Below are 54771 nucleotides of genomic sequence, written 5' to 3' on the forward strand. Positions count from 1 at the left end.
ACCAGAGAGGTTCTGTGCTGCGAAGACCGCTATTCTACACACAATTTTGAGCACCACGCAAGTTCTGAGAAAAAATTTGGAAGAAGGCATCCACCCTGCCCGGCAACGGATACCTTGCCGCCTTGGATAATGCCCGTCCTATGGCATTGATTACCTTATTAGATGCGCAGCTGGCCTTTGGCCATGTGGCGCTGCTGGACCATGCAGCGTTCGCGCTGGAGACGCAGGAGCGCGTGGGACTGATTGGCCGCAATGGCGCCGGCAAGTCGTCGCTGCTCAAGATACTGGGCGGACTGGAGAAGCCCGATGACGGCCAGCTGCAGATCCAGGGTGGGTTGCGGGTGGCCTTCGTGGCACAGGAACCGGCGCTCGACCCGGCCCACTCTATATTTGAAGCGGCCTCGGATGGCCTCAGGCACGTCACCGAGCTGCGGGCGCGCTATTTCGCCGCGGCCGAGGGCGAGGACCTGGACGCGCTGCAGTCGCAGATCGAGGCGCACAACGCCTGGAACTGGGAACAGCGCGTGGAAGAGACGCTGCAGCGCCTGCACCTGGATAGCGCCGCCATCGTCGGCACGCTGTCGGGCGGCACCAAGAAGCGCGTGGCGCTGGCCCAGGCCCTGGTGTCGCAACCCGATGTGCTGCTGCTGGACGAGCCGACCAACCACCTGGACCTGGATTCCATCACCTGGCTGGAGGACCTGCTGCTGGACTTCAAGGGCAGCGTGGTCACCATCACCCACGACCGCGCCTTCCTGGACCGCATCGCCACCCGCATCGTCGAGCTGGACCGCGGCAACCTGCGCAGCTACCCCGGCAACTTCGCGCAGTACGTGCTGCAGAAGGAAGAGCAGCTGGCGCAGGAGGCCGTCATCAATGCCAAGGCCGACAAGCTGCTGGCCCAGGAGGAAGTGTGGATCCGCAAGGGCGTGGAGGCCCGCCGCACCCGCAGCCAGAGCCGCGTCGAGCGCCTGAAGACCCTGCGCTCCAACCGCGAGGCCCGGCGCGAGACGCTGGGCAGCGTCAATATGGACATCGCCTCGGGCATGCAGGGCAGCTACCAGGGCAAGATCGTGGCCGAGCTCAAGCATGTCGGCAAGGCCTTTGGCGACCGGACCATCGTGCGCGATTTCAGCGCCACCATCCTGCGCGGCGACAAGGTGGGCCTGATCGGCCCGAACGGCGCGGGCAAGACCACGCTGCTCAAGCTGATCCTGGGCGAGCTGGCGGCCGACAGCGGCAGCATCCGCCAGGGCGCGAACCTGCAGGTGGCGTATTTCGACCAGATGCGCGAGGCGATCGACCTGGATGCGACGCTGGAGGACTTCATCAGCCCCGGCAGCGAGTGGATCGAGATCGGCAACCAGCGCAAGCATGTCAAGAGCTACCTGAACGACTTCCTGTTCTCGCCGGCGCGGGCCCTGTCGCCGGTGCGTTCGCTGTCGGGCGGCGAGCGCAACCGCCTGCTGCTGGCGCGGCTGTTCGCCCGTCCGGCCAACGTGCTGGTGCTGGACGAGCCGACGAACGACCTGGACATCGACACGCTGGACCTGCTCGAAGAGCTGCTGCAAAGCTACGAAGGCACGGTGTTCCTGGTCAGCCACGACCGCAGCTTCCTCGACAACGTGGTCACCAGCATCATCGCCGCCGAGGGCGACGGCGCCTGGCGCGAATATGAAGGCAGCGTGCAGGACTGGCTGACGCAGTCGCGCCGCGCCAAGGAGATCGCCGCGCAGGCCGCACCCAAGCCGGCAGCTGCGCCCGCGCCGGCCGCCGCAGCGGCTGCCGGCAAGCCCGCCGCCGACGGCAAGGCGCTCAAGCGCAAGCTCAGCTACAAGGAGCAGCGCGAGCTGGAACAGCTGCCCGCCACCATCGAGGCGCTGGAGGCCGAGCAGAAAGCCATCCAGGCCGAGCTGGCCGACGGCAGCATCTACACCAAGGATGGCGTGCGCGCCACCCAACTGCATCAGCGCGACGGCGAGATCGAGGAAGCCCTGCTCGAAGCCCTGATGCGCTGGGAAGAGCTGTCGGCCTGATCCAGCCTCCGCCAGTTACTACCAAAACAATAGCCTCCAGCGCTTACCACATAAGCGCTGGAAGCTATTTTTATTGCTATTTCTGCGGCTGCACCACCGGCACGGCCTTGGCACGGCGCTGGCGCAGCCAGCGCCGGCCCAGCGCCAGCGCGGGCAGGCCCAGCAAGGCCAGCAGCACCAGCCACGGCAGCGCGCCCGCCGCCGTCACCACCAGCGCGCGGGCGCTGTCGTTGAAGGTGCGCCACGACTGCGACCAGGTGCGCTGCCAGGGGCTGTAGGTGCCCGACAGCAGCGCCGCCTGCGGCACGAAGCCCATCTGCACGAGCTGCTTGGTGGTTTCGCGCGCCAGTAGGGCGCGCTGGGTCTGGGCCGCGTCAATCTCGGCCTGCACACGCGACAGCGTGTCGCGGATCTCCATCAGGTCGGAAAGCGTGCGCTTAACGCCCTTTTCGCGCAGCAGTTCGCGCAGGCTGTCGCGGTACTCGCTGCGGTTCTTGATCTGCGCCTCGACATCGACCACCTGGGCGGTCTTGTCCTCGGACGTGGTCTGGTGGCTGAGCACCCGTGCCTCGCCGCCCAGCGCAGAGGTAAGCGCCGCAAAGTCGCGCGGGTTGACACGCATGTTCAGGTAGGCGCGGGCCGCGGCATGCGGGGTTTCGCGCTGCAGCGCCGACTCCTCGACCTGGCAGTCGAGTTGCTCGCAGCGCTGGCGCACCGCCTCCCATAGCGCGCTCAGGCTGGCGGCCGGGGTTTCGACCTGCATCTGGTGGCGCACGGCCAGATGGCGCTGGCTCTGCGCGGGCGCGGCTGCGCCCGCCGCCCCGCCGGCGGCGTCCTGGACCTTGGCCAGCGCCAGCTCGGCCACCGGCGCGCGGCGGGCACGCTCCATCGCAGCCAGGGGCGCGGGCGGCGCGGCGGATGCGATGGGCGCGGCAGGCGCAGCGGTCTCGGCACTGCGCCCGCCGTCTTCGGGCGAGCAGGCGGACAGCAATAGCGCCGCCGCCAGGGCCGCAGGCAGGGCACGCCAGCGGATGCGCGGCGAGGTGGAGGACGATGCAGGGCGGTGTGGCATAGAGGGTTGCTCCGGTTGAAGTGATGGCAGCGCATGAACCGCACGACGGCCGCCAACGGGGTCAAACCGTTACACACGCAAACAAAACAGGCACTGCCCCTGTCCAAGCCGCCGTCGAACGATCAAGCCAGCCATCGCAAACGACGATGCCAAAATGAACATTGAAGGGTAAAATTGCTCCAGCATTCGCTGCACAAGAATACTTACCCACCATGAAAAGCTCCGAGCGCAGTTTTGCGCGCCGAATCGACCTGACCTCGCTGCAGCTCTTCGTGGCCGTGTGCGAGCTGGGCAGCATCGGCCGCGCGGCGGAGCGTGAGTTCATCGCGGCCTCGGCCGTGAGCAAGCGCCTGTCCGACCTGGAAACCGCGGTGGACACCGCCCTGCTCTACCGCCACAGCCGCGGCGTGACGCTGACCCCCGCCGGCGAAAGCCTGCTGCACCATGCGCGCAACGTGCTCTTTGGCCTGGAGCGCATGCAAGGCGAGCTGAGCGAATACGCCGACGGCGTGCGCGGCCACGTGCGCGTGCATGCCAACATCTCGGCCATCGTGCAGTTCCTGCCCGAGGACCTGGGCAGCTTTGCCCGCGAGCACGGCCAGGTCAAGATCGACCTGCAGGAGCACCTGAGCGCCGCCGTGATCCAGGCCGTGCAGGAAGGCACGACCGACCTGGGCATCTGCAACCTCGGCGCGCGCGAACCGGGCGAGCTGGAGCTGCAGGCCCGCCCCTACCGCAGCGACCACCTGATGCTGGTCGTGCCGCTGGGCCACCCGCTGGCGTCGCGCGACGCGATCAGCTTCGAGGAAACGCTGGAGTGGGACATCGTGGGCCTGCAGTCGGGCAGCAGCATCAGCCAGGCCATGCGCACGGCCTCGGGCCAGCTGCACCGGCCGCTGCGCCAGCGCATCCAGGTCACCAGCCTCGACGCCATGTGCCGCATGATCGACAACGGCCTGGGCATCGGCCTGGTGCCGGACCGCGCTTTCGCGCTGATGCACGGCGTGGGCAACCTGCGCGGCATCCCGCTGACCGACGGCTGGGCCCACCGCGAGCTGACGCTGATCGCGCGCGACTTCGACACCCTGCCGGTGACCGCGCGCCTGCTGGTCGAGCACCTGTGCCGCCACCACACGGCCGCCGCGGCACCCGCCCCCGCATCCCTGGCCGCCGCCCTCTGAGCGGCGCCGCCCCCCCCTTTGTTAGACGAAAGAGAGACACGATGACCGGACGCACGCTGTACGACAAGATCTGGGACGAACATGTCGTCCACACCGAAGAGGACGGCACCGCCATCCTCTACATCGACCGCCACCTGGTGCACGAAGTGACCAGCCCGCAGGCCTTCGAGGGCCTGCGCATGGCCGGCCGCAAGCTGTGGCGCATCAGCTCGGTCGTGGCCACGGCCGACCACAACACGCCCACCACCGGCTGGGAGCGCGGCTACGACGGCATCGAGGACCCGATCAGCAAGGAACAGATCACCACGCTGAACACCAACATCGGCGAGTTCGGCTCGGCCGCGTTCTTCCCCTTCATGGACAAGGGCCAGGGCATCGTCCACGTGATGGGCCCCGAGCAGGGCGCGACGCTGCCCGGCATGACCGTGGTCTGCGGCGACAGCCACACCTCCACGCACGGCGCCTTCGGCGCGCTGGCGCACGGCATCGGCACCTCCGAGGTCGAGCACGTGATGGCCACGCAGACCCTGCTGGCCAAGAAAGCCAAGAACATGCTGATCAAGGTGGACGGCAAGGTCGCCCCCGGCGTGACGGCCAAGGACATCGTGCTCGCCATCATCGGCAAGATCGGCACCGCCGGCGGCACGGGCTACACCATCGAGTTCGCCGGCTCCGCCATCCGCGACCTGACCGTCGAAGGCCGCATGACGGTGTGCAACATGGCCATCGAGGCCGGTGCGCGCGCCGGCCTGGTGGCCGTGGACGACAAGACCATCGCCTACGTGCAGGGCCGCCCGCTGGCGCCCACCGGCGTGGAATGGGACCAGGCCGTGGCCTACTGGAAGACGCTGCATTCCGACGCCGACGCCAAATTCGACGCCGTGGTCACGCTGCGCGCCGAGGACATCGTGCCCCAGGTCACCTGGGGTACCAGCCCCGAGATGGTGCTGGGCGTGGACGGCGCCGTGCCCGATCCGGACAAGGAAAAGGACCCGAACAAGCGCGGCGCCATCGAGCGCGCGCTGACCTACATGAACCTGGAGCCCGGCAAGCCCATCGACGACATCTTCGTCGACAAGGTCTTCATCGGCTCGTGCACCAACAGCCGCATCGAGGACATGCGCGAGGCCGCCGCCGTGGTCAAGAAGCTGGGCCAGAAGGTGGCCAAGAACATCAAGCTGGCCATGGTCGTGCCCGGCTCGGGCCTGGTCAAGGAGCAGGCCGAGCGTGAAGGCCTGGACCAGATCTTCAAGGCCGCGGGCTTTGAATGGCGCGAGCCCGGCTGCTCGATGTGCCTGGCGATGAACGCCGACCGCCTGGAGCCCGGCGAGCGCTGCGCCTCCACCAGCAACCGCAACTTCGAGGGCCGCCAGGGCGCGGGCGGGCGCACCCACCTGGTCAGCCCCGCGATGGCCGCCGCCGCCGCGATCCACGGCCACTTCGTGGACATCCGCCGCTTCGCCTGACCCCCATTTCCGGAATCACACCATGCAACAGTTCACCATCCACAAGGGTCTCGTGGCGCCGATGGACCGCGAGAACGTCGACACCGACGCCATCATCCCCAAGCAGTTCCTCAAGTCGATCAAGAAGACCGGCTTCGGCCCCAACCTGTTCGACGAATGGCGCTACCTGGACCAGCCGGGCCAGCCCGGCGTGCCCGAGTCCGACCGCAAGCCCAACCCCGACTTCGTGCTCAACCTGCCGCGCTACCAGGGCGCCAGCGTGCTGATCGCGCGCAAGAACTTCGGCTGCGGCTCTAGCCGCGAGCACGCGCCCTGGGCGCTGGACCAGTACGGCTTTCGCGCCGTCATCGCACCGAGCTTTGCCGACATCTTCTTCAACAACTGCTTCAAGAACGGCCTGCTGCCCATCGTGCTGCCCGAGGCCACGGTGGACCTGCTGTTCAACGAGGTCTTCGCCTTCCCCGGCTACGAGCTGACCATCGACCTGGAGCGCCAGGTGATCGTGCGTCCGCAGGGCGAGGAGATCCCGTTCGACGTGATCGCCTTCCGCAAGTACTGCCTGCTCAACGGCTTCGACGACATCGGCCTCACGCTGCGCCAGGCTGACAAGATCCGCGCCTACGAGGCCAACCGCCTGGCCACCAAGCCCTGGCTGGCGCACAGCCTGACCCAGGTCTGATTCAAAAAAGTGAGCTGCTAGCGCTCACTGCAAGCCAGATTCAAATATCTTTCTTTTTTAATCTGGCTTGCAGAAAGCGCCAGCAGCTATCAAATTAGCAAGGAAACATTCATGAAAATCGCAGTTCTGCCCGGCGACGGCATCGGCCCCGAAATCGTTGCGGAAGCCATCAAGGTGCTCGACAAGCTGAACCTCGGCATCGCCATGGACGCCGCGCCCGTCGGCGGCGCCGCCTACGAGGCCGCTGGCCACCCGCTGCCCGAGAGCACGCTGAAGCTGGCCCGCGAATCCGACGCCATCCTGTTCGGCGCCGTGGGCGACTGGAAGTACGACACGCTGGAGCGCGCGCTGCGCCCCGAGCAGGCCATCCTCGGCCTGCGCAAGGCGCTGGGCCTGTTCGCCAACTTCCGCCCCGCCATCTGCTACAAGGAACTGACCCACGCCTCCAGCCTCAAGCCCGAGCTGGTCGCGGGCCTCGACATCCTCATCATCCGCGAGCTGACCGGCGACATCTACTTCGGCCAGCCGCGCGGCCGCCGCAGCGCTCCCGACGGCCACTTCCCCGGCGCCGAGGAAGCCTTCGACACCATGCGCTACTCGCGCCCCGAAATCGAGCGCATCGCCCATGTCGCCTTCCAGGCGGCACAAAAGCGCAGCAAGCGCGTAACCAGCGTGGACAAGGCCAACGTGCTCGAAACCTTCCAGCTGTGGAAGGACGTGGTCACCGAGGTGGGCAAGCAATACCCCGACGTGGCGCTGGACCATATGTATGTGGACAACGCCGCCATGCAACTGGTCAAGGAACCCAAGCGCTTCGACGTGGTCGTCACCGGCAACATGTTCGGCGACATCCTCTCCGACGAGGCCTCCATGCTCACCGGCTCCATCGGCATGCTGCCGTCCGCCAGCCTGAACGACAAGAAGCAAGGCCTGTACGAGCCCAGCCACGGCTCGGCGCCCGACATCGCCGGCAAGGGCATCGCCAACCCGCTGGCCACCATCCTCTCGGCCGCGATGATGCTGCGCTTCAGCCTGAACCAGGAAGCCGCCGCCCAGCGCATCGAAGCCGCCGTGCAGAAGGTGCTGGCTCAAGGGTTGCGCACCGCCGACATCTACAGCGAAGGCACGACCAAGGTCTCCACCGTGGAGATGGGCGACGCCGTCGTCGCCGCGCTGTAAGCCACGCGGCCTCCCCGGCGGCCGCGCGTCGCCGGGGAGACCTGGTTGGTATTGCCAATTTCGTCGAATCGACGAAATAAACCAATCAAAAACGTCGATTCAGCCATTTTAAACGCTGTTTTTCGATCAATTCGTTGTTTTTCTGGCCATTGCCTGTGCGGTTTTTCGTCACAGCGTCGCCGATTGCCACTACAATGGCCCGCATGATGTCCGCGCCCCGCACGCTCTCCTTATCGACCGCGATGCCCGCTATTGAAGCCGGCCTGGCGGCGCGCGCCATCACCACCAAAATTACGACGATTACCGGCTGACCAGCCTGGTTCGTCGCGCCCTTGATCCGGCCAGACGAGCCGGGCAAAGCAGTCACCACAAGCACTGTTTTTCAAACTGAAAGGGCATTTCACATGAGCAAGCAATTGGTAGGCCTGGTCGGCTGGCGCGGCATGGTCGGCTCCGTCCTGATGGACCGCATGCAGGCCGAAGGCGACTTCGAGCTGATCGAGCCGGTGTTCTTCTCCACCTCCAACGCCGGCGGCAAGGCCCCGGCCATGGCCAAGACCCACACCCAGCTCAAGGACGCGAACGACATCGCCGAACTGGCCAAGTGCGACATCATCATCACCTGCCAGGGCGGCGACTACACCAAGGAAGTCTTCCCCCAGATCCGCGCCGCCGGCTGGAACGGCCACTGGATCGACGCCGCCTCGTCGCTGCGCATGGAAGGCGATGCCGTCATCGTGCTCGACCCCGTCAATGACGGCCTCATCCAGCAAAAGCTCGCCGCGGGCGGCAAGAACTGGATCGGCGGCAACTGCACCAACTCCATCCTGTTGATGGGCCTGGGCGGCCTGTTCAAGGCCGGCCTGGTCGAGTGGGTCTCGTCGATGACCTACCAGGCAGCCTCGGGCGGCGGCGCCAACCACATGCGCGAACTGCTCAAGGGCATGGGCGTGGTGCACGCCGCCGTGGCCGACGAGCTGGCCACGCCCGCTTCCGCCATCCTCGAGATCGACCGCAAGGTGGCCGCCACCATCCGCGAAGACGTGCCCACCGAATTCTTCGGTGCCCCGCTGGCCGGCGGCCTGATCCCCTGGATCGACGCCCAGCTGGACAACGGCCAATCCAAGGAAGAATGGAAGGGCCAGGCCGAGGTCAACAAGATCCTGGGCACCGAGGCCACCATCCCCGTCGATGGCCTGTGCGTGCGCATCGGCGCCATGCGCTGCCACTCGCTGGCACTGACGCTCAAGCTCAAGAAGGACCTGCCCCTGGCCGAGATCGAAGCCCTGATCCAGAGCGGCAACCCCTGGGTCAAGTTCGTCGCCAACGAGCGCGCGCTGACCGTCAAGGAACTGACCCCCGCCGCCGTGACCGGTGGCCTCGAAGTGGCCGTGGGCCGCGTGCGCAAGCTCAACATGGGCCCCGAGTACGTGTCCGCCTTCGTCATCGGCGACCAGCTGCTGTGGGGCGCCGCCGAGCCGCTGCGCCGCATGCTGCGCATCCTGCTGGCCGCCTGATGCACCCCTGATGCCGGCGCCTTCGGGCACCGGCCACGCCAAGCACCCACGGGTTCGCCCCTGGGTGCTTTTTCATGGGCCGCATTGCCTAGTTGTCATTTCGCAACAATTTGTACAAAGGCATTTTCATAGCAGCCCCGATCCGCGCCGCCGATAGAGGGCTCGGCTTGTCACTGCCATGCATTGCTGATAATGTGCCCGGATCAAAAATTACTTGGTTAGAGGGACGGGTTTCGTGATGACTACAAGAACAACCCCAGCTGCTTCCGCATTCATCCAAATTCCCAAAAGCACCATGCACCGTTGGAAACTCACGGCGTTGGCGGCAGCCACCACGGCTGCGCTTGGCTTGTATTCGTTGGAAGCGTCGGCGCTGACGCTGGGCAAGATCACCGTCAAATCCGCGCTCGGCGAGCCGCTGCGCGCCGAGATCGATGTGCTCGACATCTCGCCGGGCGAAGCCGATTCGCTGCAGGTCAAGCCCGCGGCCGCCAATGTGTTCCGCGCCCAGGGCATGGAGCACACCAGCACCGCCGGCAGCGTGCAGATGCGCCTGCAGCGGCGCGCCAACGGCGCCGCCGCCATCGTGCTCAGCACCAGCCAGCCGGTGAACGAGCCCTTTGTCGACCTGGTCATCGACGCCAACTGGAGTGCCGGCCAGGTGGTGCGCAGCTACACCATGCTGCTGGACCCGCCCAGCCCCCGCAAGGCCGCCCCCGCCGCCAGTACCGCACCGCAGATCGCCGACAGCGCCCCCGCAGCGCCCGTGCGCCGGGCACCCGAGCGCGTGCAGGCCGAGCCCCAGGCCATGCCAGCCCCCGCAGCGCCGCGCCCGCAGCGTGCCGCGCCGGAGCGCGCCCCTGCCGATACCGCAGGCGCCAGCCGTGCCGATGCCGTGCGCGTGCAGCGCGGCGATACCGCCGGCCGCATCGCGGCCCTGCACAGGCCGGCCGGCGTGTCGCTCGACCAGATGCTGATCGCCGTGATGCAGGCCAACCCTGGGGCCTTCGGCAGCGGCAACGTCAACCGCCTGAAGGCCGGCGCCGTGCTGCGCATGCCCAGCGCCGCCGAGGCCCAGGCCATCTCGCCGCAGCAGGCCCGCCAGATGGTGGCCGCGCAAAGCCGCGACTTCAACGAATACCGCCGCCAGCTCGCCAGCAAGGCCGCCACCACGCAGACCGATGCCGATGCCCGCTCGGCCAGCGGCAAGGTGCAGGCCACCGTGGACGACAAGAAGGCCCCGGCCGGCAAGCCCGACCAACTCACGCTGTCCAAGGGCGCCATCCAGGACTCGGACAAGAAGACCGCCGAGGCCCGCGTCGCCCAGGCCGAGACCTCCAATGCCGCCGCCAGCCGCACCTCCGAGCTGGACCGCAACATCGCCGAGCTGAACAAGCTCAAGGCAGCGGCCGGTGCAGCAACGGCTTCCGGAACAGCAGCTCCCGGAGCGGCGGCTCCCGTCGCCGAAGCCGCCAAGCCAGGGGCCGCCGCGCCTGCAGCCGCCGGCACACCTGCTCCTGCCGCAACCCCGGCTGCCGTGGCCCCCACCGCCGCCGCGCCGGCCCCCGAGGCGCCTGCCGCTGCCCCTGCCCCGGCCGAAGCGCCCGCAGCAGCCCCGGCTCCCGCCTCCCAACCCAAGCCGCCCGCTCCAGCGCCGGCACCGGTGGCCGAGCCCAGCTTTATCGATGGCCTGCTCGAGAACCCGCTGCTGCTGCCCGCCGGCGGCGGCCTGGCCGCGCTGCTGCTGGGCCTGCTTGGCTTCCGCGCCTACCAGCGCCGCAAGGCCAACGCCACGCCGCTGGGCGGCGGCGAGGACTCGCGCCTGGACAGCAGCCTGGCGCAGGACTCCTTCTTCGGCGCCAGCGGCGGCGAGCACATCGACACCTCGGTCAGCCAGATGACCACCGGCAACTCGTCGATGGCCTACACGCCCAGCCAACTGGATACCGGCGATGTCGACCCGGTGGCCGAGGCCGATGTGTATCTGGCCTATGGCCGCGACCTGCAGGCCGAGGAAATCCTCAAGGAAGCGCTGCGCCACACCCCCGCGCGCACCGCCCTGCACGCCAAGCTGGCCGAGATCTATGCCAAGCGCAAGAACCGGCTCGCGCTCGAGGCCATCGCCAAGGAGGCCCGCACGCTGACCCAGGCCAGCGGCCCGGACTGGCTGCGCATCTCCGCGCTGGGCCTGGAGCTGGACCCCGGCAACGACATCTACCGCAGCGCCGCGGCCACCGTGCCGCCGGCCGGCCTGGCGGCGGCCGCAGCCCTGGGCGCCGCCGCTGCTGCCGCGCCGCTGGGCTTCGAGCCTACCCGCCCCAGCCCGGATGCCGATGCCCCGCCGCCGTCCGGCGACTTCGGCGCCAGCTCGGGCCTGGACTTCGAGATCAGCAGCCAGCACACCGATGCATCGGCTCCCGGCGCGGAGCCGGCCGAGCCGCCGCCGTCCATGGCCGACTTCGAGCGCCAGCTGGCCGAGGCCCTGAACCTGCCGGCTGCAGCTCCGGCCGAGCCTGTGCAGACGGCTCCCACGCCGCCGACCACGCTGGATTTCCAGCTTAGCGGCTTCGACGTGTCGAGCACCACCGCGCAGATGCCCCTGGCCTCGAATGAGGCCAACTCCAAGAGCATGGACTTCGACCTGAGCGGCCTGTCGCTGGACCTGCCCGGCAACGACCTGCTGCACACCCAGCCCGCCGAGCTGACGGAGAACGGCGAGCTGCGCATGGACGACAGCGACCCGCACGCCACCAAGCTGGCGCTGGCGCAGGAGTTCCTGGCCATCGGCGACGGCGAAGGCGCCCGCTCGCTGGCGCAGGAAGTGCTGGCCGAATCCACCAGCGCCACGGTCAAGGCCGCCGCGCAGAAGCTGCTGGCGGAGATCCGCTAGACCCACGGCCCGGGCTGCGCAGGTCATGGCCGCGTCACGGAGAAGTGCCTTCCGCGCGGTATGATGGCCGGATGCGCGTAGCACTGGGGATTTCCTACAACGGGCAGGCGTACCAGGGCTGGCAGAGCCAGCCTTCCGGCAACACCGTCCAAGACCAACTCGAAGCGGCCCTGGGCCGCTTCGCCACTTGTGCCATTTCCACCGTCTGCGCCGGGCGCACCGATGCCGGCGTGCACGGGCTGATGCAGGTGGCGCACTTCGACACCGAACTGCAGCGCGCCGAAAGCTCCTGGGTGCGCGGCACCAACACCTTCTTGCCGCCGGGCATCGCCGTGCAATGGGCACGCGAAGTGCCCGAGGCCTTCCACTCGCGTGCTTGCGCCGTCTCGCGCCGCTATGCCTACGTGCTGCTGCAGTCACCGGTGCGCCCCAGCATCGAGGCCGGGCGCGTGGGCTGGGTGTTCCAGCCACTCGACCTGCAAGCCATGCAGTCGGCCGCCGCGATGCTGCTGGGCGAGCACGACTTCAGCTCGTTCCGCGCTGCCGGCTGCCAGGCCAAGACGCCGGTCAAGACACTGCACCGCATAGCCATCAGCCACGGCACGCCGCGCGAAAGCCCGGCGCGCGATACGGTGCCTTCGTGCTACTGGCGCTTCGAGTTCGAGGGCAATGCCTTCCTGCACCATATGATCCGCAACATCATGGGCTGCCTCATCATGATCGGCCAGGGCGTCAAGCCCGTGGCCTGGATGCAGCAGGTGCTGGACGCCCGCAGCCGCGAGACGGCCGCGCCCACCTTCTCGCCCGACGGGCTGTACTTCCTCGGCCCGCAGTACGATGCCAGCTGGGGCCTGCCCACGCAGGCGGTTTCCTTCGACTGGCTGGCCGGATCACCATGACCTACCGCACCCGAATCAAGATCTGCGGGCTGACCCGCGAGCAGGACGTGGACGCCGCCGTGCAGGCCGGCGCCGATGCCATCGGCTTCGTGATGTACGCCAAGAGCCCGCGCGCCGTCACGCCCGAGCGCGCCGCCGGGCTGGCCCGGCGCCTGCCGGCGTTCGTCACGCCGGTGCTGCTGTTCGTCAATGAAGATCCTGCAAAAGTAATAGCTGCTTGCGCAAGCGTATCGGGCTCTATCGTGCAATTTCATGGTGATGAAACACCCGAGGACTGCCTGGCCGCCACCGGCCAGGGGCAACGGCCCTTCCTGCGGGCGGCGCGCATACCCCTCGGGGACGGCGCGGCGCAGTTCGACCTCGTAGAATATGCCCATCGTTATTCTCGCGCCCAGGCCATCCTGCTCGACGCCCACGTCGACGGCTATGGCGGCGGCGGCAAGGCATTCAATTGGTCACTTCTGCCAACAAGCGTCAGCTCTCACCTCGTTTTGTCTGGTGGACTCACGCCTGCAAACGTGACCGATGGCATCTTGCAGGTGCAGCCGCGGGCGCTTTCGCTCGCGGTTGACGTCAGCTCCGGCGTCGAGATGAACGGCCCCGACGGGCAGCCCGTCAAGGGCATCAAGGACGCCGACAAGATCCACCGCTTCGTGGCCGCCGTGCGCGCGGCCGACGAGCAACTTGCCAAGAAATGATTTCGCATGTTTGACTACCAGCAACCCGATGCCGGCGGCCACTTCGGCCCCTATGGCGGCAGCTTCGCCAGCGAGACGCTGACCCACGCGCTCACCGAGCTGCGCGAGGCCTATGCGCGCTACCAGAACGACCCGGACTTCCTCGCCGAATTCCGCTACGAACTGGCGCACTATGTGGGTCGGCCCTCGCCGGTCTACCACGCGGCGCGCATGTCGCGCGAGATGGGCGGCGCCCAGATCTACCTCAAGCGCGAGGACCTGAACCACACCGGCGCGCACAAGATCAACAACGTGATCGGCCAGGCCATGCTCGCCAAGCGCATGGGCAAGCCGCGCATCATCGCCGAGACCGGCGCCGGCCAGCACGGCGTGGCCACGGCCACCATCTGCGCCCGCTACGGGCTGGAATGCGTGGTCTACATGGGCAGCGAGGACATCAAGCGCCAGAGCCCCAACGTCTACCGCATGAAGCTGCTGGGCGCCACCGTGGTGCCCGTTGACTCCGGCAGCCGCACGCTCAAGGACGCGCTGAACGAGGCCATGCGCGACTGGGTGGCCAACGTGGACAACACCTTCTACATCATCGGCACCGTGGCCGGCCCGCACCCCTACCCGATGATGGTGCGCGACTTCCAGAGCGTGATTGGCAATGAATGCCTCACGCAGATGCCCGAGCTGCTGAAGGCCCAGCACGCCGCCGCAGAGCAACCCGACGCGGTGCTCGCCTGCGTGGGCGGCGGCAGCAATGCCATGGGCATCTTCCACCCCTATATTCCCTACGAGAACACGCAGCTGATCGGCGTCGAGGCCGCCGGTGAAGGCCTGGACAGCGGCAAGCACTCGGCCAGCCTGCAGCGCGGCTCGTCGGGCGTGCTGCACGGCAACCGCACCTTCATCCTGCAGGACGAGAACGGCCAGATCACCGAGACCCACAGCATCAGCGCGGGCCTGGACTACCCCGGCGTCGGCCCCGAGCACGCCTGGCTGCAGGAGATCGGCCGCGCGCAGTACGTGGGCATCACCGATTCGGAAGCGCTCGAGGCCTTCCACTACCTGTGCCGGGCCGAGGGCATCATCCCCGCGCTCGAATCCAGCCATGCCGTGGCCTATGCGATGAAGCTGGCCAAGACCATGCGCGCCGACCAGTCCATCCTCGTGTGCCTGTCGGGCCGCGGCGACAAGGACATCGGCACCGTGGCCGACCTCTCCGGCGTCGATTTCTACACCCAGCCCTCCGCCCGTGGCGTGACCGTGAAGGGGGCGCAATCCAAATGAGCCGCATCCAAGCTACCTTCGAGCAACTGCAGCAATCCGGCCGCAAGGCGCTGATTCCCTATGTCACGGCCGGCTTTCCGTTCGCCGACATCACGCCGTCGCTGATGCACGGCATGGTCGAGGCCGGCGCCGACGTGATCGAGCTGGGCGTGCCCTTCTCCGACCCGATGGCCGACGGCATCGTCATCCAGCGCGCCGGCGAAAAGGCGCTGTCGCTGGGCATAGGCATGAAGCAGGTGCTCGGCCATGTGCGCGAGTTCCGCAAGAAGAACGAGCACACGCCCGTGGTGCTGATGGGCTATGCCAACCCGGTGGAGCGCTACGACCAGCTGCACGGCGCGGGCGCCTTCGTGCGCGATGCGGCCGAGGCCGGCGTGGACGGCGTGCTGGTGGTCGACTACCCGCCCGAGGAATGCGAGCAGTTCGCCGCCGACCTGCGCGCCCACGGCATGGACCTGATCTTCCTGCTGGCCCCCACGTCCACGCCGCTGCGCATGCAGCAGGTGGCGCGCATCGCCAGCGGCTACGTGTACTACGTCTCGCTCAAGGGCGTGACCGGCGCGGGCACGCTCGACACCGCCGCCGTCGAAGAGATGCTGCCCCGCATCCGCGAGCACGTGAAGATCCCCGTCGGCGTGGGCTTCGGCATCCGCGACGCGCAGACCGCCCAGGCCATCGGCCGCGTGGCCGATGCCGTCGTCATCGGCAGCCGTATCATCCAGCTCATCGAAAACCAGCCGCACGAGAAGGTGGTGCCGGTCACGGCCGACTTCCTGCGCGGCATCCGCAAGGCGCTTGACGCATAATGCGAGCCCGCGCGGCGCCGATCGCACTGATCGCGCCGCGCGGTACCCGTAAAGGAAAACCACCACCATGTCCTGGCTCGAAAAACTCCTGCCCGCCAAGATCCAGCCCACCGATCCCGCGGAACGCCGCCAGATCCCCGAAGGCCTGTGGATCAAGTGCCCCAGCTGCGAATCGGTGCTGTACAAGACCGACCTGGAACACAACCTGAGCGTCTGCCCCAAGTGCGGCCACCACCACCGCGTGTCGGCGCGCATGCGCCTGGACCAGTTCCTCGACGCCGAAGGCCGCTACGAGATCGGCCAGGAAGTGCTGCCGGTCGACGCGCTCAAGTTCAAGGACAGCCGCAAGTACCCCGAGCGCCTGAAAGAGGCGCTGGAGAACACCGGCGAGACCGATGCGCTGGTCGTCATGGGCGGCGCGGTCAAGAGCGTCAACCTCGTGGCCGCCTGCTTCGAGTTCGAATTCATGGGCGGATCGATGGGCTCGGTGGTCGGCGAGCGCTTCGTGCGCGGCGTCGAGACCGCCATCGAGCAGAAGGTGCCCTTCATCTGCTTCACCGCCACCGGCGGCGCGCGGATGCAAGAGGGCCTGCTGTCGCTGATGCAGATGGCCAAGACCAATGCCGCGCTCACGCGCCTGGCCAAGAAGGGCCTGCCCTACATCAGCGTGCTGACCGACCCGACCATGGGCGGCGTCTCGGCCGGCTTCGCCTTCGTGGGCGACGTGGTGATCGCCGAGCCCAAGGCGCTGATCGGCTTTGCCGGCCCGCGCGTGATCGAGAACACCGTGCGCGTCAAGCTGCCCGAGGGCTTCCAGCGCGCCGAGTTCCTGCAGGAGAAAGGCGCCGTGGACTTCATCTGCGACCGCCGCGAACTGCGCGACACCGTGGCCAACTGCCTGGCCATGCTGCAGCGCCTGCCGGCGGACGCGGTGGCCTGAGCCCAAGCCCGCACTGCCCCATGAAAAAACCGCCTCCGGGCGGTTTTTTCATTGTTGATAGCTGCTCGCGCTTTACCAGCAAGCGCTGCAGCCATTTTTGGCCTTTAACCTACCAGCACCTTCGCCTGCAGCGAGCCGAGCACGATCATCGCCACCTGCAGCAGCACCAGCACCACCAGCGGCGACAGGTCCACGCCGCCCACCAGCGGCAGCACGCGGCGCACCGGGCGCAGCAGCGGCTCGGCCAGGCGGCCAACCACCGCGGAGAGGGGTGAGCGCGTCTGCACCCACGACAGCACGGCATAGACGATCAGCAGGCCCGTGAGGCCCGACACCGCCACGCGCGCCAGGCCAAACAAGGCCAGCCACGGCACCACGGCCAGGCCGGCGCCCGCGCCGAGCAGCAGCCACAGCACCAGGTACTGCGCCAGCTGCAGCAGCAGCGCGGCCACGATGCAGGACAGATCCCAGCGCCCGGCCGAGGGCACGATCTTGCGCAGCGGCAGCACCAGCCAGTCGCTGAGCGCGAACACGAAGCGGCCCACGGGGTTGTCGAAGGGCACGCGCTGCAGTTGCATGTACAGGCGCAGCAGGCAGGCGCCGGCGAACAGGCCGGCGGCCACGTCGAGGAGCAGGGAAATGATCTGGAATAGCATGGAGAACTGTCAAAAACTCCGTGCGATGATAGCGGGCGCCATTGCCTGAAAACCGATCATGACCCAGCCGCTGACCCTGACATCGCTTCCGCTGTTCCCGCTGGGCACGGTGCTGTTTCCGGGCGGGCTGCTGCCGCTGCGCGTGTTCGAGGTGCGCTACCTGGACATGGTGCGCAAGTGCCAGCACGCCGGCGCGCCCTTCGGCGTGGTCGGGCTCACCGAGGGTCACGAGGTACGCCAGGCCGGCGCGCCCGAGGAGCGCTTCCACGACGTGGGCACGCTGGCCGTGATCGAGCAGCTCGACTCCCCCCAGCCCGGCCTGATCGCGCTGCGCTGCCGCGGCGTGGAGCGCTTTCGCATCCTCGATCGCCACCGCCTGCCGCACGGCCTGTGGGTGGCCGACGTGGAGCAGCTGCCCGCCGATGCCCAGGTAGCGGTGCCGCCCGACCTGGCGCCGGTGGCCGCCGCGCTGGCCCGCGTGCAGGCCTCGCTGCGCGAGCGCGAGGCCGAGGCCGGCCACGCGCTGCCGCCGCCCGCCGAGGCGCGCGACGACTGCGGCTGGGTGGCCAACCGCTGGTGCGAGCTGCTGCCCGCGCCGGTCGAGTTCAAGCAGCGCATGATGGCGCTGGACAACCCGCTGCTGCGCCTGGAGCTGGTCGGCGACGTGCTGGCGCGCTCGGGCATCGTGCCCTGACATCAAAAAACATAGCTTCTAGCGCTCACTCCAAGCCATTCTTCAATAGTTTTCTATTTGAAAACCAGGAATAGCAAGCGCCAACAGCTCCTTTTTTTGCATTGCCATCCCAGTGCGCTCCAGCTCGTAAAAAAACTAAAATCATGGGTTTTGGCCTTTGGCAGCACCTAGAGATGTGCCGGGCCTGTTTTCTACGCACACCAGCCCCGCAGGCTGCGCCATCCATGTCCGACAACCAGAACACCGCCGCAGCCCCGGCAGCCGCACCCCAAGACGAGAACCAGCTGATCGCCGAGCGCCGCGAAAAGCTCAAGGCCCTGCGCGAAGCCCAGGCCCAGGGCAAGGGCGTGGCCTTCCCGAACGACTTCAAGCCCGCGCACCGCGCCGCCGCGCTGCAGCAGGCCCACGCCGAGGCCTCGGCCGAGGCGCTGGAAGCCGAGCCCGTCGCCGTCAGCGTGGCCGGCCGCATGATGCTCAAGCGCGTGATGGGCAAAGCCAGCTTCGCCACCGTGCAGGACGCCACCGCCCGCATCCAGCTCTACGTGACGCGCGACGCCATCGGCGAGGAAGCCTACGCCGACTTCAAGAAGTGGGACCTGGGCGACATCATCGGCGCCGAAGGCACGCTGATGAAGACCAAGACCGGCGAGCTGTCGGTCAAGGTGACGCAGCTGCGCATGCTCACCAAGAGCCTGCGCCCCATGCCCGACAAGTTCCACGGCATGGCCGACCTCGAGCAGAAGGTGCGCCAGCGCTATGTGGACCTGATGACCGACGAGCAGGCGCGCCAGCGCTTCGTCGCGCGCAGCAAGGCCGTGTCGGGCATCCGCGAATTCATGGTGGACAACGGCTTCCTCGAGGTCGAGACGCCCATGCTGCACCCCATTCCCGGCGGCGCCAACGCCAAGCCCTTCGTCACCCACCACAACGCGCTGGACCAGGAGATGTACCTGCGCATCGCGCCCGAGCTGTACCTCAAGCGCCTGGTGGTCGGCGGCTTCGAGCGCGTGTTCGAGATCAACCGCAACTTCCGCAACGAAGGCATCTCGGTGCGCCACAACCCCGAGTTCACCATGATGGAGTTCTACGCGGCCTACTGGAACTACCGCGACCTGATGGACTACACCGAGGCCCTGATCCGCGACGCCGCGCAGAAGGCCGTGGGCACGCTGCAGCTCAGCTACGGCGGCAAGCCGGTGGACCTGGCCCAGGCCTTCGAGCGCCTGACCATCCGCGAAGCCATCGTCAAGCACACCGAGGCCGGCGACAACGTGGACAATCGCGACTGGCTGACCAACGCGCTGAAGAAGCTGGGCATGAGCGAGGACAAGGACCGCTTGTCCACCCGCACGCTGGCCAGCCTGCAGGTGCTGTACTTCGAGGAAGTGGTCGAGGAAAAGCTCTGGAACCCCACCTTCATCATGGAGCACCCGACCGAGATCTCGCCGCTGGCCCGCGCCAACGACGAGCGCCCCGAGGTCACCGAGCGCTTCGAGCTGTACATCACCGGCCGCGAGTTCGGCAACGGCTTCTCGGAGCTGAACGACGCCGAGGACCAGGCCGCGCGCTTCAACGCCCAGGTGGCCGCCAAGGACAGTGGCGACGACGAGGCCATGTTCTTCGACCACGACTTCGTGCGCGCGCTGGAATACGGCATGCCTCCCACCGGCGGCTGCGGCATCGGCATCGACCGCCTGATGATGCTGCTGACCGACAGCGCCAGCATCCGCGACGTGATCCTGTTCCCCGCGCTGCGCCGCGAGCAGTGATCCCCTCCCCGGGTTGACATGCCTGAGCCCGCCAGCCCGCTCGGCCCTGCGCAGATCGCGCTGATCGCCCGGGGCGTCTCCACCATCGTCGCCTCGCGCGATGCCAGCCACCGGCCCAGCCTGATGCGCGCCGTGGGCTCGGCCATCAACCCCGCGGGCGACGAGATCACCGCCTACCTGGGCCGCACGGCGGCCGCGCAGGTGCTGGACGACCTGGCCGCCACCGGCCGCGTCGCCGTGGTGTTCAGCCAGCCCAGCACCAACCTGGCGCTGCAGGTCAAGGCCGGCCGCGTGCGGCTGCGCCCGGCCGAAGCCGGCGACACGCCGGTGCTACAGCGCTACCTGCAGAGCATGGAGCGCGAGCTGGGCCAGCTCGGCTTCGGCCCGCAGCAAGTTCGCACCTTTCTGGCCTACCGGCTCGACGACCTGGTGGCCGTGCAGTTCGCGCCCGAGCAGGCCTTCGACCAGACCCCGGGCCGCGCCGCCGGCAGCGCCCTGTGCGGCACCCAGCCATGAGCCCGCTCACGCTCGACGACATCCGCCCCTGCCTGGAGGGCACCATCCCCGCGCAGATCGCCACCTGCGCGGCCGACGGCACGCCCAACGTGGCCTACCTGTCGCAGGTCTACTACGTCGATCCGGGGCACGTGGCGCTGTCGTTCCAGTTCTTCAACAAGACGCGGCAGAACATCCTGGCCAACCCCGAGGCCCAGCTGCTGCTGCTCGACCCGCAGACCTTCGCCTTCCGCCGGCTGCACATCCGCTACCTGCACACACAGACTGAAGGGCCGGTATTCGAGAGCATGCGCGCGCAGCTCGCCGGCATCGCCTCGCACACCGGCATGGCCGAGGTGTTCGAACTCAAGGGCGCCGACATCTACGCCGTGCAGGCCATCGAGCCGGTGGCCGGCGACACATTGCCGCCGCCTGCACCGCGGCGCGGCCTGCTGGGCGCGGCCCGGCGCGGCGGCGAGCAGCTGGCGCAGTGCCGCTCGCTCGACGAAGCCCTGGCCGCGGTGGTGCGCACGCTCGCGCAAGACCTGGCCATCGAGCATGCGCTGGTGCTGCTGCTCGACGCCGCCCAGCAGCGCCTGTACACCGTCGCCAGCCACGGCTATGCGCGCTCGGGCGTGGGCTCGGAGATCGCGCTGGGCCAGGGCGTGATCGGCATGGCCGCGCAGGCGCGCACGCCGGTGCGCATCAGCCACTTCACCACGGCCAGCCTCTACAGCCACACCGTGCGCCAGGCGCTGGCCGACAGCGGCGGCCTGCCCGCGGGCACCGACATCCCCTACCCCGGCCTGCCCCAGCCGCAGAGCCAGATGGCCGTGCCGCTGCTGGCCGCAGGCCGGCTGCTGGGCGTGGTCTTCGTCGAAAGCGCGCAGGAGTCGCGCTTCGGCTTCGAGGATGAGGACGTGCTGGTCTCGCTGGCCACACACCTGGCCACCACCATCGCGCTGCTGCAGCTCGGCGCCGACGCCGCCGGCGGCCCGGCCAGCGCCGCGCACGGCGGCAGGCCGCCCGCCGTGCAGGGCCTGCTGCGCGCGCACCGCTACCGCAGCAACCACAGCGTCTTCCTGAACGGCAGCTACCTCATCAAGGGCGTGGCCGGCGCGATCTTCTGGAAGCTGCTGCACGAATACCTGCAGCGCGGCCGCACCGACTTCACCAACCGCGAGCTGCGGCTCGATGCCGCCATCGGCCTGCCCGACGTGGTGGACAACCTCGAGGCGCGCCTGATCCTGCTGGAGCGCCGCCTGGCCGAACAGCCGCTGCCGGTGCGCATCGAGAAGACCGGCCGCGGCCAGTTCCGGCTGTGCGTGGGCATGCGCGTGGAGTGCAGCGAAGCAGACTAGGGCCGGCCATGTCCTACATAGGCATCCTTCCATCGCTGGCACATCCCCGATAGCGCGGCACGCATACTGGCTTCACGGCGACTCCAACAGCCCGGAGTCGAAAGCCCACCCATCGAGGAAACAGCCATGCTTCACTATGCAGTCGTTTTTCTGGTCATTGCCCTGATTGCCGCAGTGTTCGGGTTTGGCGGCATCGCGGCAGGCGCCGTCGGCATTGCCAAAATCCTGTTCTTTGTGTTTATAGTGCTGGCCGTGATATCGTTCCTTTTCGGACTTGTGAAGAAGTAGCAGGCCCGATGCCAGTTGGCACGCCATGTAGTGATACGGAGAAAGAGGTCATAGTTATGAGCGTAGAGAACACCGCCAAGGATGCTGTTGAAAAAGTGCACGACACAGCCCAGGATGTGCTGGATCATGCCGAAGACGCCGTGGATTCCGCGCGCGGCGCCGCCCGCTCTGCCTACAAGAAGGCCGAACACAAGCTGGACCAGTTGAGCGACCGGGCCGCCATCGACGATTTCGCTGCCCGCGCACAGGACCTGGCGAACCGCGGCATCAATTACGCGGCCGACACCTCGCACCGTGCCCGCAAGCACTTCCACCGTGCGCAAGAGGTCACCACCACCTACGTCAACGAGCAGCCTGGCAAGTCGCTTGCCATGGCCATGGCCGCCGGCGCGGCGCTGGCTACGCTGGTCATCATGGCCACCCGCAGCCGCGATTGAACATTTTTCACCGTTGTCGGTTATGCGTGGATGCAGCCGCTGATCGATACTCACCGTTCCCTTGCATCACTTTTTCGGAGGACATAACACCATGAAGAAAATCACCCGTACCCTCGCCATCGCAGCCATGGCCGGCGCCACCCTGGTGATCGCCACCGGCTGCTCCGTGGCCCGCAAGCAAGAGACCGTCGGCGAATACATCGACGGCTCGGCCGTGACCACCGCCGTGAAGGCTAAGCTGGCCAACGACGCCGAGACCTCCGCCGCCAACATCAACGTCAAGACCATCGACGGCGGCATCGTGCAGCTGTCCGGCTTTGCGAAGACCCAGCGCGAGAAGGACCGCGCCGGCGAGCTGGCACGCTCCGTCAAGGGCGTGACCGAAGTGCGCAACAGCCTGATCGTCAAGCAGTAAGCGACTGGCGCGTCCCGCAAATAGGCCCTGCGGGGCCTGTTTTTTTGCGCGCTCCCGCCTTATTCTTGCACCATGCAAGTCTTCCACTGCGACCAATGCGGCCACATTGCCTTCTTCGACAATGTGCAGTGCGTGCATTGCGGCGCCACGCTGGCCTATGTGCCGGAGGCCAGAGCCATCCAGGCCCTGGCGCCCGTGGCAGGCGACACCACGCTGTGGCAGCCCGTGGCCGGTGGCTTGCGCTACCGCATGTGTGCCAACCGGCTGCGCTACCAGGCCTGCAACTTCGCGGTGCGCGAGGACGATCCGCACGAGCTGTGCGTCTCGTGCCGGCAGACGCGCATCCTGCCCGACCTGTCGGTGCCCGGCAACATGCTGCGCTGGCAGAAGATCGAGGCCGCCAAGCGCCAGCTCTATTACACGCTGGCGCGACTCGGGCTACAGCCCGAGCGGCCCGGCTGGTGGCCGAGCTATGAATTCCTGGCCGACCTGCCCGGCCAGGCGCCGGTGCTGACCGGCCATGCCAACGGCACCATCACGCTCAACATCGCCGAGGCCGACGACGACGAGCGCGTGCGCCGCCGCGTGGCGCTGCACGAGCCCTACCGCACGCTGCTCGGCCACCTGCGACACGAGGCCGGCCATTTCTACTGGGACCGGCTGGTGCGCGACGGCGGCGAGCTGGAGTCCTTCCGCGCGCTGTTCGGCGACGAGCGGCAGGACTACCAGCAGGCGCTGCGCCAGCATTACCAGTCGCCGCCGGACTTTGCGCACTGGAGCGCGTCGTATGTCAGCTCCTACGCCTGCGCGCATCCCTGGGAGGATTGGGCCGAAACCTCGGCGCACTACCTGCACATGATGGACCTGCTGGAGACCGCCGCGAGCTACCAGGTGCAGCTGGCGATTGCCGGGCCGGCGGGGCCGAACCCGATCCAGGTGCTGAACCCGTTCGCGCCGGACGCGCCCGATTTCGAGGCGCTGACGCAGCAATGGGTGCCGCTGACGCTGATGCTCAACAGCCTCAACCGCAGCCTGGGCCAGCTCGACGCCTATCCGTTCGCGCTATCGCCCGGCGCCATGGACAAGCTGCGCTATGTGCACGAGCTGGTGCTGCGCCACCGCTCCTAGGCCAGCTTGGCCGCCAGCCGCGCTTGCACGCTGGCCGAGACGAACTGCCCCACATCGCCGCCCAGCGACGCGATCTCGCGCACCAGCGTGCTGCTGATGAACTGCAGCTGCGCACTGGGCGTGAGGAACACCGTCTCCACCTCGGGCTTGAGGTGGCGGTTCATGCCGGCGAGCTGGAACTCGTAGTCAAAGTCGGTACCCGAGCGCAGCCCGCGCACCATGACCTGGGCGCCCTGCGCCGCCACGCACTCGATCACCAGCCCCTCGAAGCTGACCACCGAGACATTGGGCACATCGGACAGCGCCTCGCGCACGGTGGCCAGGCGCTCGTCCAGCGTGAACATGGTCTTCTTGTGGTGGCCCGCCGCCACGGCCACAACGACCTGGCCGAACATGCGGCTGGCCCGGCGCACCATGTCCTCGTGCCCCAGCGTGATCGGGTCGAAGGTGCCGGGGTAGACGGCGATTACGGGAGGGGTCACGGGAGTCTCCTGCGGTGGCTGTGAAATCGGCGAAATGGGCCGCAGCATAGCCGATTTCTACGCGGGCTCCGGTCGCAGCTTGGTCAGCAGGTGGGCATGCACGGCGCCGGCCTTCAGGTGGCGGTGCAGCGCCCAGCCCAGCGGAGCCAGGGCTTCGGCCGTCCAGGCCTGCGGCGCCTCCAGGTAGAGGTAGCCATCGTCGGCCAGCGCGGCGTGGCTGGCCTGCAGGGCCGGCTCGAACCAGGCGCCGGAGAACGGCGGATCGAGGAAGATCGCATGCCAGTGGCCCGGCGCGCTGGCCTTGAGCGCCGCCACGCCGTCGCCGCGCACGACGTTCACCATGCCGGCGCCGAGCTTGGCGCCCTGCTCGCGCAGCTGCTGCGCGAGGCCGGCGTCGGACTCGACCATGCGCACCTCGGCGGCGCCGCGCGATGCAGCCTCCCAGCCCAGCGCGCCGCTGCCGGCAAAGGCATCGAGGCAGCGCCAGCCGGCGAGGTCCTGCCCCAGCCAGTTGAACAGGGTTTCGCGCACACGGTCGGGCGTGGGCCGCAGGTCGGGCCGCTGCAGCACCTGCAGCCGGGTGCGGCGCCACTGGCCGCCGATGATGCGGATCTCTCCGCTGGCACTGGCCGCGGCACGTTTGGCGGAAGTCGGTGCGCGGGCCATCAGGGCTTGGCCCCCAGCACCACGGTGACCATCTTCTCGGGCTGCACCATGCGCGCCATGGCGCGGCGCACATCCTGCACCGTCAGCGCCTCGACGCGCTCGGTCCAGTGGTCCAGGTAGTCCAGCGGCAGGCCGTTCCAGGCGATGTTGGTCACGTTGCCGAGCAGCTTGGAGTTGCTGTCGATACGCAGCGCAAAGCCCCCGATGAGGTTGTCCTTGGCGTCGCGCAGCTCCTTGGCGGTGGGGCCGTCGGCGATGAATTTCTGCAGCACCTCGCGCGTCACCTTCAGCGCCTCGGCGGCCTGGTCGGGCCGGGTCTGCAGGCCGACGGCGAAGGCGCCGGCGTCCAGGCCGGGGCTGAAGCTGGAATACACGCCGTAGGTGAGGCCGCGCTTCTCGCGCACCTCTTCCATCAGCCGCGACGCGAAGCCGCCACCGCCCAGGATGTGGTTGCCCACCAGCACGGCGAGAAAGTCCGGGTCGGCGCGGCGGATGCCCGGCTGGGCCAGCAGCACCTGGGCCTGCGCGGCGGCGAAGGGAATGTCCTGCTGCTCGGCCTTGGCCAGCGGCTGCACCGCGGGCACCTCGGGCAGCGCCGCGCACTGCGCCTTCGGCGTGGCCGGGATCTTGGCCAGCAGGCGCTTGACCAGCGCATCGGCCTGGCCCCGGTCGAGCGCGCCCACCAGCGTGACCTTGGCGCGGCAGGCATCGACGTAGCGCTGCAAATAGCCCTGCATGGCGGCCGGCTCGATGCGCGCCAGCGTGGCCTCGGTAGGCCGCAGGCCGTAGGGGTGCGTGCCGAAGACGGCGGCGTTCAGCGCGCGGCCGGCCACCACGGCCGGACGCGTGTCGCCTTCCTTGATGGCGGCGTTCCAGCGCTCGCGCTCGCGCTGCCAGATGGCGGCGTCGAAGCTGGGCTGGCCGATCTGGCGCGCGGCCAGGTCGGCGGCGCGGTCGAGCAGGCTGCCGTCGGTGAGCGAGCGCAGCGAGAAGGTCAGCGCATCGTTGCTGGCGCCGGCGTCGAAGCTCGCGCCCAGGTCGGCCCAGGCCTCGCCGATGGCGTTCTCGTCCATGGCCGGCTGGCTGCCGTCGGCCTTGACGCCCTTGGAGAGCATGCGCGCCGCGGCGCTGGCCAGGCCCGCCTGCTCGGCCGGGTCGCGGCGGCTGCCGGCGTCGAAGTTGACCTGCACGTCCACCATCGGGATGGTGGGGCTGTTGACCAGCCAGACCTGCGCGCCGCTGTCCTGCGTCCAGTGGGTGATGGGCAGCAGCGCCCAGGCGCTGTGGGCGGACAGGAGCGCGCCGGCCCCGACCAGGGTGGCCTGTGCAAGCCTGCGGGAGATGGGGGTTTGGATCATTTTTAGGTCAAATAAGGCTGTAGCGCTTATCAATAGAGCGCTAGCAGCTATGAATTTTGAATATCAGTGCACCGCACCGTTCTTGCCGGCCTCGCCGGCGCGCCGCTGCGCGGCCCGGTCGGCATCCGACAGCGGCTGCGGTACCAGCGTGGCCACAGTAAGCTGGTCGTCGCCGAAATACTTGGCCGCCGCGGCCTGCACCTGCGCGGGCGTGACGGTCTTGAGCAGCGCCAGCAACTTGTCGTTGGCATCGAGCGGCAGGCCCAGCACCCAGTTCGAGCCCAGGTCGTTGGCCTGGCCGAAGACCGAGTCGCGCTCGTAGACGGTGGACGCCGTCCACTGCGTCTTGACCCGCGCCAGCTCGGCGTCGCTCACGCCCTCCTGGGCCACGCGCGCCACCTCGGCGCGCAGCGCGTCTTCCACTTCCTTGGCGCTGTGGCCGTTGGCCGGGATGCCGCCCAACACAAAGGTCGCCGGCCCGCGGTTGACCACGTTGGCGCCGCTGAAGGTGGCGTCGGCCACGCGCTTGTCGCCCTGGGTCAGGCGGCGGTCGAGCCGCGCGCCGTCATAGCCGCTGAGCACGCCCGACAGCATCAGCAGCGCCAGCGCGTCCTGGTCGGCGGGCTTGGGGGCGTCAAGCGATTCCAGGTCGGGCACCTTGAAGGCCATCAGCACATAGGCCTGCTCGGCCGGCGCCTTGTAGTCCACGCGGCGCATGCCCTTTTGCTCCGGCTCGGGCCGGGGCTTGCGCACCGGCACGGCGCGCGCGGGGATGGAGCCGTAGTACTTCTCGGCCAGCGCGCGCACGCGGTTCACGTCCACGTCGCCGGCCACCACGACCACGGCGTTGGCGGGCACGTACCACTGCTGGTGGAAGCTGCGCGCATCATCGGGCGTCATCGAATCCAGGTCGCCCATCCAGCCCACGACCGGGCGGTGGTAGGGCGAGGCGACGAAGGTGGCCGCGTTGAGCTGCTCCATCAGGCTGGCGCGCGGGTTGTCCTCGGTGCGCATGCGGCGCTCTTCCTTGATGACCTCGATCTCCTTCTTGAACTCGCTGTCGGGCCACTTATTGTGGGCAAATCGGTCGGACTCGAGGCGCATCACCTGCTCCAGCCGGTTCGCCGGGATCTGCTGGTAGTAGCCGGTGTAGTCGCGGTTGGTGAAGGCATTGTCCTGCCCGCCCAGCGCCGCCACCTTGCGCGAGAAATCGCCCGGCGGCACCGTGGGCGTGCCCTTGAACATCATGTGCTCCAGCACATGGGCCAGGCCCGAGCGGCCGTCCACCTCGTCGATGGAGCCCACGCGCACCCACACCATGTGCACGGCCGTGGGCGCGCGCCGGTCGGGCTGCACGATCAGGCCCATGCCGTTCTTCAGCGTGAACTGCTGCGCGCCAGCGGCGTTGGTGGCGATGGGCTTGGAGGCATTTTGGGGTGCCGCGGAAGGAGTCGCGGGCGGTGCCGCCGAAGCGGTGGCGCAGGCGATCCAGGCCGTAGCGGCCAGCAGGGACAGGGAACGTTTCATAGAATAGGAGCCATACCGTTGGCAGCCTGCTTAGAGATGGGCTGCAGACCGGTGTGATTCTACGTAGCCGCCAATGTTCAGTTTCTTCAAGAAAAAATCCCCCACCGCCGAAGCCGAAGCCGCCCTGCCAGCGCCCGCACCTGCGGCGCCCGCCGTGCCTGTCGAGCCCGCCGCCCCCACGCCGGAGGCGCCCGCCGGCAAGAGCTGGCTGCGCAACCCCTTCGGCAAGAGTGAGGCCGCGCCAGCACCTGCGCCCGCCGCCCTGCCCGCGCCGCCGGCCGTGCCGGAGCCCACGCCGAAGCCGGTCGCCGTCGATACGGCCGAAGCCGGCGAACGCCAGGGCTGGGTGGCCCGGCTCAAGACCGGGCTGCGCAAGACCGGCACCAGCATCACCACCGTCTTCACCGGCACGCGCATCGACGAGCAGCTCTACGAAGAGCTGGAAGAGGCGCTGCTGATGGCCGACACCGGCGTCAAGGCCACGGAGCACCTGCTCACCGACCTGCGCCGCCGCGTCAAGGAGGCCAAGGCCACCGAGCCCGCCGCCGTCAAGTCGCTGCTGGCCGACGCGCTGGCCGAGCTGCTGGCGCCGCTGGAAAAGCCGCTGGTCATCGGCGAGCACCAGCCCACCGTCATCATGGTGGCCGGCGTCAACGGCGCAGGCAAGACCACCTCGATCGGCAAGCTGACCAAGCACCTGGCCGACAGCAACCAGGCCGTGCTGCTGGCCGCGGCCGACACCTTCCGCGCCGCGGCGCGCGAGCAGCTCGGCGTCTGGGCCAACCGCAACATGGTCGAGATCGTCAGCCAGGACGGGGGCGACCCGGCCGCCGTGAGCTTCGATGCCGTCACCGCCGGCAAGGCGCGCGGCAAGGACGTGGTGCTGGTCGACACCGCCGGCCGCCTGCCCACGCAACTGCACCTGATGGAAGAGCTGAAGAAGATCCGCCGCGTCATCACCAAGGCCGATGGTTCGGCGCCGCACGAGGTGCTGCTGGTGATCGACGGCAACACCGGCCAGAACGCGCTGAACCAGGTGCGCGCCTTCGACGACGCGCTGCAGCTCACCGGCCTGGTCGTGACCAAGCTCGACGGCACGGCCAAGGGCGGCGTGCTCGCCGCCATCGCGCAGGAGCGGCCCATCCCCGTCTACTTCATCGGTGTCGGCGAAAGGCTGGAAGACCTGGAAACCTTCAGCGCGCGCGAGTTCGCGCAGGCGCTGCTGAGCTGATCCTTTCAAAAAAGAGAGCTGCTGGCGCTTGTCCATTCTTGGTTTCAGATATAAAAATATCTGAAATCCTTGATGGACAACCGCCAGCAGCTCTCTTTTTTCATCAAACCTGCAGCCGTGGCGCCACCTGCTGCGCCACCCACAGTGCATAGGCCGGCGCGGCGCCGCACAGGCCGTGCGTCCACTGCGGCAGCTCGTAGGGGTGCAGCGGCGCCAGCTGCGCCTGCAGGGCATCGAGCTGGCGCGGCGTGGTCTTCCAGGTGATGCGCCACTCGGCGCTCTCCTGCAGCGCGCCCTCCCACCAGTAGTGCGACACGATGGCCTCGACCTGCGCGCAGGCCGCCAGGCGCGCCTCGACGCCCGCGCGCGCCAGCTCGCGGGCCTGGGCCTCGGCGTCGACCGTCGTGGTCAGCCAGGCGATCTCGGCCAGGGGGTGCAGGGACGGGCGGCGGCTGGCGGTGTTCATGGCCGCATCCTATCGGAGCGAGAGAAATTTTTTATGCAACTTTCTGCTAAGGATTGCATCCAACCAGGCATATCAGATATATGGCGGTGCCGGAGAATCGCCCGAATCGCGTTGGTAAAGTAGTCTGAAGCACTATCAAAAACAATAGCTATCTGCGCATTCCAGTGCTTGATAAGCATTGCATTTCCACCTACAAGCAAAGCCGCATTTTCCCGCCTTTTGGAAGGGAACTCCCAGAACTTTTGGGGAATCGAAGCGGTGTTACCATGCATCGCATGGAAGAAAGGACTTCTAGCATGACTAGCCATTCTGGAGCCGTCGCCGTCAACAACAACGCAGTGGCTCCTGCAAATCCGTGGTCCCTGGTGCCGCCGCTGGGCAATCTCGATGCCTACATCTCGGCGGTGAACCGGATCCCTCTGCTGACCGCAGAGGAGGAGTTGCGTTATGCGCGCCAGCTCAAGGAAACGTCCGACGTGGACGCCGCCGGCCGGCTGGTGCTGTCGCACCTGCGCCTGGTGGTCTCCATCGCCCGCCAGTACCTGGGCTACGGCCTGCCGCACGGCGACCTGATCCAGGAAGGCAACGTGGGCCTGATGAAGGCCGTCAAGCGCTTCGACCCCGACCAGGGCGTGCGCCTGGTGAGCTACGCCATGCACTGGATCAAGGCCGAGATCCACGAATACATCCTGAAGAACTGGCGCATGGTCAAGGTGGCCACCACCAAGAGCCAGCGCAAGCTGTTCTTCAACCTGCGCTCGCTCAAGCAGGGCTTCAAGGCCGATGCCGGCATGGACGACGCCAGCGTGCACCGCGAGACGCTGACCGACCGCGAGATCGACGCGATGGCCGCGCAGCTCAACGTCAAGCGCGAGGACGTGATCGAGATGGAGACGCGCCTGTCCGGCGGCGACGTGCTGCTCGACCCGAGCCCGTCCGACGACGGCGAGCAGGCCTACGGCCCCATCGCCTACCTGGCCGATGCCTCGCACGAGCCCACCGCGATGATCGAGGCGCGCCAGCGCGATGTGCTGGCCACCGATGGCATCCGCGATGCGCTGGCCACGCTGGACGAGCGCAGCCGCCACATCGTGGAGGAGCGCTGGCTCAAGGTCAACGACGACGGCTCGGGCGGCATGACGCTGCACGACCTGGCCGCGATCTACGGCGTGAGCGCCGAGCGCATCCGCCAGATCGAGTCCGCCGCGATGAAGAAGATGCGCAAGGCCCTGGCTGAATACGCCTGAACCTGACCGCCCGCAAGGCGCGGGCCGCCCATCTTTGGCGATAATCCGAGCGCACAACCCCAGGTTGTGCGCTTTTTTTATTGGAGACACCCCTTATGTTTGCAACGCTGTCCCGCCGCGCCCTGCTCGCCGCCGCCTGCTGCGCCGCCGCATCTGGCGCCCTGGCCGCCACCGGCGACGGCTGGCCCAGCAAGCCCCTGCACCTGATCGTGGGCTTCCCCGCGGGCTCGTCGCCCGACCTGACGGCGCGCGCGCTGGCCGAGCCGCTGGAGAAGGCGCTGGGCCAGCCCATCATCGTCGAGAACAAGGTCGGCGCGGGCGGCAACATCGCCGCCGAGTACGTGGCCAAGGCCACGGACGGCCACACCTTCAGCGTGATGATCAACGGCAACATGACCATCGCCCGGCTGCTCAACCCCGGCGTGCGCTACGACCCGCTGAAGGACCTGCAGCCCGTGAGCCTGATCGGCGTGGCGCCGCTGGTGCTGGTGGCGCCGGCCGGCGCGCCCGAGGGCAAGGCCTTCTTCGCGGCCGCGGCCAGCGCCGGCGGCAAGTGGAGCTACGGCTCGCCCGGCGTGGGCACCGTGGGCCACCTGGGCATGGAGCTGCTCAAGAGCCGCGCGGCGCTCAAGGCCGAGCACATCCCCTACGCCGGCTACCCGCAGGTGTTCAACGCCATCCAGGGCGGCGACCTGCAGGTGTCCATGCTGCCGCCGGCGCTGGCCATGGCGCAGATCCAGGCGGGCAAGCTGCGCGGCATCGGCGTCACCTCAGCGGCGCGCAGCCCGCTGGCGCCCGGCCTGCCGAGCCTGAAGGAGCTGGGCGTGCAGAACTTCGACCTCGAGATCTGGAACGCCGTGGCCGCGCCCAAGGCCATGCCGCTGTCGCATGTGGCGCGGCTGTCCACGCTGGTGAGCGACATCGTGCGCACGCCCGAGATGCGCGCCAAGCTCGCGGTGCAGGGCTGGCAGGCCGTGGGCAGCTCGCCCGAGGGCCTGGCCAACCGCATCAACGCCGACGTGAAGGCGCTGGGCACCATCATCCGCGAGCAGAAGATCCGCACGCAGTGATTGTGGTAAAAATGGCCTCCAGCGCCTATGTATAAAGCGCAAGCAGCTATTATTTTGATAGAAACCACATGAGCACTGGAGAAGCCTTCGCCCAACTGTCGGCCTGGCAGGTCATGGCCTGGGGGCTGGCGCTGTTCGGCGGCCTGTACCTGGCCGGCGGCTGGGGCATGGGCTGGCTCACGCGCAGCCTGGCGCGCCGCGGCATCGGCCGCGTGCTCGACCAGCGCCCGCTCAAGCCCGACCAGCTGCGGCGCGAATGGCGCCAGTCCTTCCACTCCATCCTGGTCTTCGGCCTGGGCATGGTCGTGCCCTGGGGCTTCGTGCAACTGGGCTGGGCGCGGCTCAACCCCGATGCCGGCGGCTGGCTGATCGCCGCCGAGATCGCGGTGCTGCTGGTGTGGAACGACGTGCACTTCTGGATCAACCACCGATTGCTGCACACGCGCTGGTTCAAGCGCTTCCATGGCGACCACCACCGCTCGGTGGTCACCACGCCGTGGTCCACCTACAGCTTCCACCCGGTGGAGGCGCTGATGCTGGGCAATGTGATCCTGCTGCCCATGGTGCTGCACGACTTCAGCTTCTGGTCGCTGGCCGCGGTGCCGGCGCTGAGCCTGGCGCTGAACGTGATCGGGCATTCGAACTACGACTTCTTCCCGCAGGTGCCGGACCAGCACCCGCTGGCCGCCAGCCGCCGCCACCACCTGCACCATGCGCGCCCTGCGGGCAACTATGGCTTCGCGCTGGCCTTCATGGACCGGCTGATGCGCACCAGCGTGGTCCGTTGATGCCCCGGCTGCGCTCCTGGCGGGACCTGCAATCGCTGGCCTACCTGGCCGCGCTGCCGCTGCTGGTGGCGTGGCAGTGGCGCCATGGCGGGAACCTGGGGCTGTATGCGCTCACGCTCTTCCTCACGCTAGGCATAGGCGTCATCCACCACAACCACACGCACCTGCGCATGTGGCAGGGCCGGCACAGCCGCTTCGCCAACCGCGCCACCGACTACCTGCTCACGCTGCTGCAAGGCCATCCCACCTTCGTCTTCTGGCCCGCCCACGTGGCCAACCACCACCGCCATCGCCACGGCCCGCTCGATGCCGCGCGCACCTACCGCTTCGGCGGCGACCACAACCACCTGGCGGGCTACCTCGTCCATCCGCTGCAGGCGGCATGGGTGCTGTACCCGCTGTTCCTGCGCTGGCTGGCCGAGCTGCGCCAGCGCCAGCCCGGCGCCTTCTGGTACTGCATGGGCCAGTACGCGCTGTGGCTGGGCAGTTGGGGCGCGCTGCTGGCGCTGGACTGGCAAAAGGCGCTGCTGCTGGTGATAGCTCCGCAGCTGCACGGCCTGCACTGGCTGCTGGCCACCAACTACCTGCAGCACGCGCATGCCGACGGTCGGCCGCTGACCAGAGCGGCGCGCCATACCGCCGGTACCGTCCTGAACTACTCGCGCAACTTCGAGGGGCTGGTGAATCCGCTGCTGTTTAACATCGGGCTGCACACGGCACACCACGAGCACCCGCAGGCGCACTGGTCCGAGCTGACCCGGCTGCACCGCGAGCGCTACCGCCACCGGGTCGATCCCCGGCTGAACGAGCGGGGCCTCGCGCCCTATATGCTGCGGGTGTTCGTGCTGGGCCTGGTGCATCCGCCGGCCCGCAGCCGCTCCCTTATGCCACCAGACGCGATCCACTGATATCCATGCCTGTAGCCTATTCAGACACCTATATCCAGTCCGCCGGCCTGTTCCTGCCTGGCGCGCCCGTCGCCAACGCGGACATGGACACCTACATCGCGCCTTTGAGTCGCCTGTCCGAGCGCATCAAGCGCCGCATCCTGGCCGAAAACGGCATCCAGCAGCGCCACTACGCCATCGACGGCGAGGGCCGCACGGTGCACAGCAACACGCAGATGGCGGCCGAGGCCATCCGCCAGTGCCTGGCCGCGGCGGGCCGGCCGCTGGCCGACGTGGGCTTTCTCTCCAGCGGCTCGTCGGGCGGCGATGCGCTGATGCCCGGTTTTGCCAGCATGATCCAGGGCGAGCTGGCCGCGCCGCCGATGGAGCTGCTGTCGGTGCACGGTGTGTGCGCCGCCAGCGTGGGCGCACTGCAGGCCGCGGCGCTGGCCGTGGACCGGGGCCAGCACGCGCAGGCGCTGGCCGTGGCCGCCGAAATGCCCTCGCGATTGTTCAAGCGCTCGCGCTTCGCAGCCCAGGGCTACGACACCGATTTCGACGCACACTTCCTGCGCTGGATGCTGTCGGACGGCGCGGGCGCCGTGCTGCTGGGCCGGGCCGGCGCCTTGCCCACCGCCCCCGGCCTGCGCCTGAAGCTGGTGTGGACGCACCAGCGCAGCTTTGCCGGCGACTACCCGGTGTGCATGCAACTGGGCCTGACGCCCGACCGCGCCACCAGCCACCTCGACTTCGCCAGTTGGGGCGACGCCGAGGCCGCCGGCGCACTGGCGCTGCGCCAGGACATCCGGCTGCTGCCGCACCTGTTCGACGTGTGCATCCACGAGTACGCCCGCCTGGCGCGCGACGGCTGGGTGCCCGAGCAGGGCATAGACCACTTCCTGTGCCACTACTCGTCCGAGAAGTTCATCCCCGTGGTCGACGAGCTGCTGCATAAGGCCCAGCTCGCCATCCCGCGCGAGCGCTGGTGGAGCAACCTGGCCTGGCGCGGCAACACCGGCGCGGCCTCGATCTTCATCATGCTGGCGGAGTTCCTGCAGACCCAGCAGTCGCGCCTGAAGCCCGGCGATACCGTGCTGTGCTTCGTGCCCGAATCGGGCCGCTTCACCGCCGGCTACATGCTATTGAAAGTAGAGCTTGATGCGCAATCCAGCAGCGCGCCAGCGCCTGTTTTCATTCAAAGCCAGCCGGCCTCGGCGCAGGATGGCGACGCCATCGCGCCGCCGCACGACCCGGCCGCCGCGCCCGCCGGGCTGGCGCCGCTGCTCACCGAGCTGGCCAGCATCTGGCACGACTACCGCTCCAAGGTCTGGCGCACGCCGCTGCTGCGGCGCATCCGCAACCGCGAGCTGCAAAGCTCCGACTATGTGCGCTGGATGAGCCACTGGATTCCGCAGGTGCGCGAGGGCAGCCTGTGGATGCGCGAAGGCGCGGCCTCGCTGACCGGCGACTACGCCGCGCTGGCCGCGCTGATGGGCGTGCATGCCGGCGAGGAGCAGAACGACTTCAAGATCCTGCACAGCGACTACCTGAAGGCCGGCGGCACCGAGACCGACATCGCCCGGCTGCGCCGCAACCCCGGCGGCGAGGCGCTCAACGCCTACCTGCACGGCCTGGCCGCCACCACCAACCCCATCGGCCTGCTGGGCGCGATCTACATCATCGAGGGCACGGGCCAGCGCATCGTGCCCAGCCTGCTGCCGCTGCTGCGCGCCAGCCTGCCACTGCCGCCGGATGCCTTCCGCTTCCTCGAATACCACGGCGCCAACGACGAGAACCACCTGGAGCGCTGGCTCACGGCCGTGCAGATGGTGATGGCGCTGGACGAGCGCGGCGATGCGCCCCGGGCCATAGCCGCCACGGCGCGGCGCACCGCGCAGCTGTACCTGATGCAGTTCGAGCATGTGCTGGAGGAAACCACGTGAGCACCGATTTCCGCGACCTGCCGCACGACGAGCGCGACCCCAGCCCCTGGCTGGCGCTGTACCTGGACCAGAGCACGCCACTGCCCGACGAGGTCAAGGCCGCGTGGCTGCGCGACTCGAGCAGCCGCTCGCGCCAGTGGCTCCTGCCCTTTCTGCGCCCGCTGGCGCGCACCAGCATCATCCTGATCCAGATCTTCAAGGCACTGGTGCCCGGCAACTGGGCGCACTCCAGGCTGCTGCACCGGCTGCTGGCCTTCAGCATGAACCGCTTCGTCTCGCCCGAGGCCAACTGGTTCATCCTGCGCCACTTCCACCTGGGCTCGCAGATCCTGGCCTTCGTCGCGGCGAACGCGCCCACGCCGGTGTCCACCTCGCCGCTGGAGCCCGCGGACATCGATGCCATCGAGGACGAACTCTTCCTGCGCCACGACCTGAACCTGTTCAACTTCGTGATCCGGCTGAACACCGCGCTACGCGCCACCAACCAGCGCCTGCAGCCGGTGGAGCGGCCCGATTTCTCGATGGTGGTCGAGCCGCCGCTGCGGCTCGAAGACATGCCGCGCGGGCGGCTGAACATCCTCGACCTGCAAAGCGCCATCGAGGTCTACACGCCGGTCTACCAGCTGCTGCTGACCGACCACGACTTCTGGCGCGCCAGCAACTCGCTGCAGCTCGACGAGACCGTGGCCATCTACGTGGCCACCATCCTGAACACGCCCGAGCACCTGGTGATGCTGAACAACAAGCACCCGCTGGTGCCGCTGTCCACGCTCAAGGCCGGCCATCGCCTGGTGCTGCACGGCCTGTCGACCGAGATGCTGCACTGCCTGCTGGTGCGCATGGCCGAACAGCAGCCAGCACCAAGCCATCAAAAACAATAGCTGCCAGTGCTTGCTGCATAAGCGCTGACAGCCATTTTTACTGCAAACCCGCAATCAGGCGCCGTCGACCAGCTTCTGGATGTCGCCCGCCAGCTGCTCGCCCGGCGTGCCGTAGCGGCTGTACAGGCGCAGGCGGCCCTGCGGGTCGTAGATGTAGTCGCCGGCCGAGTGGTCCATGGTGTAGCTGCCGGGGGTGCTGCCTTCGACCTTCTTGTAGTAGACCTTGAAGTCCTTGGCCATCGCGGCCAGCTGCTCGGGCGAGCCGCTCAGGCCCACGAAGCTGGGATCGAAGTTCGCCATGTAGGCCTTGAGCACCTCGGGCGTGTCGCGCTCCGGGTCCACCGAGACGAAGACCACCTGCAGCTGCTCGCCCTTGGCGCCGAGCTGCTTCTTGACGTTGGCCAGCTCCAGCATGGTGGTGGGGCACACGTCCGGGCACTGGGTGTAGCCGAAGAACACGACCACGACCTTGCCCTTGAAGTCGGCCAGCGTGCGCAGCTTGCCTTCCTGGTCGGGCATGGAGAAGTCCTTGGCGTAGTCGGCGCCAGTCAGGTCGATGGCGTTGAAGCTGGCTTTTTCCTTCTGGCAGGCGGCCAGCAGGCCGGCCGCGCCGACGGCCAGCGCCGACTTCGCCATCCATTGCAGGGCATTGCGTTTGTTCATGGGGTCAGGGTGTAGTGGTCCACCAGCAGCGCGGCGAACAGCACGCTCAGGTGGATCAGGGAAAAACGGAAGGTCTTGCGCGCCAGCTGGTCCGAGTACTGGCGCCACAGCGCGAAGCCATAGGCGCAGAAGCCCAGGCTCAGCACCACGGCCGCGGCCAGGTAGAGCCACGAGCTCATGCCGAACACAAAGGGCAGCAGGCAGGCCGCGAACAGCACGATGGTGTAGAGGAACACATGCAGCCGCGTGAAGGCATTGCCGTGCGTGACCGGCAGCATGGGCAGGCCGCTCTTGCGGTAGTCCTCGACGCGGTACAGCGCCAGCGCCCAGAAGTGCGGCGGCGTCCACAGGAAGATGATGAGGAACAGCAGCAGCGAGTGCGGCGCGACGTCGCCCGTCATCGCCGCCCAGCCCAGCACCGGCGGCATGGCGCCCGAGGCGCCGCCGATGACGATGTTCTGCGGCGTCAGGGGCTTGAGGATCACGGTGTAGACCACCGCGTAGCCGACGAAGGTGGCGAAGGTGAGCCACATGGTCAGCGGATTCACCCACAGGTACAGGATCGCCGAGCCGATGCTGCACAGCAGCGCCGAGAACAGCAGGGTCTGGCGGTTGGACAGCTCGCCGCGCGCCGTGGGGCGCCAGGCGGTGCGCTTCATGCGCGCGTCGATGCCCTGCTCCACCAGGCAGTTGAAGGCGGCAGCCGCGCCCGCGACCAGCCAGATGCCCGCGCAGGCCACGGCCATCAGGCCCAGCTGCGGCGGCGTGGGCAGGCCCGGCACGGCCAGCACCATGCCGATCAGCGCGCAAAACACGATCAGTTGCACCACGCGCGGCTTGGTCAGCGCATAGAACTGCGCCAGCCGCGTCGGCATGGAGGCAGAGGAGGTTTCGGTCATTCCGGCACTCAAGATCAGTCCGTTTCTTTCGCGGTGCGCCCCGCATCGCTGCGGGTGGCGCACCAAATCCAGGTCAACACCGTGATGATGGCGGCCGCGCCGCCGGTATGCAGCACCGCCGCCACGATGGGCCAGTCCAGCACCACGTTGGACAGGCCGGTCAAAAACTGCAGCACGGTCAGCCCCACCAGCCAGCGCTGCTGGCCGCGCAGGGCCGGCACCGCGGCCAGACGCCAGCCCAGCCACAGCAGCGCCGGCAGCACCACATAGGCCCCGAGCCGGTGCACATAGTGAATGCCCACCAACGCCTGGTAGCTGATGTGCGAGCCATCGCGCAGCATGCCCAGTTCGCGCCAGAGCTGGAAGCCGTCGAAGCGCATTTCGGGCCACCAGGCGCCGTTGCAGCTCGGGAAGGTGGTACAGGCCAGCACCGCGTAGTTGGTGCTCACCCAGCCACCGAGCGCGATCTGCACCAGCACCAGTGCGGCCACCAGGGCCACGCCCCAGCGCAGGCAGGCACGGAGGGGAACCAGCGCCAGATTATCGGCAAATTGCGTGTGCCGCGTGGCCAGCACGCACAAAAGCACCAGGAGCAGCGTGCCGCCGAGCAGGTGCAGGGTGACGATGGCGGGAAAGAGCTTCATCGTCACCGTGAGCGCGCCGAACGCGCCCTGCAGCAGAATCCACAGCAAGGTCAGCGTGGGCCACCAGGGGCTGAGGGGCTGCGGCCCGCCGCTGCGCCGCTGCAGCCAGGCCGCCGCGGCCAGCACCACGATCAGCCCGCCCACGGCGGTGGCGAGGTAACGGTGGATCATCTCCACCCAGGCCTTGCCGTGCGTGACCGGGCCGGTGGGCATCGCGGCCTGGGCCGAGGCGATCTCGCTGTGCGCACCCACCGGGCTGGCGTTGCCGTAGCAGCCGGGCCAGTCGGGGCAGCCCAGGCCCGAATCGGTGAGCCGCGTGAAGGCGCCGAACAGCACCAGGTCGAAGGTCAGGAACAGCGTGAGCACCGCCAGCACCTGCATGCGCTTGAGCGGCGTGGCGCCGCGGTGGCGCCACCAGATCCAGGCGATGGGCCCGAGGGCGATCACCGCGCCGGTCAGCAGCACCCGCGCCAGCGGCGCCAGGTCGTACAGCTCGCTGCCGGTCACTATCGGCCTTCCTTGTCCCAGCTGGAGGACGCGCGCAGCAGGCGCTCCAGGTCGCGCCGGGCCCTGGCGGCATCGGCCTGCGGCAGCTGCGGCGGAAAGCGCAGCATCCAGTGGCCCAGCGGATCGACGACGTACAGGTGGTCTTGCAGCCGCTGGCCGGCCTGCGGTGCCAGCCACTGCTGCAGCGCGGCCGGCGGCACGCGCAGCACCGTCGCGCTGGCCAGGCCAGGCGCGATGGCGGCGGGCGGCTCGGCGTCATCGGCGATCAGCCACACCCAGTCCACGCGCTCCTTGTCCTTGCCCATGCTCTCGCGCAGCTGGCGCTGCAGGTACAGCGTGCCCTGGCACTGGGCATCGCAGGCGCCGCCCGAGACGCTCACCAGCAGCCACTGGCCCTGCAGGCTGCGCAGGTCCACGGTGCTGCCATCGAGCCGCCGCGCCTGCACGGCCGGGATCTCCTTCTGCGGCACGATCAGCTCGCCGAAGTTGCGCCGCCCCTCGGGCCGGATGACGTAGTAGGTGAAGTAGGACGCGATCACCGGCGCCGCGCAGACCAGCAGCACCAGCAGCATCTTGAGGCGGCCGCTGCGCGAGCGCTGGGCGTCGTCCATCGCGGCCTGCGCGCGCGGCATGGCGGGCAGGCTGTGGACGGTCAGCCCCAGCAGTTCATGGTCGCCGGGCTCAGGCGCCCGGGTGGCGGCGTCTTCGAAGGATACGTCGGACAATTTGGAACCAGACATAAAGAATCGCGATCAGGCCGCAGAGGCCGAACCACTGGAATGCGTAACCATAGTGTTTTTCCACCCCGGTGCCCACGACAGGCCAGTCGCGCAGCAGGCCATCGGCCGCCGCATCGGTCTGCACCACGGTGAAGGGAGACAAGCGCTGCCCGATCTCGCGGGCAAACGCATCGACGTGCAGATTTTGCCGTATGGGCGAAGCCCCCGCCCCTTCGTTCCCCTCGCCGGCCGAGGAAAACTCCCACAGCCGCGAAGGCTGGTCCGCCACGCGCCCGGCCAGTTGCACCGGCCCGGCCGGCGTGGGCACGGCCGGCAGCGCATTGCGGTCCTCGAAGTTGCGCGGCACCCAGCCGCGCTGCACCAGCACCACGGTGGCGCTGCCCGCCACGGGAGTGCCGGCCAAACGCAGCGGCGTGACGACGTAGAAGCCCGGCCGCCCCTGCATCTGCCGGTTGTCGAGGAACACCGTGTGCCCGGCCAGCCATTCGCCCTGCACCACCACGCGCCGGTGCAGCAGCGCGGCCGGATCGCCGGCACCGGCAGCGAGGCTGCGGCCGTCCAGCGCCGGCAGCGCGGCTTGCGCATCGAGCTGTGCCTGCCACTGCTCCTTCTCGGCGGCGCGGCGCAGCTGCCAAAAGCCCAGCGACGCCGTCACCGCCAGGGCCACCAGCGCGGCGATGGTGACCAGCAGCCAGCGCAGTCGCCCTGCGGGTGCCCGTGCGGCGTTCACCGGCGGCTCCACGGCCCGCCCATGCCGACGCGGCCAGCAGGGGCGTTGCCAGGCGATATACTGGTTTCACGCATATGTGACCTGCGCATCATGCTTCATTTACCATAGCAAACAAGTATACCCACAGGGGACTCCCATGAAGATCGTCATTGTGCTGGCCTTTCTGGTGATTCTGGGCAGCCTGGCCTCGGCCCTGCTGTTCATGATGCGCGGCAACCAGGGCAGCAACAGCCGCATGGCCTGGGCGCTGACGGTGCGCATCGGCGTGTCGGTGCTGGTGTTCCTGCTGATCCTGCTGGCCTGGAAGCTGGGCTACATCCAGCCCACCGGCCTGCGCAGCGGCACCTGAAGCGGATCGCTTGACTCAAAAACAGGAGCTATTAGCGCTTACCCAGCAATGAATTCAATGTAGTTTTCATTTGAAATCCTTGTCCATCAAGCGCCAGCCGCTCCTCTTTTTATCTCAACCCTGCCATAAAAAAAAGCGCCTTGCGGCGCTTTTTTTCTGGGTGGTGCCGTCTTACATCCAGTAGACCAGCACGTACAGGCCCAGCCAGACCACGTCCACGAAGTGCCAGTACCAGGCGGCGCCCTCGAAGCCGAAGTGGTGGCTGGCCGTGAAGTGGCCCTTCTGCAGGCGCAGCGTGGTGAAGAACAGCATCAGCATGCCCACGAAGACGTGGAAGCCGTGGAAGCCGGTGAGCATGTAGAAGGTCGAGCCGTACACGCCGGAGTTGAGCTTGAGGTTCAGCTCGGTGTAGAGGTGGAAGTACTCGTAGCCCTGCACGCACAGGAAGATGAAGCCCAGCAGCACGGTGATCCACATGAAGCTGATGGTCTTGGCGCGCAGGTTCTCGCGCAGCGCATGGTGGGCGATGGTCAGCGTCACGCCCGAGGTCAGCAGCAGCGCGGTGTTGATGGTGGGCAGCCAGAACGGGCCCACGGTCTGGAAGGGCTCGACGATGCCGGCGGGCGACGCCGTGGCGCCGGCGGCGATGCTCGGCCACACGGCCTTGAAGTCGGGCCACAGCACGGCATTGGCCAGGCTGCCCAGCGCCGGCACCGAGTGCGAGCGCGCCCACCACAGCGCGGTGAAGAAGGCGCCGAAGAACATCACCTCGGAGAAGATGAACCAGCTCATGCTCCAGCGGAAGGACATGTCGATGCGGTGGCTGTACTTGCCCGTCTCGCTCTCGTGGATGGCCTCGCTGAACCACTGGTACAGCACGCATAGCCACCAGGCCAGGCCGGCGAAGCAGGCGTACTTGCCCCACTCGTGGCCATTGACCCACTGCGCCGCACCCAGGATGACGAAGAACAGCCCGATGGCGGCCATGACCGGGTGCCGCGACTCGGCTGGCACATAGTAGTACGGCGTTGCGCCGGTGGTGGATGCACTCATTTCAGCTCCTGATTTCTCGTTTTCTGTTTGCTATGTCTATGAATTTGTTACACGAGCCAGTTTACCAGCGCGATCAGTCCGAGCACCAGCAGGAAGATGGCGGCCAGGCCGACTGCGATGATCTGCAGCGGCGTGACCTTCTCGATGTCCTGCTGGTATTCCGAGCCCTTGCGCAGCCCCACCAGGGACCAGGCCACGGCGCGGATGCTGCGCAGCAGCCCGCCCCCGGCGGGCTTGCCCTGCGGTGCAGGCTGGGGCGCCGCCATCATGATCCCTGGCTTTCCGGCACAGCGGCCGCCGGGGCCGCGGCGACCGGCGCGGGCGGCACCTTGCCGCCCACCTCGAAGAAGGTGTAGGACAGCGTGATGGTCGTCACGTCCTTGGACAGCTTGGGGTCGATCACGAAGGCCACCGGCCACTGCTTCTCTTCACCCGGGCTCAGCGTGTACTGGTTGAAGCAGAAGCACTCCAGCTTGTTGAAGTACGGCGCCGCCTGGCGGGGCGCGTAGCTGGGGATGGCCTGGGCCGACATGCGGCGGTCCTGCTCGTTGCGGAACTCGTACATCACCGTGGCCAGCTCGCCCGGATGCACCTGCATCGAGTGCACCGCGGGCTTGAAGCTCCAGGGCCCGCGCGCATTGGCGTCGAACTCCACGGTGATCGTGCGGCTGGTGTCCACCTGGGTGTTGGCAGGCACCTTGACGTTCTTGCCCGCCTTGCCGTTGCCCGGCACCTCGCGCTCGGAGAGCGACAGGATGTTGATACCCGTCACCTCGCAGATGCGCTGGTAGATGGGCACCAGCGCATAGCCGAAGGCGAACATGCCCAGCGTGATCACCGCCAGCTTGCCCACCATCCTTGCGTTTTCCATCTTCTGCCGCACACCGATTCCTTGAAAAGCGTTCAACGACCCAGCATCAGCATCTTCGCCAGGAAACCCAGGAAGAACACGACTGCGATCGAAGCCAGTATCCAGGCCAACCGCCGGTTGGCCTTGCGCTGCTCAGGCGTTGCCATGCCTGTTTAGCCGATGACCTTGGTGGCCGTCGCATCCAGCTTGGGAGGCGTCTCGAAGGTATGGAACGGCGCCGGCGAAGGCACTTCCCACTCCAGGCCTTCCGCGGCTTCCCAGGGCTTTTGCGGTGCCTTCTCGCCCTGGCCGCGCATGGCCGGCCAGACGATGAACACGAAGAAGTACACCTGCATCAGGCCGAAGCCGAAGGCGCCGATCGAGGCCAGCATGTTGAAGTCGGCGAACTGCATGGGGTAGTCGGCATAGCGGCGCGGCATGCCGGCCAGACCCAGGAAGTGCATCGGGAAGAAGGTCACGTTGAAGGTGATCAGCGAACCCCAGAAGTGGATCTTGCCGCGGGTTTCGTTGTACATCACGCCGGTCCACTTCGGGCTCCAGTAGTAGTAGGCCGCGAACATCGAGAACAGCGAACCGGCCACCAGCACGTAGTGGAAGTGCGCCACCACGTAGTAGGTGTCCTGCAGCTGGATGTCAATGGGGGCCATCGACAGGATCAGGCCGGTGAAGCCGCCCATGGTGAACACGAAGATGAAGCCCACCGAGAACAGCATCGGGGTCTCGAAGGTCATCGAGCCGCGCCACATCGTGGCCACCCAGTTGAAGATCTTCACGGCCGTCGGCACCGAGATCAGCATCGTGGCGTACATGAAGAACAGCTGGCCGGTCACCGGCATGCCGGTGGTGAACATGTGGTGTGCCCACACGATGAACGACAGGATGGCGATGGAGGCCGTGGCGTAGACCATCGAGGCGTAGCCGAACAGCTTCTTGCGTGCGAATGCGGGCACGATCTGGCTGATGATGCCGAAGGCCGGCAGGATCATGATGTACACCTCGGGGTGGCCGAAGAACCAGAAGATGTGCTGGTACATCACCGGGTCGCCGCCGCCGGCGGGGTTGAAGAAGCTGGTGCCGAAGTGGCGGTCGGTCAGCGTCATGGTGATCGCGCCAGCCAGCACGGGCATCACGGCGATCAGCAGGTAGGCGGTGATCAGCCAGGTCCAGGCGAACATCGGCATCTTCATCAGCGTCATGCCGGGAGCGCGCATGTTCAGGATGGTGACGATGATGTTGATCGCGCCCATGATGGACGAGGCGCCCATGATGTGCATCGCGAAGATGCCGGCGTCCATCGACGGGCCCATCTGCAGCGTCAACGGCGCATACAGCGTCCAGCCGGCGGCGGGTGCGCCGCCGGGCATGAAGAACGAGCCCACCAGCATCAGGCCGGCGGGAATCAGCAGCCAGAAGCTGAAGTTGTTCATTCGCGCGAAGGCCATGTCGGAAGCGCCAATCTGCAGCGGCAGCATCCAGTTCGCAAAGCCCACGAAGGCCGGCATGATCGCGCCGAACACCATGATCAGACCGTGCATGGTGGTCAGCTGGTTGAACAGCTCGGGGTTCACCACCTGCAGGCCGGGCTTGAACAGCTCGGCGCGGATCAGCAGCGCCAGGATGCCGCCCACCATCAGCATGGTGAACGAGAACAGCAGGTACAGCGTACCGATGTCCTTGTGGTTGGTGGCGAACATCCAGCGGCGCCAACCGGTGGGGCCGTGGTGATGGTGGTCGTCGTGATCGTGGCTGTGGCCTGCGTCGTGTCCGTGATTGTCGAGAACTGCACTCATTGTCGATACCTCAAATCCAGCCAGATTTACTTGCTACGCTCAGCCACGACTTCGGAAGGCTGCACCAGTTGGCCGGTCTTGTTGGACCAGGCGTTCTTCGTGTAGGTCACCACGGCAGCCAGGTCCGTGTCGCTCAGTTGCTTCCATGCCGGCATGGCACCGTTGTTGGCGCCATTGAGCACCAGGTGCAGCTGCTTGCCATGGTCGGCGTCCTTCACGATGGCCGAGCCATCGAGCGCCTTGATCGGGCCCGCGCCCTTGCCGTTGGCCTGGTGGCAGGCGGCACAGTTCGCCGCATACACCTTCTCGCCGCGGGCGCTCAGGTCTTCCAGCACCCAAACCTTGTTCGGGTCGTCCTGCTTGGCCGCCAGCTTCTTCTTCTCGCCGTCGACCCACTTGCTGTAATCCTCAGCCGACAGCACCTTCACATGGATGGGCATGTAGGCGTGCTCCTTGCCGCACAGCTCGGCGCACTGGCCGTAGTAGTCGCCGGTCTTCTCGGCGCGGAACCAGGTGTCGCGCACGAAGCCGGGGATCGCATCCTGCTTGATGCCGAAGGCCGGCACCATGAAGGCGTGGATCACGTCGTTGGCCGTGGTGATGATGCGCACCTTCTTGTTCACCGGCACCACCAGCGGGTTGTCGACCTTCAACAGGTAGTCGTTGGGCGCCTTCGAGACGTCGCCGCTGTTGGACAGCACGCGGTGGCTGTTGTCCAGCGTAGAGATGTAGGACAGGCCTTCACCCTCGCCATTGAGGTAGTCGTAGCCCCACTTCCACTGGTAGCCGGTGGCCTTGATGGTCAGGTCGGCATTGGTCGTGTCCTTCTGCGCCACCAGCACCTTGGTGGCGGGCAAGGCCATCAGGATCACGATGATGAAGGGCGCCACGGTCCAGGCCACTTCGACGGATACGGACTCGTGGAACGAAGCCGGCTTGGCTCCCTTGGACTTGCGGTGCTTCCAGATGGAATAGAACATCACCGCGAAGACGGCGATGAAGATCACCGTGCAGATGATGAGCATCATCCAGTGCAGGGAGCTCTGCTCCTCCGCGATCTTGGTCACCGCCGGCGGCAGGTTCATCTGCTTGACTGCGGGGCCTCCCGGCAGATCCTGCACTGCATGGGCCATGGACCCCAGCCCTGCACCGGCCACCAGCAGCAAAGAAGCCAGCCTTTTCGAAACGCTATTCATAGTTGTCACTTACTTCTTAACTTCTCATCATTGATAGACATTCCGATGCACGCTATGTGGGCTAGCGACTCGGCCGGTCCCTGCCATGCAGTGCTAACAAATCGAAAGCACGACATGCACTATGGGAGCCAGTCTGTCCTGCGCCCGAGCATGGCCTGAACTGCCCAAGATTGCAACCCAGGCTATCCCCGAAACATAGGCGTTTCACAACAAATTGCACCCGGGTATAGACAACTGGCGTAAATGCCGTTCCACCTCTGCCGCGCGCGGATAAGACCGCGGGCGATTGTATCGCCCACATTTGAAAATTAAGGGACGGATGGCGGCCGTTCGCAGCGATTGTCCGGTCAATCGCCGCGCTTGCCGGCGCGCAGCATGCTCTGCATATCCTCGAAGGAAATCCGGCTCTCGCCCTGCATGCGGACTTTGGGCACGGGCTTGAATGCATGGCCGTAGATGATCTCGAAGGTGACCTCCAGCCGGCGCTCCTGGCCATCAGCCTGCTGTCCCGCAAGCGATAGATCCCAGGCCTGCAGCCAGCGCCGACCCCGCAGGCCGCCATGGCGCTGCCGGTGCAGGTTGCGCCCCAGCTCGCGCAGCTCCGCGCGCAGCTTTTCCGGCGACGAGTACGAGAGCACGATGCGCTCCATGTCCATGACCGGCTCGGCAAAGCCGGTCTGCACCAGCATGTCGCCCCAGTCGTGCATGTCGGTGAAGTCATGGCTGACCGGCCCCCAGCCCTGTTCGGCATAGAGGCGGCGCAACTCCTTCAGCGTATCGGGCCCCAGGCACGAGAACATCAGGTAGCCGTCCACCGCCAGCAGGCTGTGCCATTCCTGCAACAGTGCCTGCGGATTGGCGCTGGCATGCAGCGCCATGTTGGCCCAGAGCATATTCACCTCGCCTGCCTGGGCGGCGCCAAAGCGCGGCGCGGGCTGGCGCCAGCGCTCCGGGCTCCACCATTTGGGCTGCAGCTGCTGCTGCGCCTGCGCCAGCCGGAGCGCCGCCTCGTCCATCACGACGCAGCGGGCCTGGGGAAACTGCGCCGCCACCAGCCGGTGCGCCTCGATGCCCGCCAGCGCCGGCTGCCAGCTGCACCAGGCGGCGGGCTTTTGCATAATCCATTGCAGCCGGTCGGCCATGCGCCGCCCCACCTCCTCGTGCAGCCACGGGCTGTGCGTGGGCGCCTGCAGCGCCCAGCGGTGGGCGGCGACCGGGTCGATACTGGGGGGAACTTGAAACTCAGCCATGGATAGAGGGCGCCGGCCAGCGGCGGGCGGGAGGTGGATATGGGATGGTGGTCAGGGGTATACCAGGGAATGGCGCAACTCGCGGCGCGCATTCCCAGCCAGTGCTTTGTCTGCCGGTCGTGGCCCAGCGCGCGGCTGTGTCCGGCCTGCGAAGCAGCCCTGTGGCAGCGGGACCAGCGGCGCTGCCCGCGCTGCGCGCTGCAGCTGCCGGCCACGGCGCCGACCTGCGGCGCCTGCCTGCGCGAGCCCCTGCTGCTCACCACCTGCCATGCAGCCGTGGACTATATCGCGCCTTGGAGCGACATGGTGCAGGCGCTGAAATTTCACCAGCACCCGGCATGGGCTCCCGTGTTGGCCGGCTATATCGCCGCCACGCCCGGCGCAGCCGCCGCATTCGCCTGCTGCGACTGGGTAGCGCCGGTGCCGCTGTCCGCCGAACGGCTGCGCGAGCGCGGCTTCAACCAGGCGCTGCTGATCGCCCGGCGGCTGCACCGCCTGCTGGCAGCCGAGGCACCAGCCCCGCAGTTGCATCCCCGCCTGCTGCTGCGCCAGCACGACACGCCGCCGCAAAGCCGCTCCACCCGCGCCCAGCGGCAGCGCAACCTGCAGCGCAGCTTTGCCATCGAACCCCGGCTGCAGCCCCAGGTGCGGGGCCGATGCATCGCGCTGGTGGACGACGTGATGACCACCGGCGCCACCCTGAACGCCGCGGCCCGCCTGCTGCTGGCCGCCGGTGCCGCCGAAGTGCATGGCTTCGTCTTTGCGCGCACGCCGCTGCGCGGAGGCTCTTAAAATCCTGCCCCTATGTTCAATGTCGTCCTGGTCGAGCCCGAGATTCCGCCCAACACGGGCAATGTGATACGCCTGTGCGCCAATACCGGCAGCCGGCTGCACCTGGTGGAGCCGCTGGGCTTTTCGATGGAGGACCGCCTGATGCGCCGCGCCGGGCTGGACTACCACGAGTACGCCCAGGTGCTGCGGCACGCCAGCTGGGCGGTCTTTCTGGAAGCCATGCAGCCCGCGCCCGGGCGCATGTTCGCCATGACCACGCACGGCAGCAGCAATCTGTTCGAGCAGCGCTTTGAGCCCGGCGACTGGCTGGTGTTCGGTTCGGAAACCCGGGGCCTGGCGCCGGAGCTGCGCGAAAGCTTTGCGCTGCCCCAGCGGCTGCGCCTGCCCATGGTGGCCAGGCAGCGCAGCCTGAACCTGTCGAACGCCGTGGCGGTGACCGTCTTCGAGGCTTGGCGGCAGAACGGCTTTGCCGCCGGCACGCCCTGAATCAATGCTGGCTGCGCTTGACGAAGAACAGCCCCGCCCCCACCGCCATCAGCAGGCCGCCGAACACCCGGTTCTGCAGGCGCATGGCCCCGCCGCTGCGCAGCAGGCGGCGCAGCGCGCTGGCGCTGGCCGCGTAGCCGTGCATGACGACCATGTCCACCGCGATGGTCGTCGCCGCCAGGATCAGCAGTTGCAGCCACAGCGGGCGCTCGGAGGTCATGAACTGCGGCAGCACCGCGACCATGAAGATGATGCCCTTGGGGTTGGTGGCGTTGGTCATGAAGCCGGTCAGGCAGCGCTTGCGCCAGGTCGTGGCCGGCAGCGCGGCCTCGTCGCCCTGCAGCGGCCCGCCGCCGGCGCGCCATTGCTGCAGGCCGATGTAGATCAGGTAGCAGGCACCGGCGATCTTCACGGCGTTGAACGCCGGCTCGGAGGCGATCAGCAGCGAGCCCACGCCCGCGCCCGCCACCAGCAGGATCAGCAGCAGCCCCAGCTGCAGCCCGACGATGGTGGCGCTGGTCTTGCGCACGCCGTACGACAGGCCGTGGCTCATCGACAGCACCGCACCCGAGCCCGGCGAAATCGCAATGATGCAGGCGGCCGCCAGGTAGGCCATCCAGGTATGCAAATCCATTCCGTTCCTCTACGCTTTCTTTCTGCGAATAACAAATATGCAGGGGCGCCATTATCGACCCAAGGGGGCCGCGCCTCAAACTCCTGTTTTTATAGCTGCTAGCGCTTGCTGCTATTGCACCAACAGGCAATTTCACTCAAACTCTCGCCATCCCGGCAGCAGCACCGTCCATGGAACACGCACCCACCTGGCTGACCTATACCTTCCTCTACCTGGCCGCCGCCGTGGTGGCCGTGCCCATCTCGCGCGCGCTGGGCCTGGGCGCCATCATCGGCTACCTGGCCGCCGGCATGATCATCGGGCCCAGCGGCCTGGCGCTGGTGAGCAATGTGCAGGACATCCTGCATTTCTCCGAGTTCGGCGTGGTGCTGATGCTGTTCCTCATCGGCCTGGAGCTGCAGCCCAGCCGGCTGTGGAGCCTGCGCCGCCCCATCTTCGGCTGGGGAACGGCCCAGATGCTGCTGTGCACGGCCGCGCTGTTTGCCGCGGCGCTGCTGGCCCGCGCCGACTGGCGGCTGGCGCTGGTGGCCTCGCTCGGCTTGGCGCTGTCATCGACCGCCATTGCGCTGCAATCCATCGCCGAACGCAACCTGATGGGCACCGACAGCGGCAAGGCGGCATTCTCCATCCTGCTGTTCCAGGACGTGGCGGCGATTCCCATCCTGGCGCTGCTGCCGCTGCTCGCGCTGGGCGGGCATGCTGCCAGCGCGGATGCCGGCACCTTGTGGGCGCTGTGCAAGACGGTAGCCATCGTCGCGGCGGTGATCGTCGGCGGCCGGCACCTGCTGCGCCCGCTGCTGCGCTGGATCGCGCAGAGCAAGACGCAGGAGATCTTCACCGCCACCGCGCTGCTGCTGGTGGTGGCGATCGCGCTGCTGATGGTGCAGCTCGGCCTGTCGATGGCGCTGGGCGCCTTCCTGGCCGGCGTGCTGCTGGCCGACAGCGAGTACCGTGCCGAACTGGAAACAGACATCGAGCCCTTCAAGGGCCTGCTGCTCGGCCTGTTCTTCATCGCCGTGGGCATGACCATCGATTTCGGCGTCATCCTGCGCGCGCCGCTCACCATGGCCTTGCTGGTGGTGCTGTTCCTGGCGCTCAAGGCCGGCGCCATCTACGCGCTGGCGGCCGGCCTGCGCATGCCGCGGCAGGAGCGCCCGCTGTTCACGCTGCTGCTGGCCCAGGGCGGCGAGTTCGCCTTCGTGGTCTTCAGCACGGCACAGAACCAGAAGATCATCAGCGACGAACACGCTTCGCTGCTGATCGGCGCGGTGGCGATCTCGATGGTGGTGACGCCGCTGGTCGTCACCGCCGTCGACCGTTGGGTGGTGCGCCGCTTCGCGCAGCTGGACGACGGCGCCGACAAGCCCGCCGAGCTATCCGAGCCACAGGAGGCGCCCATCGTCATCGCCGGCTTCGGCCGCTACGGCCAGATCGTGACCCGCATGCTGCTCTCGCAGGGCATCAAGCCCGTCATCCTGGACCGCAGCGTCGAGATGCTCGAGGTGGCGCGGGTGTTCGGCTACCGCGTGTTCTATGGCGATGCCACGCGGCTCGACCTGCTGCGCATCGCCGGCATCGAGAAGGCGCGCGTGCTGGTGATCGCCGTCGACGGAGAGGAGCAGGCCAACGAGATCGCCGCGCTGGCGCTCAAGCACTTTCCGCACCTGCAGGTCGTGGCGCGCGCCAAGGACGTGTCGCACTGGTATGCGCTGCGCGACCTGGGCGTGCAGCACATCGACCGCGAGGTCTTCGACTCCAGCCTGCAGAGCGCGCAGAAGACGCTGGAGCTGGTGGGCTACAGCGCCGAGGACGCGCAGTACGTGGCCACGGTGTTCCGCGTGCACAACCTCGAGCTCACCGAGAAGATGTACGAGCACCACCACGACCGCGAGGCCCTGATCGCCGTGGCCAAGCAGGGCCGCGACCAATTGACCGAGCAGATGCTGCGCGAGCGCCAGGAGCGCGCCATGGGCACCACCGCCGCCGAAGCGCCGATGAGCCCCTACCCCGCGCACCCGCCCATTCCGCCGGCCACCGGAGCGCCGGCCGCCGGAGCGCCGGCCGCCGGATCGCCGGCCGCCGAATCGCCCTGACGCTGCATGGCCTGCCGGGTGGTGCTACCCTCGCCGCCTATGTTCAACCCATCCCAAGCCGACGTACGGCGATTCTTCTGCGCGGTCCATGCCAAGTCGCTGGCCGGCGCCCCGATGGAGGCCATCGAGACCCTGGCCAGTCTGTGGATCGCCGAACACCCCGAATACCACGCCGACCTGCAGGACGCCGAAGCCGCCATCGCGCGCAACTACGACGAGACGCCGGAGGCCACCAACCCCTTCCTGCACCTGTCCATGCATTTGTCGATCAGCGAGCAGTGCAGCATCGACCAGCCACGCGGCATCCGCCAGGCGGTGGAACTGCTGTCCAGGCGCCTGGACTCGCTGCACGACGCCCACCATGTGGCCATGGAGTGCCTGGGCACCATGCTGTGGGAAAGCCAGCGCTCGGGCCGCCCGCCCGACGGCAACGCCTACGTGGCCGCCGTGCAGCGCCAGGCCACCAAGGACTGAAACAAAAAAGGCTCCCACGGGAGCCTTTTTTGGGGGAGCGCAGTGCGGCTTACTTGCGGAAGCGCGACTCAGGGATGGTCTGCAGGTCGCCGTCCAGGCTGCCCAGGTAATTGGCCAACTCCTTCATCTCGCTGTTGGAGAACTGCTTGGCGATGGCGCCCATCACCGCGTTGTTGCGGCCGACCATGGCGTTGTTCGTGACCTTGTACGACTTGAGCGCCGCAAACAGGTAGTCGGCGTTCTGGCCGGCGATCTTCGGGTACGACGGATCGATGGGCTTGGCGAAGTTGTCGCCGTGGCAGGACACGCAGGTGCCCTTCTTCAGCAGCTCGGCCACCTTGGCCGAAGGCTCGCGCGCCTTGTCGGCCGCCTTGGCCGTGCCCGCGCCGTGCTGCTCGTAGTAGGCGGAGACATCGGCGATGTCCTGCTCGGTCAGCGAGTCGGCAATGCCGCGCATCGTGGGGTGCTTGCGGTCGCCCTTCTTGTAGGCCGTCAATGCGGCGGCGATGTACTTGCCGCCCTGGCCGGAAATCTTGGGAACCTTGTAGACCTCGGGGAAGCTGGCCTGGTAGCCGATGATGCCGTGGCAACCGATACACATGGCGATCTTGTTTTCCCCCGCCTTGGCATCGCCCTTCACTTCTTCTGCGAAACCCATGCTCGTCGCAGAAGCGACAGCCAATGCAAATACCGTGGTCAATGTTTTATTCATTTTGCGCGCACAATCGTGTGGAAAATCTTGTCTCTGGCAGATGTTTGATTATATTGAGCATTCCATCTGTCCTTGCCTCAACGATCTGCATTCAAACCCCATGAAATTCCAAGGCTCACAGAACTACGTCGCCACCAAAGACCTGATGCTTGCGGTCAATGCAGCGATTACCCTTCAAAGACCGCTTCTCGTCAAGGGGGAACCCGGCACAGGGAAAACCATGCTGGCGGAGGAGGTGTCAGAGGCGCTAGGCATGCCGTTGCTGCAGTGGCACATCAAGTCCACCACCAAGGCGCAGCAGGGCCTGTACGAATATGACGCGGTCAGTCGTTTGCGCGACAGCCAGCTGGCCGACGTGGAGGGCGCCGAGCGCGTCAAGAACATCCACAACTACATCGTCAAGGGCGTGCTGTGGCAGGCCTTCACCGCCGACCAGCCGGTGGCGCTGCTGATCGACGAGATCGACAAGGCGGACATCGAGTTCCCCAACGACCTGCTGCGCGAGCTCGACCGCATGGAGTTCTACTGCTACGAGACGCGCGAACTGGTGCGCGCCAAGCACCGGCCGCTGGTGTTCATCACCTCGAACAACGAGAAGGAACTGCCCGACGCCTTCCTGCGCCGCTGCTTCTTCCACTACATCAAGTTCCCCGAGCCGGACACGATGAAGCAGATCGTGGACGTGCACTTTCCCACGCTCAAGGGCGAGCTGCTGGCCGCCGCGATGCGCGTGTTCTACGAGGTGCGCAACCTGCCGGGCCTGAAGAAGAAGCCTTCGACCAGCGAGCTGATCGACTGGCTCAAGCTGCTGGTGGCCGAGGACATTCCGCCCGAGACGCTGCAGACCGCCGACCAGAAGATCGCCGTGCCGCCGCTGGTGGGCGCACTGCTCAAGAACGAGCAGGATGTGTCCCTGTTCGAGAAGCTGGTCTTCATGAACCAGAGAAACCGGTGATCCGCCCATGGCCTTTGTCGAACCCACTACCCTGCGCCTGAACGGCATCCGCCTGGAACCGCTGGGCCTGCAGCACGAGGCCGGCCTGACCGATGCCGCCCGCGACGGCGAGCTGTGGAAGATCCGCGTCACCTCGGTGCCCGAGCCCGAGAACGTGCGCGCCTACATCGAGACGGCCCTGGCCACGGGCAACCGCCTGGCCTTTGCCGTGGTGGACGAGGCCAGCGGCCGCGTGCTGGGCAGCACCAGCTACCACGACATCGTGCCGGCGCTGCAGCGCGTGGAGATTGGCTACACCTGGTATGCGCAAAGCGTGCAGCGCACCCACGTCAACACCACCTGCAAGCTGCTGCTGCTGAGCCATGCCTTCGAAACCCTGGGCAGCGCCGTGGTGGGCTGGCGCACCGACAACTACAACTTCGCCAGCCAGCGCGCCATCGAGCGCCTGGGTGCGCGCAAGGACGGCGTGATCCGCCACCACGCGGCGCGCCGCGATGGCACGGTGCGCGACACGGTGATGTACAGCATGCTGGCCGGCGAATGGCCCGAGGCCAAGGCCCAGCTGCTGTACCTGCTGGCGCGCCACGTCAATTGACGTGCAGCTGCGCCTGGAATGCGGACAGGTGCTGCTCCGGCATGATGGTGAGCACATGCTCCTGCACCCGCTGCGCATAGCTGCCGGGAGCGCCCTGCCGCACATAGCGCAGCGCCATGGCCAGGGCCTCCACCAGCGCCGGCTCGTCCGCGCTGCGGTGCAGCGCCGCCGCCAGCGGTTGCATGCCGGCATCGCGCTGCATCTGCAGGATGCCGAGCACATACATTTTGCAGGCGGCCAGCGAGCGCCTGGCGGCCCCGGGCACGGGCTGCGCCTCGGTCACCGAGGCGGACGCCGCCGCGTCGGCCAGGTACCCGCGCCGGCGCAGGTCCTCGAGCATCTGCCAGGCACCATCGCCCAGCCAGCCGGCCACCTCCTCGCCGCTGCGTTCGCCATTGCACAGGATGAGCAGCTGCCGCTCGCGCGCCGAGAAGTGCCGCCTATCCTGCAATGCCTGTCGCGCCTTTTCCGTCTTCGCCACCCGCATGTCCGCCCCGTCCCTTAGACTCGAGAACCTGCACTGTAGGTGCCGCGCGTTAAAACAATTTGACACAAACCAGGCCAGACCATGCTGATCGATTTCTTCTACACCCTGCGCGCCGCCAAGCTGCCGGTCTCGGTCAAGGAGCTGTTGGTGCTGCTGCAGGCGCTGGACAAGGGCCTGGTGGGCCCGCGCTCGGAAGACGCCTGGAGCCTGGAAGACTTCTACTTCATGGCGCGCACCGCGCTGGTCAAGGACGAGAAGCTGTTCGACAAGTACGACATGGCGTTCTCGTCGTACTTCAAGGGCGTGGAGATGCTCACCGACTGGCAGAAGGAGCTGCCCGAGGACTGGCTGCGCCAGGTGCTGGAGCGCGAACTCAGCCCCGAGGAGAAGGCTGCCCTCGAGGCCATGGGCTGGGACGAGCTGA

Annotated in this window: 58 protein-coding genes (1 of these 58 only partly in view); 35 read left to right on the forward strand and 23 right to left on the reverse strand. The window is 67.5% G+C overall.

What is annotated here, in order from left to right:
- Positions 1-140: 140 nt before the first annotated feature.
- Positions 141-2036 (forward strand): ATP-binding cassette domain-containing protein, encoded by a 1896-nt coding sequence (locus ACYVKR_RS00390; RefSeq protein WP_460478725.1) that lies wholly within the window; start codon positions 141-143, stop codon positions 2034-2036.
- Between the two features lie 76 nt (positions 2037-2112).
- Here ACYVKR_RS00390 and ACYVKR_RS00395 read toward each other — a convergent pair whose 3' ends face one another.
- Positions 2113-3108, reverse strand: coding sequence for a DUF4349 domain-containing protein (locus ACYVKR_RS00395; protein WP_460478726.1), 996 nt, complete (start codon positions 3106-3108; stop codon positions 2113-2115).
- A 212-nt stretch (positions 3109-3320) separates the two neighbouring features.
- Between ACYVKR_RS00395 and ACYVKR_RS00400 the strand changes: the two genes are divergently transcribed.
- From ACYVKR_RS00400 to leuB, 4 genes are all read left to right on the forward strand, one after another.
- Positions 3321-4289, forward strand: a complete 969-nt coding sequence (locus ACYVKR_RS00400) for a LysR family transcriptional regulator (protein ID WP_460478727.1) — start codon at positions 3321-3323, stop codon at positions 4287-4289.
- 41 nt (positions 4290-4330) lie between these two features.
- On the forward strand, positions 4331-5755 hold the full coding sequence (gene leuC / locus ACYVKR_RS00405; RefSeq protein WP_460478728.1) for a 3-isopropylmalate dehydratase large subunit: 1425 nt from the start codon (positions 4331-4333) through the stop codon (positions 5753-5755).
- Positions 5756-5777: 22 nt separating this feature from the next.
- A complete protein-coding gene (leuD, locus tag ACYVKR_RS00410; RefSeq protein WP_460478729.1) occupies positions 5778-6434 on the forward strand; it encodes a 3-isopropylmalate dehydratase small subunit in 657 nt (218 codons plus the stop codon).
- Between the two features lie 111 nt (positions 6435-6545).
- Positions 6546-7613 carry a 3-isopropylmalate dehydrogenase gene (gene leuB / locus ACYVKR_RS00415; RefSeq protein WP_460478730.1) on the forward strand — a complete coding sequence of 356 codons (1068 nt, stop codon included), beginning with the start codon at positions 6546-6548 and terminating at the stop codon, positions 7611-7613.
- Between the two features lie 85 nt (positions 7614-7698).
- On the opposite strand, the gene ACYVKR_RS00420 is transcribed toward leuB, so the two are convergent.
- A complete protein-coding gene (locus ACYVKR_RS00420; protein WP_460478731.1) occupies positions 7699-7980 on the reverse strand; it encodes a hypothetical protein in 282 nt (93 codons plus the stop codon).
- Positions 7981-8017: 37 nt separating this feature from the next.
- Here ACYVKR_RS00420 and asd point away from each other — a divergent pair, with 37 nt between their 5' ends.
- The 7 genes from asd (at position 8018) to accD (ending at position 16638) form a co-directional block, all read left to right on the forward strand.
- Positions 8018-9130 carry an aspartate-semialdehyde dehydrogenase gene (gene asd / locus ACYVKR_RS00425; protein ID WP_460478732.1) on the forward strand — a complete coding sequence of 371 codons (1113 nt, stop codon included), beginning with the start codon at positions 8018-8020 and terminating at the stop codon, positions 9128-9130.
- Between the two features lie 295 nt (positions 9131-9425).
- On the forward strand, positions 9426-12020 hold the full coding sequence (locus ACYVKR_RS00430; RefSeq protein ID WP_460478733.1) for a FimV/HubP family polar landmark protein: 2595 nt from the start codon (positions 9426-9428) through the stop codon (positions 12018-12020).
- A 71-nt stretch (positions 12021-12091) separates the two neighbouring features.
- Complete coding sequence (gene truA / locus ACYVKR_RS00435) at positions 12092-12919, forward strand: tRNA pseudouridine synthase A (protein ID WP_460478734.1); 828 nt, start codon at positions 12092-12094, stop codon at positions 12917-12919.
- Positions 12916-13617 carry a phosphoribosylanthranilate isomerase gene (locus ACYVKR_RS00440; RefSeq protein ID WP_460478735.1) on the forward strand — a complete coding sequence of 234 codons (702 nt, stop codon included), beginning with the start codon at positions 12916-12918 and terminating at the stop codon, positions 13615-13617. Before truA ends, ACYVKR_RS00440 begins: the two co-directional genes overlap by 4 nt.
- A gap of 6 nt (positions 13618-13623) precedes the next feature.
- Positions 13624-14892, forward strand: a complete 1269-nt coding sequence (gene trpB / locus ACYVKR_RS00445; RefSeq protein ID WP_460478736.1) for a tryptophan synthase subunit beta — start codon at positions 13624-13626, stop codon at positions 14890-14892.
- Positions 14889-15698: a tryptophan synthase subunit alpha gene (trpA, locus tag ACYVKR_RS00450; protein ID WP_460478737.1), complete on the forward strand. Its 810-nt coding sequence runs from the start codon at positions 14889-14891 to the stop codon at positions 15696-15698. The genes trpB and trpA overlap by 4 nt, the downstream gene beginning before the upstream one ends.
- Before the next feature lie 67 nt (positions 15699-15765).
- The gene (accD, locus tag ACYVKR_RS00455; protein ID WP_460478738.1) at positions 15766-16638 is read left to right on the forward strand and encodes an acetyl-CoA carboxylase carboxyltransferase subunit beta; all 873 of its coding nucleotides are present in this window, start codon (positions 15766-15768) and stop codon (positions 16636-16638) included.
- Between the two features lie 104 nt (positions 16639-16742).
- Here accD and ACYVKR_RS00460 read toward each other — a convergent pair whose 3' ends face one another.
- Entirely contained in the window at positions 16743-17294 is a 552-nt protein-coding gene (locus tag ACYVKR_RS00460; RefSeq protein WP_460478739.1) for a YggT family protein, read from the reverse strand.
- Positions 17295-17352: 58 nt separating this feature from the next.
- Between ACYVKR_RS00460 and ACYVKR_RS00465 the strand changes: the two genes are divergently transcribed.
- The 8 genes from ACYVKR_RS00465 to ACYVKR_RS00500 all read left to right on the forward strand — a co-directional run bounded on the left by ACYVKR_RS00465 (position 17353) and on the right by ACYVKR_RS00500 (position 23881).
- Positions 17353-17988 (forward strand): LON peptidase substrate-binding domain-containing protein, encoded by a 636-nt coding sequence (locus ACYVKR_RS00465; protein ID WP_460478740.1) that lies wholly within the window; start codon positions 17353-17355, stop codon positions 17986-17988.
- Positions 17989-18212: 224 nt separating this feature from the next.
- On the forward strand, positions 18213-19757 hold the full coding sequence (lysS, locus tag ACYVKR_RS00470) for a lysine--tRNA ligase (RefSeq protein WP_460478741.1): 1545 nt from the start codon (positions 18213-18215) through the stop codon (positions 19755-19757).
- Positions 19758-19775: 18 nt separating this feature from the next.
- Positions 19776-20273, forward strand: a complete 498-nt coding sequence (locus ACYVKR_RS00475; protein WP_460478742.1) for a hypothetical protein — start codon at positions 19776-19778, stop codon at positions 20271-20273.
- Entirely contained in the window at positions 20270-21613 is a 1344-nt protein-coding gene (locus ACYVKR_RS00480; RefSeq protein WP_460478743.1) for a GAF domain-containing protein, read from the forward strand. Before ACYVKR_RS00475 ends, ACYVKR_RS00480 begins: the two co-directional genes overlap by 4 nt.
- A 126-nt stretch (positions 21614-21739) precedes the next feature.
- Positions 21740-21901, forward strand: coding sequence for a DUF1328 domain-containing protein (locus ACYVKR_RS00485; protein ID WP_460478744.1), 162 nt, complete (start codon positions 21740-21742; stop codon positions 21899-21901).
- Positions 21902-21957: 56 nt separating this feature from the next.
- Entirely contained in the window at positions 21958-22338 is a 381-nt protein-coding gene (locus ACYVKR_RS00490) for a hypothetical protein (protein ID WP_460478745.1), read from the forward strand.
- Between the two features lie 91 nt (positions 22339-22429).
- Entirely contained in the window at positions 22430-22753 is a 324-nt protein-coding gene (locus ACYVKR_RS00495) for a BON domain-containing protein (protein ID WP_460478746.1), read from the forward strand.
- Positions 22754-22825: 72 nt separating this feature from the next.
- Complete coding sequence (locus ACYVKR_RS00500) at positions 22826-23881, forward strand: zinc-binding metallopeptidase family protein (RefSeq protein ID WP_460478747.1); 1056 nt, start codon at positions 22826-22828, stop codon at positions 23879-23881.
- Here ACYVKR_RS00500 and coaD read toward each other — a convergent pair.
- The 4 genes from coaD to ACYVKR_RS00520 form a co-directional block, all read right to left on the reverse strand.
- Complete coding sequence (gene coaD, locus ACYVKR_RS00505) at positions 23878-24411, reverse strand: pantetheine-phosphate adenylyltransferase (RefSeq protein ID WP_460478748.1); 534 nt, start codon at positions 24409-24411, stop codon at positions 23878-23880. The two genes, ACYVKR_RS00500 and coaD, sit on opposite strands and share 4 nt — an antisense overlap.
- A gap of 9 nt (positions 24412-24420) precedes the next feature.
- Entirely contained in the window at positions 24421-25029 is a 609-nt protein-coding gene (gene rsmD, locus ACYVKR_RS00510; RefSeq protein WP_460478749.1) for an RsmD family RNA methyltransferase, read from the reverse strand.
- Entirely contained in the window at positions 25029-26387 is a 1359-nt protein-coding gene (locus ACYVKR_RS00515) for a M16 family metallopeptidase (RefSeq protein ID WP_460478750.1), read from the reverse strand. Before ACYVKR_RS00515 ends, rsmD begins: the two co-directional genes overlap by 1 nt.
- 63 nt (positions 26388-26450) lie before the next feature.
- Complete coding sequence (locus ACYVKR_RS00520; protein WP_460478751.1) at positions 26451-27914, reverse strand: M16 family metallopeptidase; 1464 nt, start codon at positions 27912-27914, stop codon at positions 26451-26453.
- Between the two features lie 73 nt (positions 27915-27987).
- On the opposite strand from ACYVKR_RS00520, the gene ftsY reads away from it, so the two are divergent.
- A complete protein-coding gene (ftsY, locus tag ACYVKR_RS00525) occupies positions 27988-29145 on the forward strand; it encodes a signal recognition particle-docking protein FtsY (RefSeq protein WP_460478752.1) in 1158 nt (385 codons plus the stop codon).
- A gap of 103 nt (positions 29146-29248) precedes the next feature.
- Here the strand turns inward: ftsY and cutA are convergent, their stop codons facing one another.
- On the reverse strand, positions 29249-29611 hold the full coding sequence (gene cutA, locus ACYVKR_RS00530) for a divalent-cation tolerance protein CutA (RefSeq protein ID WP_460478753.1): 363 nt from the start codon (positions 29609-29611) through the stop codon (positions 29249-29251).
- A 296-nt stretch (positions 29612-29907) separates the two neighbouring features.
- On the opposite strand from cutA, the gene rpoH reads away from it, so the two are divergent.
- From rpoH to ACYVKR_RS00560, 6 genes are all read left to right on the forward strand, one after another.
- Positions 29908-30858, forward strand: a complete 951-nt coding sequence (gene rpoH, locus ACYVKR_RS00535; protein ID WP_460478754.1) for an RNA polymerase sigma factor RpoH — start codon at positions 29908-29910, stop codon at positions 30856-30858.
- A gap of 95 nt (positions 30859-30953) precedes the next feature.
- The gene (locus ACYVKR_RS00540) at positions 30954-31928 is read left to right on the forward strand and encodes a Bug family tripartite tricarboxylate transporter substrate binding protein (RefSeq protein ID WP_460478755.1); all 975 of its coding nucleotides are present in this window, start codon (positions 30954-30956) and stop codon (positions 31926-31928) included.
- A gap of 68 nt (positions 31929-31996) precedes the next feature.
- Positions 31997-32716, forward strand: coding sequence for a sterol desaturase family protein (locus ACYVKR_RS00545; protein ID WP_460478756.1), 720 nt, complete (start codon positions 31997-31999; stop codon positions 32714-32716).
- On the forward strand, positions 32716-33624 hold the full coding sequence (locus tag ACYVKR_RS00550) for a fatty acid desaturase (protein WP_460478757.1): 909 nt from the start codon (positions 32716-32718) through the stop codon (positions 33622-33624). The genes ACYVKR_RS00545 and ACYVKR_RS00550 overlap by 1 nt, the downstream gene beginning before the upstream one ends.
- Before the next feature lie 5 nt (positions 33625-33629).
- Complete coding sequence (locus ACYVKR_RS00555; RefSeq protein ID WP_460478758.1) at positions 33630-35546, forward strand: beta-ketoacyl-ACP synthase III; 1917 nt, start codon at positions 33630-33632, stop codon at positions 35544-35546.
- Positions 35543-36427: a DUF6999 family protein gene (locus tag ACYVKR_RS00560; protein WP_460478759.1), complete on the forward strand. Its 885-nt coding sequence runs from the start codon at positions 35543-35545 to the stop codon at positions 36425-36427. The genes ACYVKR_RS00555 and ACYVKR_RS00560 overlap by 4 nt, the downstream gene beginning before the upstream one ends.
- 54 nt (positions 36428-36481) lie before the next feature.
- Here the strand turns inward: ACYVKR_RS00560 and ACYVKR_RS00565 are convergent, their stop codons facing one another.
- Genes ACYVKR_RS00565 through ACYVKR_RS00585 form a run of 5 tightly spaced genes read right to left on the reverse strand, consistent with a single transcriptional unit; the run spans position 36482 to position 40610 of the window.
- Positions 36482-37090, reverse strand: a complete 609-nt coding sequence (locus ACYVKR_RS00565; RefSeq protein WP_460478760.1) for an SCO family protein — start codon at positions 37088-37090, stop codon at positions 36482-36484.
- On the reverse strand, positions 37087-37989 hold the full coding sequence (cyoE, locus tag ACYVKR_RS00570) for a heme o synthase (RefSeq protein WP_460478761.1): 903 nt from the start codon (positions 37987-37989) through the stop codon (positions 37087-37089). Before cyoE ends, ACYVKR_RS00565 begins: the two co-directional genes overlap by 4 nt.
- Positions 37990-38003: 14 nt before the next feature.
- On the reverse strand, positions 38004-39143 hold the full coding sequence (locus tag ACYVKR_RS00575) for a COX15/CtaA family protein (protein ID WP_460479113.1): 1140 nt from the start codon (positions 39141-39143) through the stop codon (positions 38004-38006).
- Positions 39140-39880 carry a hypothetical protein gene (locus ACYVKR_RS00580; RefSeq protein ID WP_460478762.1) on the reverse strand — a complete coding sequence of 247 codons (741 nt, stop codon included), beginning with the start codon at positions 39878-39880 and terminating at the stop codon, positions 39140-39142. Before ACYVKR_RS00580 ends, ACYVKR_RS00575 begins: the two co-directional genes overlap by 4 nt.
- Positions 39822-40610, reverse strand: a complete 789-nt coding sequence (locus ACYVKR_RS00585; protein ID WP_460478763.1) for an SURF1 family protein — start codon at positions 40608-40610, stop codon at positions 39822-39824. Before ACYVKR_RS00585 ends, ACYVKR_RS00580 begins: the two co-directional genes overlap by 59 nt.
- A 136-nt stretch (positions 40611-40746) precedes the next feature.
- On the opposite strand from ACYVKR_RS00585, the gene ACYVKR_RS00590 reads away from it, so the two are divergent.
- On the forward strand, positions 40747-40959 hold the full coding sequence (locus ACYVKR_RS00590; RefSeq protein WP_460478764.1) for a DUF2909 domain-containing protein: 213 nt from the start codon (positions 40747-40749) through the stop codon (positions 40957-40959).
- Positions 40960-41130: 171 nt separating this feature from the next.
- Here the strand turns inward: ACYVKR_RS00590 and ACYVKR_RS00595 are convergent, their stop codons facing one another.
- The 7 genes from ACYVKR_RS00595 to ACYVKR_RS00625 form a co-directional block, all read right to left on the reverse strand.
- Positions 41131-42012 (reverse strand): cytochrome c oxidase subunit 3, encoded by an 882-nt coding sequence (locus tag ACYVKR_RS00595; protein ID WP_460478765.1) that lies wholly within the window; start codon positions 42010-42012, stop codon positions 41131-41133.
- 47 nt (positions 42013-42059) lie between these two features.
- The gene (locus tag ACYVKR_RS00600; RefSeq protein ID WP_460479114.1) at positions 42060-42278 is read right to left on the reverse strand and encodes a DUF2970 domain-containing protein; all 219 of its coding nucleotides are present in this window, start codon (positions 42276-42278) and stop codon (positions 42060-42062) included.
- Positions 42278-42883 carry a cytochrome c oxidase assembly protein gene (locus tag ACYVKR_RS00605; protein ID WP_460478766.1) on the reverse strand — a complete coding sequence of 202 codons (606 nt, stop codon included), beginning with the start codon at positions 42881-42883 and terminating at the stop codon, positions 42278-42280. Before ACYVKR_RS00605 ends, ACYVKR_RS00600 begins: the two co-directional genes overlap by 1 nt.
- A gap of 32 nt (positions 42884-42915) precedes the next feature.
- Complete coding sequence (locus tag ACYVKR_RS00610; protein WP_460478767.1) at positions 42916-43029, reverse strand: cytochrome oxidase small assembly protein; 114 nt, start codon at positions 43027-43029, stop codon at positions 42916-42918.
- A 6-nt stretch (positions 43030-43035) separates the two neighbouring features.
- Positions 43036-44673, reverse strand: coding sequence for a cytochrome c oxidase subunit I (gene ctaD / locus ACYVKR_RS00615; protein ID WP_460478768.1), 1638 nt, complete (start codon positions 44671-44673; stop codon positions 43036-43038).
- 26 nt (positions 44674-44699) lie between these two features.
- On the reverse strand, positions 44700-45869 hold the full coding sequence (gene coxB / locus ACYVKR_RS00620; protein WP_460478769.1) for a cytochrome c oxidase subunit II: 1170 nt from the start codon (positions 45867-45869) through the stop codon (positions 44700-44702).
- Positions 45870-46216: 347 nt separating this feature from the next.
- Positions 46217-47119: a methyltransferase domain-containing protein gene (locus tag ACYVKR_RS00625; RefSeq protein WP_460478770.1), complete on the reverse strand. Its 903-nt coding sequence runs from the start codon at positions 47117-47119 to the stop codon at positions 46217-46219.
- Between the two features lie 69 nt (positions 47120-47188).
- On the opposite strand from ACYVKR_RS00625, the gene ACYVKR_RS00630 reads away from it, so the two are divergent.
- Both ACYVKR_RS00630 and trmL read left to right on the forward strand, forming a co-directional pair.
- The gene (locus ACYVKR_RS00630; protein WP_460478771.1) at positions 47189-47911 is read left to right on the forward strand and encodes a phosphoribosyltransferase family protein; all 723 of its coding nucleotides are present in this window, start codon (positions 47189-47191) and stop codon (positions 47909-47911) included.
- A gap of 12 nt (positions 47912-47923) precedes the next feature.
- Positions 47924-48397 carry a tRNA (cytidine(34)-2'-O)-methyltransferase gene (gene trmL / locus ACYVKR_RS00635; protein WP_460478772.1) on the forward strand — a complete coding sequence of 158 codons (474 nt, stop codon included), beginning with the start codon at positions 47924-47926 and terminating at the stop codon, positions 48395-48397.
- Position 48398: 1 nt separating this feature from the next.
- Here the strand turns inward: trmL and ACYVKR_RS00640 are convergent, their stop codons facing one another.
- A complete protein-coding gene (locus ACYVKR_RS00640) occupies positions 48399-49031 on the reverse strand; it encodes a LysE family translocator (protein WP_460478773.1) in 633 nt (210 codons plus the stop codon).
- A 170-nt stretch (positions 49032-49201) separates the two neighbouring features.
- Between ACYVKR_RS00640 and kefC the strand changes: the two genes are divergently transcribed.
- Together kefC and ACYVKR_RS00650 are read left to right on the forward strand one after the other, a co-directional pair.
- Positions 49202-51124, forward strand: coding sequence for a monovalent cation:proton antiporter-2 (CPA2) family protein (gene kefC, locus ACYVKR_RS00645; RefSeq protein WP_460478774.1), 1923 nt, complete (start codon positions 49202-49204; stop codon positions 51122-51124).
- 39 nt (positions 51125-51163) lie between these two features.
- The gene (locus ACYVKR_RS00650) at positions 51164-51598 is read left to right on the forward strand and encodes a DUF1841 family protein (RefSeq protein WP_460478775.1); all 435 of its coding nucleotides are present in this window, start codon (positions 51164-51166) and stop codon (positions 51596-51598) included.
- Between the two features lie 49 nt (positions 51599-51647).
- Here the strand turns inward: ACYVKR_RS00650 and ACYVKR_RS00655 are convergent, their stop codons facing one another.
- Complete coding sequence (locus tag ACYVKR_RS00655) at positions 51648-52310, reverse strand: c-type cytochrome (RefSeq protein WP_460478776.1); 663 nt, start codon at positions 52308-52310, stop codon at positions 51648-51650.
- 100 nt (positions 52311-52410) lie between these two features.
- Here ACYVKR_RS00655 and ACYVKR_RS00660 point away from each other — a divergent pair, with 100 nt between their 5' ends.
- Both ACYVKR_RS00660 and ACYVKR_RS00665 read left to right on the forward strand, forming a co-directional pair.
- The gene (locus ACYVKR_RS00660; protein WP_460478777.1) at positions 52411-53265 is read left to right on the forward strand and encodes an AAA family ATPase; all 855 of its coding nucleotides are present in this window, start codon (positions 52411-52413) and stop codon (positions 53263-53265) included.
- 7 nt (positions 53266-53272) lie between these two features.
- Positions 53273-53860, forward strand: coding sequence for a GNAT family N-acetyltransferase (locus tag ACYVKR_RS00665; protein WP_460478778.1), 588 nt, complete (start codon positions 53273-53275; stop codon positions 53858-53860).
- Here ACYVKR_RS00665 and ACYVKR_RS00670 read toward each other — a convergent pair.
- Entirely contained in the window at positions 53853-54341 is a 489-nt protein-coding gene (locus ACYVKR_RS00670) for a hypothetical protein (protein ID WP_460478779.1), read from the reverse strand. The genes ACYVKR_RS00665 and ACYVKR_RS00670 overlap by 8 nt on opposite strands.
- 87 nt (positions 54342-54428) lie before the next feature.
- On the opposite strand from ACYVKR_RS00670, the gene ACYVKR_RS00675 reads away from it, so the two are divergent.
- On the forward strand, positions 54429-54771 hold the beginning of the coding sequence (locus ACYVKR_RS00675; protein ID WP_460478780.1) for a vWA domain-containing protein. It continues 845 nt past the right edge of the window; only the first 343 of its 1188 coding nucleotides appear in the window; it begins with the start codon at positions 54429-54431; its stop codon lies off the right edge, out of view.

Source organism: Comamonas humi (assembly GCF_054782535.1).

Excerpts from the sequence above, each read along its gene's own strand:
- trpB (WP_460478736.1), top strand. The coding sequence starts at position 13,624 with ATGTTTGACTACCAGCAACCCGATGCCGGCGGCCACTTCGGCCCCTAT.
- leuD (WP_460478729.1), top strand. The coding sequence starts at position 5,778 with ATGCAACAGTTCACCATCCACAAGGGTCTCGTGGCGCCGATGGACCGC.
- ACYVKR_RS00480 (WP_460478743.1), top strand. The coding sequence starts at position 20,270 with ATGAGCCCGCTCACGCTCGACGACATCCGCCCCTGCCTGGAGGGCACC.
- ACYVKR_RS00545 (WP_460478756.1), top strand. The coding sequence starts at position 31,997 with ATGAGCACTGGAGAAGCCTTCGCCCAACTGTCGGCCTGGCAGGTCATG.
- cyoE (WP_460478761.1), bottom strand. The coding sequence starts at position 37,989 with ATGACCGAAACCTCCTCTGCCTCCATGCCGACGCGGCTGGCGCAGTTC.
- rpoH (WP_460478754.1), top strand. The coding sequence starts at position 29,908 with ATGACTAGCCATTCTGGAGCCGTCGCCGTCAACAACAACGCAGTGGCT.
- ACYVKR_RS00605 (WP_460478766.1), bottom strand. The coding sequence starts at position 42,883 with ATGGAAAACGCAAGGATGGTGGGCAAGCTGGCGGTGATCACGCTGGGC.
- ACYVKR_RS00460 (WP_460478739.1), bottom strand. The coding sequence starts at position 17,294 with ATGCTATTCCAGATCATTTCCCTGCTCCTCGACGTGGCCGCCGGCCTG.
- ACYVKR_RS00515 (WP_460478750.1), bottom strand. The coding sequence starts at position 26,387 with ATGATCCAAACCCCCATCTCCCGCAGGCTTGCACAGGCCACCCTGGTC.
- accD (WP_460478738.1), top strand. The coding sequence starts at position 15,766 with ATGTCCTGGCTCGAAAAACTCCTGCCCGCCAAGATCCAGCCCACCGAT.
- kefC (WP_460478774.1), top strand. The coding sequence starts at position 49,202 with ATGGAACACGCACCCACCTGGCTGACCTATACCTTCCTCTACCTGGCC.
- ctaD (WP_460478768.1), bottom strand. The coding sequence starts at position 44,673 with ATGAGTGCAGTTCTCGACAATCACGGACACGACGCAGGCCACAGCCAC.
- ACYVKR_RS00595 (WP_460478765.1), bottom strand. The coding sequence starts at position 42,012 with ATGAGTGCATCCACCACCGGCGCAACGCCGTACTACTATGTGCCAGCC.
- ACYVKR_RS00395 (WP_460478726.1), bottom strand. The coding sequence starts at position 3,108 with ATGCCACACCGCCCTGCATCGTCCTCCACCTCGCCGCGCATCCGCTGG.
- ACYVKR_RS00400 (WP_460478727.1), top strand. The coding sequence starts at position 3,321 with ATGAAAAGCTCCGAGCGCAGTTTTGCGCGCCGAATCGACCTGACCTCG.
- ACYVKR_RS00485 (WP_460478744.1), top strand. The coding sequence starts at position 21,740 with ATGCTTCACTATGCAGTCGTTTTTCTGGTCATTGCCCTGATTGCCGCA.
- ACYVKR_RS00520 (WP_460478751.1), bottom strand. The coding sequence starts at position 27,914 with ATGAAACGTTCCCTGTCCCTGCTGGCCGCTACGGCCTGGATCGCCTGC.
- ACYVKR_RS00465 (WP_460478740.1), top strand. The coding sequence starts at position 17,353 with ATGACCCAGCCGCTGACCCTGACATCGCTTCCGCTGTTCCCGCTGGGC.
- ACYVKR_RS00390 (WP_460478725.1), top strand. The coding sequence starts at position 141 with ATGGCATTGATTACCTTATTAGATGCGCAGCTGGCCTTTGGCCATGTG.
- asd (WP_460478732.1), top strand. The coding sequence starts at position 8,018 with ATGAGCAAGCAATTGGTAGGCCTGGTCGGCTGGCGCGGCATGGTCGGC.
- trmL (WP_460478772.1), top strand. The coding sequence starts at position 47,924 with ATGTTCAATGTCGTCCTGGTCGAGCCCGAGATTCCGCCCAACACGGGC.
- ACYVKR_RS00475 (WP_460478742.1), top strand. The coding sequence starts at position 19,776 with ATGCCTGAGCCCGCCAGCCCGCTCGGCCCTGCGCAGATCGCGCTGATC.
- leuC (WP_460478728.1), top strand. The coding sequence starts at position 4,331 with ATGACCGGACGCACGCTGTACGACAAGATCTGGGACGAACATGTCGTC.
- lysS (WP_460478741.1), top strand. The coding sequence starts at position 18,213 with ATGTCCGACAACCAGAACACCGCCGCAGCCCCGGCAGCCGCACCCCAA.
- ACYVKR_RS00555 (WP_460478758.1), top strand. The coding sequence starts at position 33,630 with ATGCCTGTAGCCTATTCAGACACCTATATCCAGTCCGCCGGCCTGTTC.
- ACYVKR_RS00600 (WP_460479114.1), bottom strand. The coding sequence starts at position 42,278 with ATGGCGGCGCCCCAGCCTGCACCGCAGGGCAAGCCCGCCGGGGGCGGG.
- ACYVKR_RS00540 (WP_460478755.1), top strand. The coding sequence starts at position 30,954 with ATGTTTGCAACGCTGTCCCGCCGCGCCCTGCTCGCCGCCGCCTGCTGC.
- ACYVKR_RS00495 (WP_460478746.1), top strand. The coding sequence starts at position 22,430 with ATGAAGAAAATCACCCGTACCCTCGCCATCGCAGCCATGGCCGGCGCC.
- ACYVKR_RS00660 (WP_460478777.1), top strand. The coding sequence starts at position 52,411 with ATGAAATTCCAAGGCTCACAGAACTACGTCGCCACCAAAGACCTGATG.
- ACYVKR_RS00565 (WP_460478760.1), bottom strand. The coding sequence starts at position 37,090 with ATGAACAAACGCAATGCCCTGCAATGGATGGCGAAGTCGGCGCTGGCC.
- ACYVKR_RS00440 (WP_460478735.1), top strand. The coding sequence starts at position 12,916 with ATGACCTACCGCACCCGAATCAAGATCTGCGGGCTGACCCGCGAGCAG.
- rsmD (WP_460478749.1), bottom strand. The coding sequence starts at position 25,029 with ATGGCCCGCGCACCGACTTCCGCCAAACGTGCCGCGGCCAGTGCCAGC.
- ftsY (WP_460478752.1), top strand. The coding sequence starts at position 27,988 with ATGTTCAGTTTCTTCAAGAAAAAATCCCCCACCGCCGAAGCCGAAGCC.
- ACYVKR_RS00655 (WP_460478776.1), bottom strand. The coding sequence starts at position 52,310 with ATGAATAAAACATTGACCACGGTATTTGCATTGGCTGTCGCTTCTGCG.
- leuB (WP_460478730.1), top strand. The coding sequence starts at position 6,546 with ATGAAAATCGCAGTTCTGCCCGGCGACGGCATCGGCCCCGAAATCGTT.
- ACYVKR_RS00665 (WP_460478778.1), top strand. The coding sequence starts at position 53,273 with ATGGCCTTTGTCGAACCCACTACCCTGCGCCTGAACGGCATCCGCCTG.
- coxB (WP_460478769.1), bottom strand. The coding sequence starts at position 45,869 with ATGAATAGCGTTTCGAAAAGGCTGGCTTCTTTGCTGCTGGTGGCCGGT.
- ACYVKR_RS00430 (WP_460478733.1), top strand. The coding sequence starts at position 9,426 with ATGCACCGTTGGAAACTCACGGCGTTGGCGGCAGCCACCACGGCTGCG.
- ACYVKR_RS00640 (WP_460478773.1), bottom strand. The coding sequence starts at position 49,031 with ATGGATTTGCATACCTGGATGGCCTACCTGGCGGCCGCCTGCATCATT.
- ACYVKR_RS00580 (WP_460478762.1), bottom strand. The coding sequence starts at position 39,880 with ATGTCTGGTTCCAAATTGTCCGACGTATCCTTCGAAGACGCCGCCACC.
- truA (WP_460478734.1), top strand. The coding sequence starts at position 12,092 with ATGCGCGTAGCACTGGGGATTTCCTACAACGGGCAGGCGTACCAGGGC.
- cutA (WP_460478753.1), bottom strand. The coding sequence starts at position 29,611 with ATGAACACCGCCAGCCGCCGCCCGTCCCTGCACCCCCTGGCCGAGATC.
- ACYVKR_RS00500 (WP_460478747.1), top strand. The coding sequence starts at position 22,826 with ATGCAAGTCTTCCACTGCGACCAATGCGGCCACATTGCCTTCTTCGAC.
- ACYVKR_RS00590 (WP_460478764.1), top strand. The coding sequence starts at position 40,747 with ATGAAGATCGTCATTGTGCTGGCCTTTCTGGTGATTCTGGGCAGCCTG.
- ACYVKR_RS00650 (WP_460478775.1), top strand. The coding sequence starts at position 51,164 with ATGTTCAACCCATCCCAAGCCGACGTACGGCGATTCTTCTGCGCGGTC.
- ACYVKR_RS00630 (WP_460478771.1), top strand. The coding sequence starts at position 47,189 with ATGGCGCAACTCGCGGCGCGCATTCCCAGCCAGTGCTTTGTCTGCCGG.
- ACYVKR_RS00550 (WP_460478757.1), top strand. The coding sequence starts at position 32,716 with ATGCCCCGGCTGCGCTCCTGGCGGGACCTGCAATCGCTGGCCTACCTG.
- ACYVKR_RS00625 (WP_460478770.1), bottom strand. The coding sequence starts at position 47,119 with ATGGCTGAGTTTCAAGTTCCCCCCAGTATCGACCCGGTCGCCGCCCAC.
- ACYVKR_RS00490 (WP_460478745.1), top strand. The coding sequence starts at position 21,958 with ATGAGCGTAGAGAACACCGCCAAGGATGCTGTTGAAAAAGTGCACGAC.
- trpA (WP_460478737.1), top strand. The coding sequence starts at position 14,889 with ATGAGCCGCATCCAAGCTACCTTCGAGCAACTGCAGCAATCCGGCCGC.
- ACYVKR_RS00610 (WP_460478767.1), bottom strand. The coding sequence starts at position 43,029 with ATGGCAACGCCTGAGCAGCGCAAGGCCAACCGGCGGTTGGCCTGGATA.
- coaD (WP_460478748.1), bottom strand. The coding sequence starts at position 24,411 with ATGCTGCGGCCCATTTCGCCGATTTCACAGCCACCGCAGGAGACTCCC.